This window comes from Vibrio sp. 10N.286.48.B8 (assembly GCF_003050085.1).
Taxonomy (GTDB): domain Bacteria; phylum Pseudomonadota; class Gammaproteobacteria; order Enterobacterales; family Vibrionaceae; genus Vibrio; species Vibrio crassostreae.
This window is the reverse complement of sequence record NZ_PIGD01000011.1, coordinates 115,343-173,013: the sequence shown is the minus strand read 5'-3', so window position 1 is coordinate 173,013 and position 57,671 is coordinate 115,343. Positions and strand designations below refer to the sequence as shown.

44 protein-coding genes and 1 riboswitch (2 of these 45 running past the window's edge) are annotated in these 57,671 nt (G+C 44.3%); of the genes, 24 read left to right on the top strand and 20 right to left on the bottom strand.

Translation table 11 applies throughout. The features are described from left to right. From CWO08_RS14360 to aspS, 3 genes are all read right to left on the bottom strand, one after another. On the bottom strand, window positions 1–1,143 hold the 5' portion of the coding sequence (locus CWO08_RS14360; protein ID WP_108020666.1) for a methyl-accepting chemotaxis protein. Its footprint begins 318 nt before the window's first position; 1,143 of the gene's 1,461 nt are visible here — the first part of the coding sequence; its start codon is at window positions 1,141–1,143; the stop codon falls past the left edge of the window. Between the two features lie 214 nt (window positions 1,144–1,357). Beyond that, window positions 1,358–1,879 carry a crossover junction endodeoxyribonuclease RuvC gene (gene ruvC / locus CWO08_RS14355; protein ID WP_102432927.1) on the bottom strand — a complete coding sequence of 174 codons (522 nt, stop codon included), beginning with the start codon at window positions 1,877–1,879 and terminating at the stop codon, window positions 1,358–1,360. Window positions 1,880–2,051: 172 nt separating this feature from the next. After that, a complete protein-coding gene (gene aspS / locus CWO08_RS14350; RefSeq protein WP_019821025.1) occupies window positions 2,052–3,830 on the bottom strand; it encodes an aspartate--tRNA ligase in 1,779 nt (592 codons plus the stop codon). Window positions 3,831–4,110: 280 nt separating this feature from the next. On the opposite strand from aspS, the gene CWO08_RS14345 reads away from it, so the two are divergent. From CWO08_RS14345 to CWO08_RS14320, 6 genes are all read left to right on the top strand, one after another. Then, window positions 4,111–5,016, top strand: a complete 906-nt coding sequence (locus CWO08_RS14345; RefSeq protein ID WP_170960839.1) for a DUF72 domain-containing protein — start codon at window positions 4,111–4,113, stop codon at window positions 5,014–5,016. Between the two features lie 139 nt (window positions 5,017–5,155). After that, window positions 5,156–5,884, top strand: a complete 729-nt coding sequence (cmoA, locus tag CWO08_RS14340; protein ID WP_017062083.1) for a carboxy-S-adenosyl-L-methionine synthase CmoA — start codon at window positions 5,156–5,158, stop codon at window positions 5,882–5,884. A 107-nt stretch (window positions 5,885–5,991) separates the two neighbouring features. Further along, window positions 5,992–6,963 (top strand): tRNA 5-methoxyuridine(34)/uridine 5-oxyacetic acid(34) synthase CmoB, encoded by a 972-nt coding sequence (cmoB, locus tag CWO08_RS14335; protein ID WP_102432928.1) that lies wholly within the window; start codon window positions 5,992–5,994, stop codon window positions 6,961–6,963. Window positions 6,964–7,277: 314 nt separating this feature from the next. Beyond that, window positions 7,278–8,018 carry an ATP-dependent zinc protease gene (locus CWO08_RS14330; RefSeq protein WP_108020665.1) on the top strand — a complete coding sequence of 247 codons (741 nt, stop codon included), beginning with the start codon at window positions 7,278–7,280 and terminating at the stop codon, window positions 8,016–8,018. A gap of 17 nt (window positions 8,019–8,035) precedes the next feature. Beyond that, complete coding sequence (locus CWO08_RS14325) at window positions 8,036–9,541, top strand: inactive transglutaminase family protein (RefSeq protein ID WP_048659662.1); 1,506 nt, start codon at window positions 8,036–8,038, stop codon at window positions 9,539–9,541. Window positions 9,542–9,544: 3 nt separating this feature from the next. Beyond that, window positions 9,545–10,525 carry an alpha-L-glutamate ligase-like protein gene (locus tag CWO08_RS14320; RefSeq protein WP_026084277.1) on the top strand — a complete coding sequence of 327 codons (981 nt, stop codon included), beginning with the start codon at window positions 9,545–9,547 and terminating at the stop codon, window positions 10,523–10,525. A gap of 110 nt (window positions 10,526–10,635) precedes the next feature. On the opposite strand, the gene fdhF is transcribed toward CWO08_RS14320, so the two are convergent. The 5 genes from fdhF to cmoM form a co-directional block, all read right to left on the bottom strand. Continuing rightward, on the bottom strand, window positions 10,636–14,865 hold the full coding sequence (gene fdhF / locus CWO08_RS14315; protein WP_108020664.1) for a formate dehydrogenase subunit alpha: 4,230 nt from the start codon (window positions 14,863–14,865) through the stop codon (window positions 10,636–10,638). 318 nt (window positions 14,866–15,183) lie between these two features. Next, window positions 15,184–19,644, bottom strand: a complete 4,461-nt coding sequence (gene mukB / locus CWO08_RS14310; protein WP_102480695.1) for a chromosome partition protein MukB — start codon at window positions 19,642–19,644, stop codon at window positions 15,184–15,186. Next, the gene (gene mukE / locus CWO08_RS14305; RefSeq protein ID WP_048664682.1) at window positions 19,641–20,447 is read right to left on the bottom strand and encodes a chromosome partition protein MukE; all 807 of its coding nucleotides are present in this window, start codon (window positions 20,445–20,447) and stop codon (window positions 19,641–19,643) included. The genes mukB and mukE overlap by 4 nt, the downstream gene beginning before the upstream one ends. Beyond that, window positions 20,428–21,765 carry a chromosome partition protein MukF gene (gene mukF, locus CWO08_RS14300; RefSeq protein ID WP_102432933.1) on the bottom strand — a complete coding sequence of 446 codons (1,338 nt, stop codon included), beginning with the start codon at window positions 21,763–21,765 and terminating at the stop codon, window positions 20,428–20,430. Before mukF ends, mukE begins: the two co-directional genes overlap by 20 nt. 125 nt (window positions 21,766–21,890) lie before the next feature. After that, window positions 21,891–22,676: a tRNA uridine 5-oxyacetic acid(34) methyltransferase CmoM gene (gene cmoM, locus CWO08_RS14295; RefSeq protein ID WP_102432934.1), complete on the bottom strand. Its 786-nt coding sequence runs from the start codon at window positions 22,674–22,676 to the stop codon at window positions 21,891–21,893. A gap of 115 nt (window positions 22,677–22,791) precedes the next feature. Here cmoM and elyC point away from each other — a divergent pair, with 115 nt between their 5' ends. Next, window positions 22,792–23,643, top strand: a complete 852-nt coding sequence (gene elyC, locus CWO08_RS14290) for an envelope biogenesis factor ElyC (RefSeq protein ID WP_048659667.1) — start codon at window positions 22,792–22,794, stop codon at window positions 23,641–23,643. 115 nt (window positions 23,644–23,758) lie between these two features. Here the strand turns inward: elyC and torR are convergent, their stop codons facing one another. Continuing rightward, window positions 23,759–24,472, bottom strand: coding sequence for a two-component system response regulator TorR (gene torR, locus CWO08_RS14285; protein WP_048659668.1), 714 nt, complete (start codon window positions 24,470–24,472; stop codon window positions 23,759–23,761). Between the two features lie 285 nt (window positions 24,473–24,757). Here torR and torD point away from each other — a divergent pair, with 285 nt between their 5' ends. The 5 genes from torD to CWO08_RS14260 all read left to right on the top strand — a co-directional run bounded on the left by torD (window position 24,758) and on the right by CWO08_RS14260 (window position 28,879). Continuing rightward, on the top strand, window positions 24,758–25,405 hold the full coding sequence (gene torD / locus CWO08_RS14280) for a molecular chaperone TorD (RefSeq protein WP_102432935.1): 648 nt from the start codon (window positions 24,758–24,760) through the stop codon (window positions 25,403–25,405). A gap of 315 nt (window positions 25,406–25,720) precedes the next feature. Continuing rightward, window positions 25,721–26,725 carry an HTH-type transcriptional repressor PurR gene (purR, locus tag CWO08_RS14275; protein WP_017062096.1) on the top strand — a complete coding sequence of 335 codons (1,005 nt, stop codon included), beginning with the start codon at window positions 25,721–25,723 and terminating at the stop codon, window positions 26,723–26,725. 170 nt (window positions 26,726–26,895) lie between these two features. After that, window positions 26,896–26,981, top strand: a riboswitch (cyclic di-GMP riboswitch). A gap of 127 nt (window positions 26,982–27,108) precedes the next feature. After that, complete coding sequence (locus tag CWO08_RS14270; RefSeq protein WP_080967311.1) at window positions 27,109–27,699, top strand: TfoX/Sxy family DNA transformation protein; 591 nt, start codon at window positions 27,109–27,111, stop codon at window positions 27,697–27,699. Window positions 27,700–27,833: 134 nt separating this feature from the next. Next, the gene (locus tag CWO08_RS14265; RefSeq protein WP_108020663.1) at window positions 27,834–28,514 is read left to right on the top strand and encodes a TVP38/TMEM64 family protein; all 681 of its coding nucleotides are present in this window, start codon (window positions 27,834–27,836) and stop codon (window positions 28,512–28,514) included. A 47-nt stretch (window positions 28,515–28,561) separates the two neighbouring features. Beyond that, window positions 28,562–28,879, top strand: a complete 318-nt coding sequence (locus CWO08_RS14260) for a DUF2007 domain-containing protein (protein WP_108020662.1) — start codon at window positions 28,562–28,564, stop codon at window positions 28,877–28,879. Window positions 28,880–29,009: 130 nt separating this feature from the next. On the opposite strand, the gene CWO08_RS14255 is transcribed toward CWO08_RS14260, so the two are convergent. The 4 genes from CWO08_RS14255 to topA form a co-directional block, all read right to left on the bottom strand. Further along, complete coding sequence (locus tag CWO08_RS14255) at window positions 29,010–29,807, bottom strand: alpha/beta fold hydrolase (protein ID WP_017062100.1); 798 nt, start codon at window positions 29,805–29,807, stop codon at window positions 29,010–29,012. A gap of 286 nt (window positions 29,808–30,093) precedes the next feature. Further along, entirely contained in the window at window positions 30,094–31,548 is a 1,455-nt protein-coding gene (gene glgA / locus CWO08_RS14250; RefSeq protein ID WP_108020661.1) for a glycogen synthase GlgA, read from the bottom strand. Then, window positions 31,538–32,767: a glucose-1-phosphate adenylyltransferase gene (gene glgC / locus CWO08_RS14245; RefSeq protein WP_080582251.1), complete on the bottom strand. Its 1,230-nt coding sequence runs from the start codon at window positions 32,765–32,767 to the stop codon at window positions 31,538–31,540. Before glgC ends, glgA begins: the two co-directional genes overlap by 11 nt. Before the next feature lie 523 nt (window positions 32,768–33,290). Further along, window positions 33,291–35,921, bottom strand: a complete 2,631-nt coding sequence (topA, locus tag CWO08_RS14240) for a type I DNA topoisomerase (protein WP_017062103.1) — start codon at window positions 35,919–35,921, stop codon at window positions 33,291–33,293. A 439-nt stretch (window positions 35,922–36,360) separates the two neighbouring features. On the opposite strand from topA, the gene CWO08_RS14235 reads away from it, so the two are divergent. After that, complete coding sequence (locus CWO08_RS14235; RefSeq protein ID WP_017062104.1) at window positions 36,361–36,606, top strand: YciN family protein; 246 nt, start codon at window positions 36,361–36,363, stop codon at window positions 36,604–36,606. Between the two features lie 45 nt (window positions 36,607–36,651). Here CWO08_RS14235 and aroA read toward each other — a convergent pair whose 3' ends face one another. Next, the gene (aroA, locus tag CWO08_RS14230; RefSeq protein ID WP_048659670.1) at window positions 36,652–37,932 is read right to left on the bottom strand and encodes a 3-phosphoshikimate 1-carboxyvinyltransferase; all 1,281 of its coding nucleotides are present in this window, start codon (window positions 37,930–37,932) and stop codon (window positions 36,652–36,654) included. Window positions 37,933–38,094: 162 nt separating this feature from the next. Next, window positions 38,095–38,550 carry a glycine zipper 2TM domain-containing protein gene (locus tag CWO08_RS14225; protein WP_102432694.1) on the bottom strand — a complete coding sequence of 152 codons (456 nt, stop codon included), beginning with the start codon at window positions 38,548–38,550 and terminating at the stop codon, window positions 38,095–38,097. Window positions 38,551–38,603: 53 nt separating this feature from the next. Between CWO08_RS14225 and aat the strand changes: the two genes are divergently transcribed. The 3 genes from aat (at window position 38,604) to infA (ending at window position 40,312) form a co-directional block, all read left to right on the top strand. Further along, window positions 38,604–39,314, top strand: coding sequence for a leucyl/phenylalanyl-tRNA--protein transferase (gene aat / locus CWO08_RS14220; RefSeq protein WP_048659672.1), 711 nt, complete (start codon window positions 38,604–38,606; stop codon window positions 39,312–39,314). Further along, the gene (locus CWO08_RS14215) at window positions 39,314–40,012 is read left to right on the top strand and encodes an arginyltransferase (protein WP_048659673.1); all 699 of its coding nucleotides are present in this window, start codon (window positions 39,314–39,316) and stop codon (window positions 40,010–40,012) included. Before aat ends, CWO08_RS14215 begins: the two co-directional genes overlap by 1 nt. An 81-nt stretch (window positions 40,013–40,093) precedes the next feature. Further along, window positions 40,094–40,312 (top strand): translation initiation factor IF-1, encoded by a 219-nt coding sequence (gene infA, locus CWO08_RS14210; RefSeq protein ID WP_001040192.1) that lies wholly within the window; start codon window positions 40,094–40,096, stop codon window positions 40,310–40,312. A gap of 229 nt (window positions 40,313–40,541) precedes the next feature. Here the strand turns inward: infA and clpA are convergent, their stop codons facing one another. Beyond that, on the bottom strand, window positions 40,542–42,815 hold the full coding sequence (gene clpA / locus CWO08_RS14205; protein ID WP_048659678.1) for an ATP-dependent Clp protease ATP-binding subunit ClpA: 2,274 nt from the start codon (window positions 42,813–42,815) through the stop codon (window positions 40,542–40,544). Window positions 42,816–42,854: 39 nt separating this feature from the next. Then, window positions 42,855–43,175 carry an ATP-dependent Clp protease adapter ClpS gene (gene clpS, locus CWO08_RS14200; protein WP_004737430.1) on the bottom strand — a complete coding sequence of 107 codons (321 nt, stop codon included), beginning with the start codon at window positions 43,173–43,175 and terminating at the stop codon, window positions 42,855–42,857. A 585-nt stretch (window positions 43,176–43,760) separates the two neighbouring features. Here clpS and cspD point away from each other — a divergent pair. After that, on the top strand, window positions 43,761–43,982 hold the full coding sequence (cspD, locus tag CWO08_RS14195; RefSeq protein ID WP_004736548.1) for a cold shock domain-containing protein CspD: 222 nt from the start codon (window positions 43,761–43,763) through the stop codon (window positions 43,980–43,982). Between the two features lie 329 nt (window positions 43,983–44,311). Here the strand turns inward: cspD and CWO08_RS14190 are convergent, their stop codons facing one another. Beyond that, window positions 44,312–46,537: an NADP-dependent isocitrate dehydrogenase gene (locus CWO08_RS14190; RefSeq protein ID WP_108020660.1), complete on the bottom strand. Its 2,226-nt coding sequence runs from the start codon at window positions 46,535–46,537 to the stop codon at window positions 44,312–44,314. Window positions 46,538–46,856: 319 nt separating this feature from the next. Here CWO08_RS14190 and CWO08_RS14185 point away from each other — a divergent pair, with 319 nt between their 5' ends. Continuing rightward, the gene (locus CWO08_RS14185; protein ID WP_108020659.1) at window positions 46,857–47,585 is read left to right on the top strand and encodes a pseudouridine synthase; all 729 of its coding nucleotides are present in this window, start codon (window positions 46,857–46,859) and stop codon (window positions 47,583–47,585) included. Between the two features lie 133 nt (window positions 47,586–47,718). Here the strand turns inward: CWO08_RS14185 and CWO08_RS14180 are convergent, their stop codons facing one another. Next, window positions 47,719–48,720, bottom strand: a complete 1,002-nt coding sequence (locus CWO08_RS14180) for a porin (protein WP_108020658.1) — start codon at window positions 48,718–48,720, stop codon at window positions 47,719–47,721. Between the two features lie 514 nt (window positions 48,721–49,234). Here CWO08_RS14180 and dinG point away from each other — a divergent pair. The 5 genes from dinG (at window position 49,235) to CWO08_RS14155 (ending at window position 54,124) form a co-directional block, all read left to right on the top strand. Then, the gene (dinG, locus tag CWO08_RS14175; protein ID WP_055319748.1) at window positions 49,235–51,310 is read left to right on the top strand and encodes an ATP-dependent DNA helicase DinG; all 2,076 of its coding nucleotides are present in this window, start codon (window positions 49,235–49,237) and stop codon (window positions 51,308–51,310) included. 127 nt (window positions 51,311–51,437) lie between these two features. Further along, a complete protein-coding gene (locus CWO08_RS14170; RefSeq protein ID WP_048659683.1) occupies window positions 51,438–52,217 on the top strand; it encodes a TSUP family transporter in 780 nt (259 codons plus the stop codon). A 22-nt stretch (window positions 52,218–52,239) separates the two neighbouring features. Further along, window positions 52,240–52,788 carry a primosomal replication protein gene (locus tag CWO08_RS14165; RefSeq protein ID WP_108020657.1) on the top strand — a complete coding sequence of 183 codons (549 nt, stop codon included), beginning with the start codon at window positions 52,240–52,242 and terminating at the stop codon, window positions 52,786–52,788. Continuing rightward, window positions 52,778–52,948: a pleiotropic regulatory protein RsmS gene (gene rsmS, locus CWO08_RS14160; protein WP_017111064.1), complete on the top strand. Its 171-nt coding sequence runs from the start codon at window positions 52,778–52,780 to the stop codon at window positions 52,946–52,948. Before CWO08_RS14165 ends, rsmS begins: the two co-directional genes overlap by 11 nt. A gap of 42 nt (window positions 52,949–52,990) precedes the next feature. Next, window positions 52,991–54,124, top strand: a complete 1,134-nt coding sequence (locus tag CWO08_RS14155) for a cupin domain-containing protein (protein ID WP_108020656.1) — start codon at window positions 52,991–52,993, stop codon at window positions 54,122–54,124. A 113-nt stretch (window positions 54,125–54,237) separates the two neighbouring features. Here the strand turns inward: CWO08_RS14155 and CWO08_RS14150 are convergent, their stop codons facing one another. Then, window positions 54,238–56,355: a methyl-accepting chemotaxis protein gene (locus CWO08_RS14150; RefSeq protein ID WP_108020655.1), complete on the bottom strand. Its 2,118-nt coding sequence runs from the start codon at window positions 56,353–56,355 to the stop codon at window positions 54,238–54,240. A gap of 498 nt (window positions 56,356–56,853) precedes the next feature. Here CWO08_RS14150 and emrD point away from each other — a divergent pair, with 498 nt between their 5' ends. Then, window positions 56,854–57,671: the 5' portion of a multidrug efflux MFS transporter EmrD gene (gene emrD, locus CWO08_RS14145; protein WP_048659687.1), read on the top strand. It continues 388 nt past the right edge of the window; only the first 818 of its 1,206 coding nucleotides appear in the window; the start codon lies at window positions 56,854–56,856; its stop codon lies beyond the right edge, outside the window.

The window sequence follows — 57,671 nt, the reverse complement described above, 5'->3', positions numbered from 1 at the left end:
CAAGGTTCGAATTTCTATCGCGGAATGACTGCTTTTCGCCGATAACTCTCTTACTTGGTCGGCGACTACTGCAAAGCCTCTTCCCTGCTCACCTGCGCGAGCCGCTTCTATTGCCGCGTTTAATGCCAACAAATTAGTTTGTTCCGCTACTGAAGTAATCAAGTCAGCGACTTTCATGATCTCTTGATTACTTTGAATGATCTGAGTGATAGCACTGGTTGAGGCTTCTAATGACTCAGAGCTCTTTTGCGCTTTCTCTCCGACCGCTTCACTACGCTCTTTCAACTCACCCACAAATAAGTTTGATTCTTCGATACCTTGAGTCATTTGGTGCAATTGTTGGCTCATCTGTTCTGCCGCACTGGCCTGAGATTCGCAATTGATATTCAGCACCTCAACTTGCGAATGTAAATCTCGCGACTGTTGGTCTAGATGCACAGATACGCCCTGTAAGCTTTCCGAATTCGAATTAGCTTGGTCAAGCACCACCGAGAGTCGCCCTTCACTCTTTGTCGCTTGATTAGCAATCTGTTGGCTTTCTGAAATCGCTTCTTCCGCCATTTCGATTGCAACCTCTTTTTGCTTCGCAGTAAACGCTTGAGCAATACAAATCACCACCAGCGGCATGATCACACCAGACCAGGTTTCAACCACCACCGCTTCCGGAGTAAGTACTAACTGCGGAAATTCAAATCCATTAAGGTGAGCTGACGTCATCATCAATGAAACGCCAATCACTAACCCACTCCATACCAAGGCGACAATACGTGTTCCTGACAAGAAAAAAGCGACCACTAACAAAGGAACCCAATACGCCTGCGTCGATGCCACCACACCACCGCTTTGGTAGATGATATTCAGCGCATGTACTGCCATACCAACAAAGCCAAAATTGAGTGCAAGGCTCGGTTTACTGGTAACACGCAACAGCAGTGCGGAGATCAGTTCAAACGCGATAAGGAATACAGATGTAGCGATCAGAAGTTGCTCTTCGTGCTTGGTCCATTTGATTAAGCTGTAGACACCAACAAAGAAGGCGATAAAAGTGAAGAGTAATAAGATATCGGCTTGTCTGACTTCGTTGTTACTCCACCCATTACTTTTAGGTAGAAACAGCGCACGCCACAGCTTGATTGGGTTCATCAGTGATCATCCTTGATTAACTTGTTAGACCTCCGACCAATGTTAATAACATGTTAAATGATACGCAATGTTATTATCTGGGTTCTGTTCGAAAGATCTCATTTCATCAAGAATTTAGCGGCGTAGTATTTTGATATGAGCCAAACAGGGTGTAAGGCTCATCAATAGAATAGGTCTAAAGGCTGTATGTTAGGAGCTAACAAGAGAGCGAGGTTTAACGGTAGCGCCCTTTTCTCGCGCCTGTCGCCTTACCAGCCAGTGCTATCAATGTTTTGTTGGTGTTAGCGTGAGTGATCGCTACGCCTAGAGCATCGGCTGCATCGGCCTGTGGCTTAGCAGGTAGCTTAAGCATACTCATCACCATGTTCTGAACCATAGACTTATCTGCACCACCATTACCTGTCACGGCTTGCTTAATTAAACGAGCCGCGTATTCGTGAACAGGCAAATCCGCATTTACAGCCGCTACGATCGCACTGCCACGAGCTTGTCCAAGCTTAAGTGCAGAATCCGCATTCTTCGCCATGAAGACTTGCTCAATAGCAAACACATCCGGCTGAAACTGAGTGATGATTTCGCTCACACCTGCATAGATCTGCTTAAGTCGACCCGGTAACTCTATTTCTGAGGTGCGAATACAACCACTCCCTAAGTAATATAGATGGCGGCCATTTTGACGAATAACACCGTAACCGGTAATGCGTGAGCCAGGGTCAATCCCTAAGATAATAGACATAACTTCAAATACTGATTATTTATACATGCTTTATGAGCTTAGTATATCGAACGCAAAAAAAAATGCCCGTCAAATTAACGGGCATTTTCTAATTTACTGGCAAGTCTTGGCTAATTAATTAAGAGCTCTCTACCAACTAGGATCTCTTCATCAACAAGAAAAGATAACAGGCTTACGCTTGCTCTTTTTTCTCTGCCAATTTAACTGCGATTGCTAGCTCTTCCAGTGATGCTGGGTTCGCTAGGCTTGGCGCGTCTGTTAGTAGACATGCTGCAGCTGTCGTTTTCGGGAATGCGATAACGTCACGGATGTTCTCAGTACCACAAAGTAGCATTGCTAGACGGTCAAGACCGAATGCTAGACCAGCGTGTGGTGGCGTGCCGTACTTAAGCGCTTCAAGTAGGAAGCCGAACTTCTCTTGTTGCTCTTGTTCTTCGATACCTAGGATACCGAATACCGCTGTTTGCATTTCTGCGTTATGAATACGTACAGAACCGCCGCCTACTTCGTAGCCGTTGATTACCATGTCGTATGCATCAGAGTTTGCTGCTGCTGGGTTTGCTTTAAGCTCTTCCGCGTTCACACCTAGTGGCGATGTGAATGGGTGGTGCATTGCGTGTAGGTTACCTTCGCCGTCTTCTTCGAACATTGGGAAGTCAACAACCCACAGTGGAGCCCAAGCAGATGTGTCTGTTAGCTCTAGATCAGTACCTAGTTTAAGACGAAGTGCACCCATTGCTTCAGCAACGATGCCCGCTTTGTCTGCGCCGAACAGAATGATATCGCCAGATTCAGCTTGAGTGCGATCTAGAATACCGTTGATTACGTCTTCGCTTAGGAATTTAGCAACTGGAGATTGAATACCTTCCATGCCTGCAGCACGGTCGTTCACCTTCATCCATGCTAGGCCTTTCGCGCCGTAGATGTTTACGTGTTCAGCGTAACCGTCGATTTGCTTGCGAGTTAGCTTAGCACCACCTGGAACACGGATAACCGCTACACGACCTTTTTCGTCGTTAGCCGGGCCAGAGAATACTTTGAACTCAACGTCTTTAACTAAATCAGCAACGTCAACTAGCTCTAGTGGGTTACGTAGATCTGGCTTATCAGAACCGAAACGGCGAATCGCTTCAGAGAAAGGCATTACTGGGAATTGGCCTAGTTCAACATCTAGAAGTTCTTTCCACATATCGTGAACAAGCTTCTCAGTCACGTTACGTACTTCTTGAGAAGTCATGAAAGATGTTTCGATATCGATCTGAGTAAATTCAGGCTGACGGTCAGCACGTAAATCTTCATCACGGAAACATTTAACGATTTGGTAGTAACGGTCAAAACCAGACATCATCAGCAGTTGCTTGAACAACTGAGGAGATTGAGGAAGTGCGTAGAAGCTGCCTTTGTGAACACGGCTTGGTACTAGGTAGTCACGAGCACCTTCTGGTGTCGCTTTCGTTAGTACTGGCGTTTCGATGTCTAGGAATAGGTTCTCATCAAGGAAACGACGAACGAAGCTAGAAGCACGTGCACGAAGCTTGATACGGTCGCTCATTTCTGGACGACGAAGATCGATGTAACGGTACTTAAGACGCTGTTCTTCAGAGTTCGTTTGGTTGAAGTCTAGTGGAAGCGCTTCTGAACGGTTGATGATCTCTAGACCAGTCGCGTAAAGCTCTACTTCACCAGTAGCCATGTCTTTATTTACTTGGCTATCAGGACGAACACGTACTTCACCAGTAAATTTGATACAGAATTCATTACGCAGTTGGTTAGCGATCGGGAAGATATCTTTCATATCTGGATCGACAACAACCTGAACGATGCCTTCACGATCACGCATATCAATAAAGATAAGACCGCCTAAATCACGGCGACGGTTTACCCAGCCGCACAATTCTACAGTTTGTCCCGCCAGGGACTTGTTCAGGTTACCACAGTAATGGGTACGCATAATGAATTTCCCAATCTCTTAATAATTTACTAATTTCCAGGCTGTCAGTGGTCATTCCACACAACAGAGCAAAGGAACATTTATACGCGGAAACTCGCTTAAAATCGACCTTCCACATTCGAATTTATTGTGTTTTATCTGGCTTTGCTGCTTTTTAGCCCATCAAGTGCGCAAAGATTCATCAAAACCGAAAAAATTGCGATAATTATATCTCGAAAGTACCTTAATCAGCAAAACTCTCCTACAGTAGATTTTCATTTCGATTAAAAGCAGTAATGTGATGACCAATGGTGCAAAAACGATGGACACTTTACCTCTAAGACTTGGATTAACCATGTGGTCTCATTCTGAGTGGCAAAGTCAGTTCTACGGAAAAGGAACAAAGCCTGCTGAACGCTTAGAGAAGTACGCGCAAGTTTTTCATACCGTTGAGGGCAACACGACCTTTTACGCGACGCCAAGTATGTCGACAGTTCATAACTGGAAAGCCGCCAGTCATGATGATTTCAAGTTCACTTTCAAGCTACCTAAATTCATCACCCACCAGCAACAACTCAGGCACTGCCAAGCAGAACTCAAAGAGTTCTTAATGACTATGTCGCCACTGCATGATCGCATTGGTCAATGGACGATTCAGCTACCACACAGTTTTGAACCCAGCATGCTGCCTGCCCTACAAAAGTTTTGTACCTTGTTCCCAAAAGATATGCAGCTTGGCGTCGAAGTTCGCCACTTGGGGTTCTTTGATAAAGGCGATGCGGAAAAGCGCTTCAATCAATGGCTGGTAGAGGAAGGCATCAATCGCATCATTATGGACAGCCGCCCCGTTTTTTCTGCGCCACCAACCACAGAAGCGGTGATCGATGCACACCAGAAAAAACCCCGAGTTCCTGTTCATGCCATTGCGACCGCCAATAACCCAATGATTCGATTTATTGGTCACCCAGACCAAGAACCTAATATTGAGTTTTTTAAGCCTTGGTTTGCCAAAATCCCAAACTGGCTTAATGAAGGCAAGCAGCCCTATTTAATGATCCACACACCAGACAATAATCACGCACCCGAACTTGCAATCGCAATTTATAAACAACTACAAAAGCAAGTGTCTGAAAGTACATCATTATTATTACCTGATCTGGCTCAGTTTCCGGCTCAGAAAGGCAATAATCAAATCTCGATGTTTTAACCCATCACCTATCAGCAACTTCGAACCTTGAGCTAAATCTCAGTTTTCGTGACAGTGGCGCTTTTTTTACGTAAAATACGTCCCCTTTTATTTGGTATGAATTTTGTGCCAATTACGCTGACTGTCGAGAGAAAATGCCATGAGCAACACAGACAATATCTTTTCCGCTCCTATTGATAAAATTGGAGACTTCACCTTTGATGCAAGGGTTGCTGAAGTATTTCCGGATATGATTCAACGCTCGGTGCCTGGCTATAGCAATATCATCTCTGCAATCGGCATGCTGGCTGAGCGCTTTGTAAAGCCACATTCAAATATTTACGACCTTGGCTGCTCGCTTGGTGCGGCGACACTTTCTATGCGTCGTCACATTCAGCAAGAAGGCTGCACGATTTTCGCTATCGATAACTCAGAAGCCATGGTTGAGCGCTGTAAATTGCACGTTAATGCTTACCGTAGTGACACACCAGTAGAGGTGATTGAAGCCGATATTCGTGAAGTGGAGATCAAAGACGCTTCGGTTGTGGTACTTAACTTCACGCTGCAATTCCTGTCGCCAGACGATCGATACGCTCTACTTGAAAAAATTCATGCAGGCCTGCGCCCTGGCGGGATCTTAATCCTGTCAGAAAAATACGTATTCGAAGACGAAAGCTCAAACGAACTGCTTATCGACCTGCACCACGATTTCAAGCGTGCTAACGGATACAGCGAACTGGAAGTCAGCCAGAAACGCAGCGCAATTGAAAACGTAATGCGCCCAGACTCGATCCCTGTTCACAGAGAACGATTTGATAAGATTGGCTTCTCAAGCAGCGAAGTTTGGTTCCAATGTTTCAACTTTGGTTCAATGTTCGCGATTAAGTAGCCTACAAACCTGGTCAGCTCGTATTAGAACGTCATCCTCACTGTAGGAAATGACAAATTTAATTTTTATTTTAGGGTTTATTGCCCCTATTAACTCAGTGAAAAACTATGTTTAATTTTGCCAATTTTTATCAACTTATTGCCCAAGACACTCGCCTTCAGCCGTGGCTCAATGTTCTGCCACAGCAACTGACAGATTGGCAAAATGCAGAGCACGGTGACTTCGACCGTTGGTTACGTGCACTAAACAAGATTCCACAAGGTGTACCAGACCAAGTTGACCTGAAGAACTCAGTGACGATTGGCAGCTCAACACCATTTCACACAGGTGAGCTTAAAAAGCTAGAAAGCCTATTAAAGACGTTCCACCCATGGAGAAAAGGCCCTTACACGGTTCACGATATTCATATCGATACTGAGTGGCGTAGTGACTGGAAATGGGATCGTGTGCTTCCACATATCTCCCCATTGAAAAACCGTTCGGTTCTCGATGTAGGTTGTGGTAATGGTTACCACATGTGGCGCATGCTCGGTGAAGGTGCTCGCTTAACGGTTGGTATCGACCCTTCTCATCTATTCTTGGTTCAGTTTGAAGCAATTCGTAAGTTAATGGGCGATGACCAACGTGCTCACCTATTACCTCTAGGTATCGAGCAGCTGCCAAAGCTAGAAGCCTACGACACAGTATTCAGCATGGGTGTGCTTTACCACCGTCGTTCGCCACTTGACCACTTGATTCAGCTAAAAGACCAATTGGTGTCTGGCGGTGAACTGGTTCTTGAAACCTTAGTAATTGAAGGCGATGAAAATGCGGTACTGGTCCCTGTTGACCGTTACGCACAGATGAGAAACGTGTACTTCTTCCCTTCAGCTCGCGCACTAAAACGCTGGCTGGAACAAGTTGGCTTTGAAGACGTACGTATCGTTGATGAAAATGTCACGACAATTGGTGAACAACGCACCACAGAATGGATGACGCACAACTCTCTTCCAGATTATCTAGATCCGAACGATCCAGGTAAAACGGTTGAAGGCCACCCAGCGCCAAGACGTGCGATTTTGGTAGCAACAAAGCCATAGAATCTCTGCCCACAAAGCAGTGGCATATTGAGTAAATAAAACACAAGCCTATATAAGACAGCAAAACAATGGCTTGCCATGGTCAAAAAGTCACCGTTGATTTCGCGATGAACTTTTCTTCCTGAGCTCACAAATTGAACAAAAATTGACTTATGTTTAATAAGTGAGCTATTTCAAATAGCAATAATTGGCGTAGCGCTCACATTGCGATTCAATATGACCAGACTCTTACAATAGGATGCTTCACGCATCCTTTTTTGTGGGCTAAACTTCTAAATAGTCTGAACTATTCTCTAATTCTCAAAGGTTTTTTTATGTTTAAGCGATTATCGCCGATTGTGGCGGTTGGTTTGCTCTCTGGTTGTACCCTGACTAACGGTGCCACCTACCACCAAGAAACTCTCGATGCTATTGCCAGCTCAGAGACAAACATCGCAAATAAGGTTCAAAATCTTGAACTGCAACTAAGCAATCAAAGTGATTATATTGAAAGCTTAGAAGACGAAATTACTACCCTTTCTAGCCAATTAGATGTCCATCTAACGAGCATGGAACACAAGGTTATTGAACAGCTAGAGGAAGAAGAACCCGTAGCAGTTGCAGCGGCCCCTATCGCTCCTACATCACAACCGACTATCCTTGGCGGCATTGAAAAAGTGTCTATCGACTCTATTAAGCAAAGCTTTGATGCACGAGTGGATACAGGCGCAACCACCTCTTCTTTAAACGCTGTCGATATCAAAGAATTCGAACGTAACGGCAAGAACTGGGTTAAATTCCACCTAGACGATAAAGCCCAAGCGGAAGAAGACCAGAAATGGATTGAAGCGCCTGTTGTACGTTATGTAAAAATCCGTCAATCAACCAATGATCAGGCAGAACGTCGAGCTGTGATCGAATTATGGGTGAAAGTTGGAAAAATCCATGAAAAAGCGCAATTTACATTGGCGGATCGCTCTCAAATGAGTCACCCTGTACTATTAGGGCGCGAATTTATCAAAGACATAGCGCTAGTAGATGTAAGTAAAAAGTACGTACAAACGGAAGTTAAATAACAATAGTAGGGTAAGCTATGACGTCAAGAATTCCATTTTATATCTCTATATTCCTGCTTATCGTGGCAGGTATAACACTGAGTATGTTCAGACATACGACCTACGGTGTACCTTGGACTCCAGGGGAAACCAGACAGGTTTGGGACGTTGAAGCTCGCATCGAGTTCAACGCAGTAGGCAAAGAAGCAAAAGTTTCCTTAGCGGCTCCTCATACTCAGTCTAACTACACACTTATCGGCGAATCGGCTTCATCGCCAGGTTATGGTATCTCTTACTTGAATACCGAATCAGGTCGCCGCGCAGAGTGGTCTATTCGATACGCAGATGGCCCTCAAACTATCTACTACAAAACACAATTCCTAGTCGACAACCAAGCAAAAGTTGATGCTATACCGCCAGAAGGCGAAGTCGCACAGCCAAGCTTCGACGGCCCTGAAGAAGCCGCTTCTTTTGCATTGATTGATAGAGCGACAAAGCGTTCTGCAGACAACCTCACTTTTACCCGTGAGCTCATCAAAACACTTAACGATCCAGACAGCCAAAACTCAGCGCTTATTCTGAATAACATGACTAAAGTGGAAGCGACACACAAGCTACTTTCAGCAGCGAAAATACACAACAAAGTCGTTGGTGTTATCGAGCTAGAAGACGGCCGTCGTCGTCAGTCGATTCAAAACATGATTCAGATCTGGGATAACGACCAGTGGATTCTGTTCTCTCCGGAATCAAGCGAACAACAAGTTCAACCAAACCTACTCATCTGGGACGAATCAAACGTTTCTCTACTGGATGTTGTTGGCGGTCAGAACAGTAAAGTTCACTTCTCTATGATTGCTCAAGAGGTTTCACCAACGGAAGCAACCAACAGTAAGGTATCTGCAGACCAGCTATTGAACCTATCGATTCACAGCCTACCGCTAGAAGAACAAGCGATGTTTAAAACCATCATGCTGATTCCTATCGGTGCTCTGATTGTTGTGTTCCTCCGTGTCATCATCGGTCTGAAAACATCTGGTACCTTCATGCCAGTACTGATTGCGGTAGCCTTTGTGCAAACACAATTGGTAACGGGTATTGTCGGCTTCCTACTTATCGTAGGTACGGGTCTGATTATTCGAAGTTACTTGTCCAAACTCAACTTGCTACTGGTCGCCAGGATATCCGCCGTAATCATCACGGTAATCATGATTATTTCTGTATTCACTGTGGTCGCGTTTAAAGTGGGTCTGACTGAAGGTCTATCCATTACGTTCTTCCCAATGATTATCCTATCTTGGACTATCGAACGTATGTCTATCCTATGGGAAGAAGAAGGCGCGAAAGAAGTAATGCTGCAAGGTGGTGGTTCTCTATTTACTGCGGTTCTTGTTTACTTAGGCATGACTAACCCGTTCATTCAGCACTTAACGTTTAACTTTATTGGTTTACAACTTGTTATTCTAGCGACCATCTTGCTACTAGGTAACTACACAGGATACCGTCTAACCGAGCTTCGTCGCTTTAAACCGCTAGCGGAGGACTAAGTTATGTTTGATCAGTTTACTTCACCGTTTAGGTTGAAAGACAAAGGCATAATGGGAATGAACAAGCGTAACCATAGTTATATTGGTCGCTACAATGATCGTTCCAAGTATCCACTCGTTGATGACAAGCTTAAGACTAAAATCATTGCTGAACAGGCTGGCGCTACTGTGCCAAAACTGATTGGCGTTATTGGTCATCAAGCTGAAGTAAAAACAATCCACAAGATGGTAAAAGAGTGGCCGGGTTTCGTAATCAAGCCAGCTCAAGGCAGCGGCGGTAAAGGAATCCTTGTTGTGACTTCTCACAAGGACGGCGTTTACACTAAGCCATCGGGTTCTACTATCAATGAAGAAGACGTAGAGCGTCACATAAGTAACGCTCTTGCCGGTCTTTTCTCACTTGGTGGTAAGAACGATGTTGCGGTAGTTGAAAACCTCATCAAGTTTGATGAGTGTTTTGATGGCTTCAGTTACGAAGGTGTGCCAGATGTACGAATCATCGTATTCAAGGGCTACCCTGTGATGGCGATGATGCGTTTATCTACTTCGGCTTCCGACGGTAAGGCTAACTTACACCAAGGCGCTGTAGGTGTAGGTATTTGTATTGCGACGGGTAAAGCCGTTCGTGCGGTTCAATTTGACCACCCAGTAACTCACCACCCAGATACGGGTAAAGAGTTGGCGCTACTTCAGGTACCACACTGGGAAAAACTGCTAACACTAGCTTCAAGCGCTTGGGAAATGACAGGTCTTGGTTACATGGGTACTGACATGGTTCTAGACCAAGAAGAAGGCCCAATGGTACTTGAGCTTAACGCACGTCCAGGTTTGGCTATCCAAATCGCGAACGGCGCAGGTTTATTGCCTCGATTGCACCATATTGAGAACCTTGGTACACCGGCTGAATACCCGAAACCAGCAGAGCGCGTTGCATACGCTGCCAAGCAATTCGGTGTTCACGGTAACGAGATTGTTCCAAACTAAGCGATTTGCTGACTAGGTCACTTGATACCTAATAGAGCTTATAAAAAAGGCCGCATAACTCTGAGAGTTACGCGGCTTTTTAGTATCTGCGGTTAAATTAGCGGATTAGGTTAAGTCTCTGTAGATTCAATTACAGGCTCTCGAATTGGATCAATCCGCACCGCCGCCACCTTAAACTCAGGGATCTTAGCGTGTGGATCGGTCGCTGTGGTCGTCAAACGGTTAACCGGCGATTCAACAAAATGGAATGGAATGAACACCACACCCTTTTGCATTCGCTTAGTCACAAACGCCGCGATTTCTATTTCACCACGACGTGTCGACACCTTGAGCATCTGACCATTCGAGATTCCTAACGCTTCAGCATCGTGAACACTGACCATTGCACGTGGCCCCGCTAAGTTATCCAGGCCTTTGGTTTTACGCGTCATAGTGCCTGTATGGAATTGCTCTAAGATACGCCCTGTCGTTAGAACTAACGGATACTCTTCATCCGGTAGCTCAGCAGCGTATCTAAACGGAATCGCCTCCATTTGACCACGCCCACGGGTAAATTGGGTCTGGTGCATGATACGAGTGCCATCAGGGTTATTCTTATTACTCGGCCATTGCACGCCATTGACCGTAATGTTCTCCCAACGTAAACCACCATACTGTGGTGTTACACGTGCTATCTCATTGGTGATATCGGCAACGGTGTTATAGTCCCAACCACCGCCCATTGCGTTGGCTAGCATTTGGATAATCACCCAATCTTCTTTCGCTTCACCTGGAGGCAATACCGCCGGGTTAATACGCTGAACACGACGCTCGGTATTGGTAAAGTGACCAGACTTTTCAGCAAACGAGCAAGACGGAAGAACCACATCGGCATATTGAGCAGTTTCGGTTAAGAAAATATCTTGAACTACTAAGAAATCTAACGCTTCAAGACCTTCAATCACATGCGCTTGGTTCGGGTCACTCAGCACTGGATTCTCGCCCATTACGTACAGACCACGAACATCTCGATGACACGCGCCATCAATAATCTCGGTCAGCGTTAACCCCGTTTCAGCGGGTAGATCAGTAACGCCCCACTCCATCGCAAACTTTTGACGAACCATTGGGTTATACACTTTCTGATAACCCGGAAGATTATTTGGCAACGCGCCCATATCGCATGCACCCTGCACATTCGATTGGCCACGCAGCGGGTTGATACCACCACCTTCAATACCGATGTTGCCACACAAGAGTTGCAGGTTGGCGATTGAACGTACGTTGTCATGCCCAGTAGTGTGCTGGGTAATACCCATCGAGTAATACACCGCTGTTCGTTCTGCAGTACCAATCAATCGTGCCATTGCGAAGATGTCTTCCGCTTTAACGCCAGTCACCAATTCCACTTTTTCTAGCGAATAGCTTGGTGACATCACCTCTTGAAGCAAGGTATCAAAGCCGTCCACACGATCTTCGATATACTCTTGGTCATACCAACCATGTTTGATGATCTGCTGCATCACACCATTGTTCAGCATTACATCGGTACCCGGTCGGTGCGCTAAGTAAAGCTCAGCATGGTCAGCAATATCTATTCGTTTTGGATCGGCAACGATCAATCGCGCTCCACCATGTCTCACCGCCTGCTTAATGTGCGAACCAATAATTGGGTGCGCTGACGTGGTATCCGAACCAATAATAAAGATCACATCAGAATGCTTGATACTTGGAATATCATTGGTCATCGCTCCACTGCCTAACGATGCTTCAAGTCCAGTCACCGTCGAGGCATGACAAAGGCGAGCACAATGGTCGACGTTATTGGTGCCTAGTTCGCGACGTATGAATTTTTGGAAGGCATAGTTATCTTCGTTGGTGGTTTTAGCCGATGAGAAACCCGCTAGAGCATTGCTACCAAAACCTTGTTTAATAGCCGTGAACTTATCGGCAATCAGCGTAATGGCTTCTTCCCAACTCGCTGGTTGTAACCAGCCATCTTTACGAATTAACGGTGTTGTAAGGCGGGCATCACTGCCGACGAAGTCGAAACCGAAACGTCCCTTAACACACAGCATGCCCTCGTTGACCGGAGAATCACCGCCCTCGATATAACGGATTTTGTTCTTCGCTTCGTCTACATGCATGGTCAGTTTACAGCCCACACCACAGTAGGTGCAGATGGTATCGACTTTCTTAAGTACGTCTGTGTCGCCTTGCTTTCTATCTCTCGCATCGACCATTGCACCGGTTGGACACGCCTGAATGCAAGAGCCACATTGAACACAGTTAGAGTCGCCCATTAACGTTTTGTCTGCCCCAAAATTAGGACGACATTCAGGCCTTGAAGCTGGCTTTCCATCGGATTGATTCATGAAGCTAAGAACGCCATGAACATTCTGCTCGCGACATGCTTGGATACACTGACCACAACTGATACAGCGGTTAGCATCAAAGATAATGAATTCAGAGCTATCATCAACCGCGAATTTTTGTCTGGTTAAACCGATCTTCGCTTCTTCTGCACGAATCGCCTGCCAACTCTCATTCGAAGTCACATCGATTTTGTATTCTGGGTGTGTTTGCGTTGCCTTGTATTCAGTCGAGTAGTCTCGCAGGTCACAATCGGTATTGGCTTGGCAGCCACACTCTAGACATCTTGCAGCTTCAGCGATTGCATCAGCATTATCAAAGCCTGTTTCTACTTCCTCAAAACTTTGCTCGCGCTGCTCAGGAGTTAGCTCTGGCATGATCTTACGCGCTATGCGCTGAATAGATTTGTACTGCTCAGGATCGATCCCTTTGAGCTGCTTGTGCTTTCTAGAGTTAAACGGTTTAGCCGGAATGTTATCCATGTCGCCGTGGAAGAAACGATCGATAGCCTGCGCTGCAATGCGTCCATCGCCAACGGCTTCGACTGCGGTTGCGGGGCCGCGTCGGAAATCACCAATACTGAAAATATTTCCGGTTCCGGTATGCATGGTTTGCGGATCAGCATCTGCGGTGTTCCAACGTGTTAGAGGGATATCAATCTCTTCGTTATCCATGAAGCTTAGGTCGGGCTTTTGTGACACCGCAGCGATAACCGTATCAAACGCTTCAACAAAGAACTCACCCGTTGGTTTAGGGCTACGACGACCAGAAGCGTCAGCAGGACCCAGTACCATACGTTCTAATCGAATCTTAGATACATGACCATTGTCATCAGCTATATTTTCGGCCGGGTTAGTCAAGAAGTGGAACTTCACACCCTCATGCTCAGCTTCTTCAATTTCGTAATCTTCTGCTGGCATCTCCTCTCGAGTACGACGATAAATCAACGTGGTATCCGCACCATCACGCACTGCGGTTCGAGCGCAATCAATCGCGGTGTTACCGCCACCGATCACTGCAACTTTTTTACCGGTGACATACTGTTGATCGGTCACGTAATCTTTAAGGTAATCGACGCCTAGATAACAGCCGCCAAGCTCGCTACCGGGATAATTCATCTCGACAGCTTGTGATGCACCAACGGCTAAACAAACCGCATCAAAATCGTTGCTCAAATCAGACAGTGTAAAATCAACACCGAGCTTCTTGTCGCACTCTACCGACATCCCATTACGACACATCAGTTCGATTTCTTTATCTAGAATCGACTTAGGTAAGCGATACTCTGGGATACCGTAACGCAGCCAGCCACCAGCTTGGGGCATCGACTCATAAACACTGACATCATAACCTTCATTAGATAGGTAATAGCCTGCTGTTAAGCCACCAGGGCCACTGCCAACAATCGCAATGCTTTTACCTTTATTGGGTTTCTTCGCTGGCATGTAGCTCTCTTGAGCAGCCAAATCGGCATCGGCTGCGTGTCGCTTGAGTTGGCGAATCGCAATCGAATCATCGACTAAGTTTCTTCGACACTCTGTTTCACAAAAGGCAGGACAAACACGGCCAATCGATAGCGGCATCGGCAGTGTTTTCTTAATCACTTCGATGGCTTTGGTATGATCATTTTGAGCAATATGATACAGGTAAGATTGAATATCGACTCCTGCAGGGCACGCAGTTTGGCATGGTGCCTCACAATCTGCATAGTGGTCTGTCATGATGCGGTTCAACGCTTCTTGTCGATGGTTGGTCAACTGCTTTGACTGAGTCGTAATATTCAACCCATTGGACACTTCAAGCTCGCACGAGCGCTTCATACCCACACCATCAATCTCGACGACACATAAATCGCATGGAATCTTATCAGTTGTTTTGTTCAAACCACATAGAGATGGGATCTCTAAACCACATGTTTTTGCCGCTTCAAGTACGGTTTGTCCTTGTTCGACGATTCGAAATTTCCCATCAATAACGATTTGAATCATATTGAGTCCTACCTTCCAGTTTGCGTAATAGTCACGCTCAAAAATACTAATAAGTCGTTCAGCAGTGTGCAGACACTACTGTCATATCATTACCATACATTAATTGTGGTTTTGTGCGTGTGACTTCAAACAAGTTCTATTGAGATTAACCCTAATGTATGAGTGGTCTTATCAGTAAGTCAAAGAGGGCTAGACACGAAGTATATTAAGTGGATTGCACAAAGGGAGTTAGAACAATTGCAGAACGCTAGACTTAGGTACTAAAAAGCCCCTAATGATTAGGGGCTATGAATTAGTATCGTTGAATCGCTATCGAGCTTATTGCTCAGTTTCTTCGATAAGCTCTTGCACTGGAGATGCAGGTTTGTTTTGAGCAAAACCTCGCAAACCAACAACGTGTACATGTTCGTGATCTTTGAAGACCTTACGTACCAGTTTGTAGGTTGTACCTTTCTCTGGGCTGATGTTCTCAGGGGCTGCAATCAGAAGCTGCATACCTAGACGGTCACACAGTTCAAACAACGTAGAGATAGATTTCGCATCCAGACGTGCTGCTTCATCGAGGAACAACAAGCGACATGGAACGATGTCTTTACTACGAAGTCGACGTGACTCTTCTTCCCAGCTCTGAACCACCATCAGTAGGATAGATTGACCGGTACCGATCGCCTCACCGGTAGAAAGTGCTCCTGATTCCGCTTGTAGCCAGCCATCTGAACCACGGTTAACTTCAACACTGAGTTCTAAGTAGTTACGGTAATCCAGCAACTCTTCACCCAGAACTTGCGGAGAACGTTGACCCATATCGATATGTGGGTTCACACGTTGGAACAATTTCGCCATTGCTTCTGAGAAGGTGAAGCGCGTTGATTCAAACAAGTCTTTGTGCTGCTCTTGCTGAGTCGCTAGCCCTGACAGCAAGATTTCGTGGCTTTCACGGATCTTAACGTTTAGACGCACGCCCTTAACCTGACCAAAGTAGATGTTAGACAGACCTTGGTTTAGCATTCGAATACGGTTCTGCTCACGCTGAATCGTCTTCTTAATGATGCTTGCTACCGACTCAGAGCTGATCGCTAAGCGATTTTCACGCTGCGTCAGTTCTTCTGTTAATCGAGCGAGCTCAACTTCCATCTCTTCGATTGCTTCAACCGGATCATCCGTATGAATGATGTCTTGGCGAATACGCTCGCGAAGATGTTGATAAACTGCAATATAGAACAGAACTTTACGCTCTGGATGTGCGTTGTCTTCCGATAGACGCAGCGAATCACGTAAGTCGTCATTGTCAGCTACAGCCAGACGTAGCGCACCCAATGATTTATCCGACATTGAGCGAAGTTCACCCGCCGTTAGGTAAGCCAGTTCACGCTTGTGCAGACGACGTTCAACATCATTTTCACGAGCTAAACGAAGTACTGAGCACCAACCTGCTTTTGCTGCAACTACGAAGGTACGAAGTTCTGTGTACTCTTTCTGTACTTTCTTAAGACGCTTAGCCAGTGCTTTCATCTCAAGTTCCGTTGACGTAATCGTACGCTCGTATTCACTCTTACGGCTGCGAGATGTGTGTAGACGCTCTTGAAGCTCGTCACGGCGACGTACAGCACGCTCTTCTGCGCCTTCATCAGCGTTTACACCGAACTCTTGAAGCTCTTGCTTGAACTCTTGAACCGTTTCTTGCTTCGCTTGATGTGAGCTCTTCAATGCCGCCAATACTTGGTTGTATTGGTTCATCTGTTCACGAGCTTGCTTCAAGCCATCACGACCTTTGGTTCTTGCTTGTTCCGCTTGAACCAGTTTTGCTTTCAGTTGTTCGCTCAGTTCGCTGCTCTTGTTAAGCAAATCAACAGAGTCCGCGTAAGCAAAGTAGTGACGACGCTCAATCAAATCAGACAGCGCGAACACTTTACCTTTTAGAGTTTGTAGCGCGTTATCAGCTTGACGATATTCGGCTTCCAAAGCTTCGAACTGCTCTGGGTCAGCGTCTAGTGCAGATACGATTTGCTCTAGAGAAGTAAGCGCTTTACCGTGAGTATTCAAATAAAACTTAGCTTCACTTAAACGCTCTAGTTGCGCTTCTAATTCAGCTAAGCGCTCAGCCAATGTTTCGTCTTCTAAAATACGAACCATTGGCGCTAATTTATCTAATGCACCAAGTGCCTGCTTGCTTTGTAGAAGCTGGCTACGTTGTTGCTGCTCTTTAGAGTTAAGCTCAGCCAGAGAACGAACAATTTGATTGCGCTTATCACGAATCGCAGTAAGTGCTTGTTCTGGGTCTGCGTTAAACGCAACGTGTAGGTGCTTCGCAACAAAGCTGTTGAATGCTTGGTATAAGCGATTCAGTTTTTGAGAGTCAAACGCTGCTTTCGCGTGGTTCTCAACGACAACATCACGCTCTTCGCGCAATTTCTCTAGGCGCTGTTCACGAGCCGCACGGCCAAACAGTGGGATCTCAGGAAAACGAGAGTAACGCATTTGGCGATCGTTCAGCTGAACACATACCGCGCCTTCAAGCTCATCGGCATTAAACGAGCTGTCATCAAACGCGTCTACATCGCCTTCTAGGATGTAAAGGTCTTCTGGACAATCATCAAGATCCACCAGCTTCTCTTTAATACCATCAAGATCCGAAACCACAATCGCGTGACGAGCTGGGCCGTACATCGCACTAAAGTACGGCGCATCACCGATCGTGATGTCATCGTAGATCTCAGAAAGCAGTACGCCACCAAGCGTATCCGCCAGGCCTTTCAGGCGAGGATCGTTAGAACCACCTGGCGAAGCTAAACGCTCAATCTCTTGCTCAAGTTCAGCTCGGCGCGTTGCCAACTGATCTTTTGCTACCGCTTGAGATTTCTCGTCTTCAAGTACTTGCTGCATTTGAGTCATTACCGCTTGGCTATCTTCTAGCTCAGCGTCTGTTTGATCTCTTAAAGCTTCAAGTGCATCGTTTGCCGTGATCCACGCAGGAGCAATTGACTCAAGTTTTTGAATCTCTTGGTCGTGGTTTTGTTGTACACGACGTTGCTCACTCTTCGCTTCACGCAGCTCTTCTTGAGCGAACTCAAGGGACTCGATCTGCATAGCGTGACGTTCACGTTCTTCATCGAAAACCGCTTCATCAGTCAGTGAGATGTTGTGTTGTTTTTGGTATTCAGTCGCAAGCTCTTTTGCTTGACGCTGCTGAGCCACATCACGAGCCATGTCGCGGTGCTGAGCACGCCATTGCTGTTCGTTCTCAACAACGTGTTTTGCGTTACGGCCTTTTTCTAGAGCTTGCTTAGCGCTGCTAGACGCTTCTTTACGCTCAACGTCACCAACGATGCTTTTAACTAAAGACAGTGCTTTGTCGAACTGTGCAGAAGCTGCAGAAGACATGTCTAGCTTGTGCTTAGTAGACAGTAGCGTTTGAGTGCTTGATTCTTCTTGTGCTTTTAGCTCAGAAACAAGAGTTAATGCACTTTCTGCCGTAATAGACTCATCACCAAGTAACTGTTTGGTTTTCTCTAATGCTTGAACGGCTTGCTGGTATTGCAGCGCACGAGTTTGCTGAACGTCTAACGCTTGTTGGTAATCAGCAAGCTGAGTTTTCAGGCTATCCACTTCTTCTTCGGTAATGGTTGCCTGCTCTTCAGCAAGAAGTACTCGCTCTTGAGCTTCTTCAACCACCATCATCTGCTCTTCTAGACGCTCATTAAGCTCTTCTAGATCTTCACTGTAGCGTGCAATTTTCTCTTGCTGGCGAAGTGCAGTTTGAACCAATTGAAGATGATCCGAAGCCGCTTGATAATCTTGCTCTAGTGCCGACTCTTGATCGACCAACAGCTCTAATTCTTCTTGAACACGGTTCAACAAGTTATTTTGATCATGCAAGGTTTCACGCGAACCAAACAGTTCACCACGAAACTTCATGGTTTGATCAAGCTTGTTACGACGATCGTTGGCATGGCGCATGTAATCTGCTGCCACGTAGTTCGTAGATTCAGTGATCAAGTGTTTGAACAGGTCACGGTCCGACTGAGTCGTTTTGATCGCTTCTAACGTCATACGGTTTTCGCGTAGTGCTGATTCCATGTCTTGGAATGCTTTCTTCACACCACCGTTTTGCGGTAGGAGATAATCACGCAGAGAACGCGTAATCGCACTAGAAATACCGCCGTAAAGCGATGCTTCGATCAAACGGTAGAACTTAGAACGGTCGCTGCTGTTACGCAGTTTCTTCGGTACCACACCGTATTCAAACATTTGCGAGTGGTAATCAACAATCGAAGAGAAGGCTTTGAAGTGCGCGCCTTCGTACTGTGCTACCGCGGCTTTTACGTCGTTCAACTGACATACGCGAGCATGGCTGTCGGAAACGTTCTGAATCAACACATCCGTTGGTTTCACATGGCTTGGAAGGCCTTGGATTACGAACGGTTTGATGTCTACTTTCTTGTCACGACCCGCAACTTGCTGCAGTTTTACTGCAAACAGTAGGCGTTGGTTACGAGAGTTCACCACATCCAGCGCAGCGTAACATGCGCCAGGTTGAAGCTTACCGTATAGACCTTTGTCACGAGATGACTGTGAGCTACCCGCTTCCGTTGTATTACGGAAATGCAGAAGGCTTTGGTCAGGAATCAACGCTGTGATGAATGCCGCCATAGTGGTCGACTTACCTGCACCGTTACCGCCAGAAAGCGTTGTAACCAATCCATCAATATCAAAAGTACGCGCGAAGAAGCCGTTCCAGTTGACCATGGTTAATGATTGATACTTACCTCTTTCAATCATGCTTCACCTTCTACTTTTGTTGGTTCGCCGTCGTTTGACTCAAGGTCAAAGTCAGCTTGATCGTTAAAAATGTCTTGTTGACCGTTTTCGTCTACGCCTGCATCTACTTCTGATACGGCTTCCGCTTGTTCTTCATTCAACAAGCTGCCTTGGTTAGGCTCTTGAGTATGCACCACAGCTTCACCATCACGGATAAGACGCAGTTGAGCTTCTTTCATATCATCGCCAACACGTACGTCAGCACCAAAACGGAATACTGCTTCGCTGATACGGAACTTGCCCGTCTCGCCAATCGCAATCAACATGCCGATACGACGTAAGCGACGTAGAGAAGTACGCACTTTTTCAAACAGCTTTTCTTTGTCTAAATCAGAACCCGACGCACGGTTTGTCGCAAGCTTCATGAGTTTTTTCTCATCCGCTAACGACATCAACTCATCAAACAGCTCTTGGTTAGTAAAGATACCTTCGTGTGCTAGACGCTCTGGGCTTAGGTACAAAAAACACAGTACCTTACCAACAAGCATGTCTAGCTCAGACAAAACACTACGACCGATTAGCGACGTAGAACGCGGACGCAGGTAAAAAAAGCCTTCTGGCGCTTTCACAAGCTCGGTGTTGTAGCGTTGGTAGAAATGCTGAAGCTCAACTTCAAAATCAGAAAGTAACGCGTGGTTATCTAAGTCTTCTGTTGAAATATGCTTACCTGAACGCAGCATGCTGTCTAGCGCAGGGAACAATGGGTTCGCTATCGCTTTTACCAGTTTCTCTGGCATGTAATCATCAGTACTTGTTAATGACATTTGCTTGTACCTTTGCACCGAAATCGTTGATTGCCTGCCAATCTGGCTGAATAGCCTGATAGTCAGATTCTGAGTAACCTAAGCGCACGGCTTGGTCGACAACAATTCTGGCTAAATCAAAATGGTGTGTGCGAGGGTGTTCAGCGAGGTAATCGCGTAGCACAAGGCCAAGATCAATTGGCGCACCTTGCTGTTTGTGAGCTTTCAACATCTCTGCTATTCGGTCTGAAAGCAGATCATTCACTTGCTCAAATTCTTCGTATTCTACGTCGATTGGTGCTTGGCCCATTACTTCGTCATCACGAAGTACTAAGGCTTCATCACGCAAATCGGTAAGCTTTTCAGCATCGGCGTAGGTCAATAACCAAGGCGCATCAAAGTAGTCGGTAACCGACTGACGCAAGCGTTGGCTAAAGGCACGGTTTTTATCCATATCAATCGCGGTACGGATAAACTTGTGAACATGGCGGTCGTAGCCGATCCACAAATCGATCGCTTGCTGACCCCAACTAGTAATTCGGTCGAGCTTCATCTGCAAGCCGAATAGGGTTTCGCCAACGAACTCGAGTTCATCGTCACCGTAAACAATTTCTTGAATATCGAGGATCTGTGTTTGCAGTTCATCACCCGCCGCTTGCAAGGTGTCTTGCAATTCTTTTAGCGTGGAGGAGGTTTCTGATAGCAAGGTTTCGCAGTTGTTGATCGCCTCACGCCAATCTTTGTTAAGAAGGTCGGCAATTTGCTGCTTAACGGTTTGCTGCTGCTCATCCATAACACGTTGGTTAAGATCTATCTGATCGAAAATCTCACCAACAGAATACTTGAGCACGCCGTAAACGTTCTTTCTCCAATGTCCTGGAGTTCCGCCCTTCTGCGCAGCTTCAATGGCTTTAGCCATCTCGTCTGCAACCATAGAAAGCTGGATAGACAATTTTAATTTAGAGAACTGACGGTGACGTAAGTAATAATCTGAGATACCAATCGCTAATGGCGACAAACGGTAAATGCTCGCACCATCGGTAATTTCGCTGGTAAAGCGGCTAATCAACTTCTGTTTAACTAACTCGTTGATGGCATTGTTGGCACGAAACGCGGACGCTTCACCAGTATCTTCAAACAGTCGAGTGACGATGGTAAATGCATCGTGCAGTTCACCCTCGCCCAACTCTTCATCGAACCTTTCATTGCTTAGTACTGCGATAGCAATCAAAAATGCTAAGCGCTCTGGTGGCAAATTTAATGAAAAATCATGCTGCTTGACCCAGCCCACCAACTCATCAATTGGCTGCTCTTCGGCAGTTTGAGTCATTTCACTCATTGTGGTTCCTGTTACTGTTCTTCGTCATATCGAACATGTTAGATATGACGCCTATTTCTTTATGACGCGGGCTTCTTGCGATTGCATAGCGCATGCTGTGGCTTCTTTTACCACATTCACCGCTATTATTGCGCAGGTTTTTGAGCCCAAACGTGAATATAACGGCCTAGCGACAGGTATGGCTCTTGGCGACATAGCTGTTTTTCTAGTTCCAATACATCTTCAAATTGGTAATCGCCCATGTACTCCATATTACCTATGTAGTCACTGAAAGAGCGAATGCCTGATTTACCACAGATTTCTAGACCAGCGTCTTCTACCCATTGATAAACCTCTTCTGGCTTTAAGCCTTTTTGTGGTTGCAGCTTAAACCGTTTTCGATGTGGCATCCCATTCAATACATGAGGAATGTTGCCACAAATCACATTTTTCAGGACTAATCCGTGGTGGTTGTAAAACATTATCGAGGCAACGCCACCCGGTTTGACTTGTTCAAGCAATAAATCAAGCGCTTCTTTAGGATCGGCTAACCATTCCATTACGGCATGAAACATCACAAAATCGACTTTCTCATCGAGATGTTCTGCAACTTTTTGTACCGGAGAATGGATAAATCGATACTGCTCTAACAAACCCGCTTCGCTAATACTCTCTTCTGCTAGCTTCAGCATCTCAGAAGATAGATCACACAAAGAAACCTTATGCCCAAGCGACGCAATTTTTTGCGACATCTGCGCAAGGCCACCTCCAGCATCAAGCACATGCAGTGGTGATGCTAAATGCTCAAATTTGCTCAAAGCTTGTTCTAAATCTTCCCATACGATGATCTGACGGATCTCTCCTTTGTCAGAGCCGTAAATATTTTTTGCAAATTTGTGGGCAATATCGTCGAAATTACGGTCTTCAGTCACGGCTACTTGAGTTATTATGTCCTATCGTGCCTGCTATTCTGTCACAGGAATTTCAGGAATAAAGAGGCGATGTCTCTTTTTACTACTAAGTGATGTTTTTTCGGACTATTCGGATATGTTTGAGCTGAAAAAAGTAGTGTCTTCGCTATTGATGCCACTACCAGCAATGTTAATTCTCGCTTTTCTGGGTTTAGCCCTAGTGATGTTTACTACCAAAAGGAAGACGGGTTGCCTAATCACCCTTTCAGCCCTATGTGGTATTTTCCTAATCGCTTTCCAACCAGTTTCTAGTCAACTTTTAATGCCAATGGAAAGGCAACACACCGCTTTTTTACCTGTCGATGAAACCGTCGATTACGTAATGGTTCTCGGAAGTGGTCACGTCGTAGATGACCAAATTCCACCGACATCAGAACTGAGCCGCACCGGCCTGATGCGCTTAAGTGAAGGGATTCGTATTCTACGTCTTTACCCTGGTGCAAAACTCATTTTGTCTGGCTATGGCGCAGGCACTGAAGTAAGTAACGCAAGAATGATGGCTAAAGTTGCACTAGCACTTGGTGTTGCGAAGCCTGATATCATTCTACTTGAAACAGCAAAAGACACCTGGGAAGAAGCCCGCCAAGCTGCTGCGTTTGTTAAGAATAAAAGAATGGTGCTAGTGACTTCAGCTAGCCATATGACTCGTGCACTGAACGAATTCAATGCTGCCGGCATGAAACCTCTACCAGCACCAACTAACTACCTTGCACAAGAAGGGATTGTTGAGCCTTGGAATAAGTACATGCCAAAAGCTCTTTACCTTGAGCAGACTGAGCGCTATTGGCACGAAACCATGGGATTGGTTTGGCAAAGCCTACGCGATTGGCTTGATACAAGTAATGACCCTATTCAAGATCCTATTGTTGTTCCAGAGGCGTCCAGCCTAGTTGATGGCGGTGACGTTTCTGCAGCGCAGCCTCAATAATCAAACCGCATAAAACATTTAGGACGGTACAATTAAGTAAAAAAAGCCGAGACATCAATGATGTCTCGGCTTTTTCGTTCATATGTCGTTGCTGACTAGAAGTTCACGAAGAACATTAGTCACCAGCGAACATGTAACCTTCACCGTGAACCGTCACAAAGATTTGTGGGTTCTTAGGGTCGAATTCCATTTTTGCACGCATGCGACGAATCAGTACGTCGATCGTACGGTCATTCGGTGCATCCACTCGGTGGCTGATCATATTCAGAATACGTTCGCGACTTAATACTTGGTTAGGGTAAGAAGACAAAGCCACCAACAGTTCGTATTCAGCTTTAGTCAGCTTCACTGGCTCGCCATTTTTGCTTAGCGCACGACGAGGAATATCAAATGTCCACTCACCGAAACGAACCACAGACTCGTCTGATGTTTCTTCTACTGCGCCAGCTGCCGTTTTACGAGCGGCAGAAATACGCCAAAGTAGGTTTTTAACTCGAACCAATAACTCGCGGAGTTCGAAGGGTTTAGTAACGTAATCGTCCGCGCCCATTTCAAGGCCAACGATTTTGTCGATGCTATCCGTGCGTCCAGTAACTAAAATAATTCCAATGTCTGATTGACTGCGTAATTCGCGAGTTAGCATCAATCCATCTTCGCCTGGTAAGTTGATGTCCAGCATAATGAGGTCAACGTTGTTTTCTTCTAACACGCTTCTCATTTGAGCGCCGCTTTCCGCTTCGCTCACTGTGTAACCTTCGTTCTGGAAGTATCCAACCAGTTTACTGCGGGTTACCACATCATCTTCTACGACTAATACGTGATAGCTCATCTACACCACTTTTCTTATTTAATAGTTTCAGTGACTATTCTATTCATAACTCGTAACAATTCTAGTAGTACAGAAGATAAAAGCCAGAAACATGGATTTTTTTTGATACAAGACAATCTTAAACCTTGCTATTTATCGTCCATCGCAATTCAATATAGGCATTACTACTAACGAGTAACTTTGCGTTTCGCAAATAACCTTGTTATTCAGCCTTGGTGTGCTTATGCCCAAGTGACTTCAAGATGCATATAAGTAACATCACAAGACTAAGTCAGGATCTAACAAATGAAAGATACGAAAGCGTTCAACGAGCAAAGAGCAGAAATATACTGGTGGCTATCAAGCTTATTTGCCAAAGAGCTCACTCAAGAAGAACTCGATCACTACCACTCTGTTGAAATTCGTTCTTTCCTGACTGGTTTAGGCGAAAATGAAACACTAAAGCCAGCGATTGATAAGCTAGTGGATGCGCTTAACCGCCTACAAACACGTGAAGATGCTCAACTAGAATTGTCTGCAGACTTTTGCGATCTTTTCTTAAAAACAGATAAACACGGTGCTCTTCCTTACGCTTCTATGTATATCGGTGAAACTGGCCTTTTGAATGATAAGCCTGCAAAAGATATGGAAGAGATCATGGCTAAGCACAATTTAGTGGTGAACCAAGATCTAAAAGAGCCAGCAGACCACATTGCTATCGAACTCGATTTCCTTGGTAACTTGATCATTAGTTCAAACGAAACGGATATTGAAGAAGAGCTAGAGAATTCATTTGCCGTTCAACAGCAGTTTATCGAACAACAACTGCTGACTTGGGTACCAAAGTTCAACGTGAAATGTCATGACGTTGATGAATTCGGTTTCTACGCCTCCGTCTCATCTTTGCTACTCGCATTCTGTCAATTAGACACTCAATATTTAGCTGGTGAATAGCTTATTGGATGACTAGGTAAATAAATTCAGTAGAATGTGACAATTCACCCGGATTTCTGGGTGAATTTTATTGCGAGTAATTTCTAGTCAGTCTAAAATTGTGACCGCAAACGATAAAATATGAAACATTCACGAAATGCTATGCTTATTAAAGTTCAGAGCATTTCGGTGTTAAGACAAGCCGCTCAATAGCGGTTTTTTGTTTTTTAGCACTTTAGTACCCAAAGAGCCCTACAAATTTAAGCTCTTAGTTAGGTAGCTTAACGGCTACTTTATTCCGTACTTGGGGAAAGTAGCTTCTAATAGGATAAAACCATGGCCACTATAAAAGATGTCGCTCGCTTAGCCGGCGTATCAACAACAACCGTTTCTCACGTAATCAATAAAACTCGCTTTGTTGCAGAAGCAACTCAAGAAAAAGTAAACAAAGCCGTAGATGAACTAAACTATGCACCAAGTGCTGTTGCTCGTAGTTTGAAGTGTAATACCACACGCACTATCGGCATGCTTGTGACTCAATCAACTAACTTATTCTTCTCTGAAGTTATCGATGGTGTTGAGAGCTACTGCTACCGTCAAGGTTACACTTTGATCCTGTGTAATACGGGCGGTATCTATGAGAAGCAACGTGACTACATTCGAATGCTTGCAGAGAAACGTGTAGATGGCATCTTAGTTATGTGTTCTGACCTAACTGAAGAACTAAGAGAGATGTTAGACCGTCACGCTGACATCCCTAAAGTTATCATGGACTGGGGCCCTGAGAGCTCTCAGGCTGATAAGATCATCGATAACTCTGAAGAAGGTGGCTACCTAGCGACCAAATACCTTATTGAACGCGGTCACTCTAAGATTGCATGTTTAAGTGGCCACTTAGACAAAGCAGCATGTGTTGAACGTATTGCCGGTTACAAGCGCGCACTCAACGAAGCTAAGATTTCTGCCGATGAAAATATGATCATCGAAGGCAACTTCGAGTGTGATACAGCAGTACTTGCTGCAGAACAAATCGTTGAGATGGAAGATCGCCCAACGGCGGTATTCTGCTTTAACGATACAATGGCACTCGGCCTAATGAGCCGCCTGCAAGAAAAAGGCATTCGCATTCCTGAAGATATCTCAGTGATCGGTTACGACAACATCGAACTGGCTGAATACTTCTCTCCGCCGTTAACGACAGTTCACCAACCAAAACGTCGTGTTGGTAAGAATGCATTCGAAATTCTATTAGAGCGCATCAAAGACAAAGACCACGAAAAACGCGTCTTCGAAATGCACCCTGAAATTGTTGAGCGAAGTACAGTTAAAACGTTAAATTAATTGATAATTCAAGTTTAATGTCATCAAGCGCACCTTTAGGTGCGCTTTTTTTATCAGCAACTATAATGAACCTATATGCACAATGGAAAGATCATTAATTGAAGCAATGTCACATTTTGAAATATCAACTGTGAGCTTCATTCAACAAAAACTTTATTCTATTCAATCAGTCACGCACAGGGCAAACCACTCGAAAGAGTGAGACGCAAAGCTTCCGGCCTAAACCACTCGTTGGTATGGTAGCGGGGTTACCGATGGCAAAATGCAGTAACTACTAATAATTTAGTAATTTACGGCTTATTGACAATGTAATTGCAACATTTTGCTAATCTCTCGGACCTGCTTATTTGGTGGCGTAGTTCAAATACACCGAGATAAATAACATGGATAAACCGATACTAAAGGACTCGATGAAGTTATTTGAGTCCCTAGGAAAAATAAAATCACGCTCAATGTTTGGTGGCTTCGGTCTTTTTGCTGATGACACTATGTTTGCTCTGGTTGTAAATGACCAGTTGCACATACGCGCAGACAGAGGCACAACGAAACAATTCGAACAACAAGGGTTTCAACCATACGTCTACAAAAAACGTGGTTTCCCTGTCGTTACTAAATATTTCGCTTTACCTGAAGGCTTATGGCAAGACCAAGAAAAAATCTTGCAACTTGCAACCACGTCTCTAGGTTTTGCTAAAGAAGAAAAAGCTGAGCAGTCTTCTGCTAAGCCGACCCGACTCAAAGATCTGCCTAATCTTCGACTCGCTACCGAGCGTATGTTGAAAAAGGCAGGGATCGATTCTGTAGAACGTTTATATGAATCTGGCTCTGTAAACGCATTTAACGCCATCAAAGAATCGCATGCGTCTTCTGTCAGTATTGAACTACTTTGGGCGCTAGAAGGCGCGATCAATGGTACACATTGGTCTGTTATACCGCAGCAGCGTCGCGAAGAGCTTATCAATCGGGTCAATTAACATTGTCAGTGCAATCTATATACATAACTAAGCCGCATTTACTGCGGCTTTTTTTATATCTGATGAAAGTTAATCTATGCTTTGCCTGTCTATCTATACTATCGGTATGCATTGAAAATTTAGAGGAAGTATCAATGAGTAAGAAAATGATATTGGGTATTGTGTTGGTCGTAACCATCGTGGTGTTAGGCATCAATTTCGGCCAGTACTTAACGCTTGAAAATGCTAAGGCTCAACAAGCTGTGTTAAATGACTATATTGATAGCAACTTTATTGCTGCTGCCGCTATCTATTTTATCGCGTATGTAATGATTACAGCTTTCTCCATTCCCGGTGCCGCTGTTGTAACCCTATTAGGGGCCGCGCTATTTGGTTTCTGGAACAGCTTGCTGCTAGTATCTTTCGCAAGTGCGATCGGTGCGACCTTAGCCTTCTTAAGTAGCCGTTACCTGTTGCGTGACTGGATTCAAACCAAGTTTGGTGACAAATTGGCGACGATTAACAAGGGGGTTGAAAAAGACGGCGCATTTTACTTATTTTCTCTGCGTCTGATTCCTGTATTCCCATTTTTCCTTATCAACCTATTGATGGGTTTAACACCGATGTCAGTGAGTCGTTATTACATTACGAGTCAAATCGGGATGTTACCGGGGACGGCGGTTTTCTTGAATGCTGGTACTCAGCTCGCAGAAATTGATTCACTTTCAGGCATCGTCTCCCCTTCAGTACTATTGTCATTTGCGTTATTGGGGATATTCCCAATAGTTGCTAAATGGTTGATGAGTAAGTTTCGCTCAGCACCCGTAGCTGAATAATTTATAATAGCCAAATAACACAGATAGCCGAATAAGGTTCTATTTCAATGAAAATCTTCAGTGCATCGAATCCGACAGAAGCTCATATCATCTGTGGATTGTTAGAAAGCGAGAATATTGCCTGTGAAGTCCGTGGTGAAGGGTTATTCGGATTGAAAGGGGAAATCCCATTTACGGCAGAAACTGACCCTTACGTGTGGTTATATGAGCCAGAATTGGCCAGTAAAGCTCGCACGATCGTCAATGACTACCAAAAACAGCAAGATTCTATCATCTATGAAGAGTGGCGTTGTGGTGAGTGTCATGAAGTCAACGAAGCGCAATTCGGCTCTTGTTGGCAGTGCGGTGCTGCTTCACCCGAATAGCAGAGTTTCAGTGACCTTATAAGACAATTAGGCCGATACCTCCTCCAAATAAAAACGGGAAGCTAAAATTAGCTTCCCGTTTTTATTTCAATTCGATTCAATCATTATCTTTGATTTCGCGCCTAGAAAATCACTGGATTTGTTTTTGAATAAACGCAATCGAACGCTGATTAAACTCTTCAGGGTTTTCCACGTTACATACGTGCCCACAATTCGGAATCTCTACTAGCTCGCTCGACTCATGCGCTGCGACCATTTCTTTAACTGGTTTGATGAACATGTAATCTCGCTCACCCATCAAATACAAAGTCGGAATCGGCAACTCTCTGTCTTTGAAATATTTCATCAATGGGTTTACATCAGCCGTTAATATAAACCATCGTTTAAACTCTTTTTGACACAGTTTTTTCGCTTCACGGATAAACAGGTGACGAGACTCTTTCTGGCTTTTTTGTGGCATAACAACGTAAGCAAAAAGGCTGTATAACCACATATAAGGAATGATGTGCTTGCTGAGGTTACCCAGCTTGATTAAGACTTGAGAACGAGTGTTGAGTTTAGTCACGGCACCACCCAGCACCATTGAGCGTACACGACCGGCCGCTAATTCGGCAACGTTACGCACAATAATCGTACCCAAAGACATGCCGACGAAATGTGCAGAACGGATTTTAAGATGGTCTAACACTTTAAGAATATCAAGCGTCACCGATTTAAACGTATAACGATTCGAAATCAGCCCTTTAAGTATATTGTCTGATTTACCATGCCCTCTCAGATCAATGAGAAGTAAGTTGAAGTGCTGTTTATACGCTTTGATCTGCTTGAACCAGATGGAGGAACTACCTCCTGCGCCATGCACAAATACAACCCACTCATCGCTCGTAGGGTGAGTAAATGTTTTATGAAATAGTAAACTCTCAGACATACCTATCGCTTTAATTATTGGAATGGAGCTGTGCCTCATCACGAGGCGATGACTAAGGATATCACGCTATTAAGAACTTTAAGTGATAATAGTGTCAAACCTATCATTAGTCATGTGAATACCTACCCCACCTTTTCTACCTGACTAAAATGAGTTTGCAAGCTTTGTCTTCGTAAACGTGATGTGCTCTGACCAGGAAACAAAAAAGGCACTCTACGATTAGAGCGCCTTCATTTATTACGAGCTGTTGTTGTCCGCCAGCTAATTTTAATGCTAAGTCAACAAGTTAAAGTGCTGAATGGTACATAGTGAGGTATTCTTTAGCCGCATCTTCCCAACTAAAATCTTGCTGCATCGCATAAAGCTGGACACGCTTAATTTCAGATGGGTTTTGTGCATAAAGCAACAATGAACGATGTAACACAGCTAATAGCGCTTGCGGTGTTGGCTCTTCAAAAGCAAGCCCAGTCGCGACTTCAGGATCCTCATCATAATCATTCACGCTGTCTTTTAAACCTCCCACAGAACGAACAATCGGCAAAGTACCGTAAGCCATGCTGTAGATTTGGTTTAAACCACACGGTTCAAATTCCGAAGGCATCAAGAAGAAATCAGAGCCTGCTTCAACCAAGTGCGCAAGTTCATTATTGTACGCTTCTACGAACGAAAACTTGTCTGAGTGAAGCGCTGATAGCTCTTTCAGTTGACTCGCCAAAACCGGATCGCCAGTTCCGACAATCACAATCTGAAGATCATTTTTCAAGAACTGTTCGATGATAGGCAGTAAGTAATGAACACCTTTCTGATTCGTCAAGCGACAAACCATGCCATAAACCGCACAATCGGCAACGGGTAAACCCACGTCTTGTTGCAGCTTTTGCTTACAAGCTGATTTTCCGCGAGCCATACTATGCTTGGTCGCTTTGTATTTACGAGGAAGGAAAGCGTCTGTTTCCGGGTTCCAAGCACCGTAATCACAACCATTCAAAATGCCGAAAAGATCCGCAGATCTGTGTTGGAATTCGGCTGCCATACCATGGCTACCTAATTCCGTTTTCAACTCTTCTGCATAGGTAGGACTTACTGCGTTCACCTTATCTGCGCACATCACGCCAGCTCTTAGCATAGTGACATGAGTGTCACTTACTGAAGCTTCCGGCACATTGTAGCTGTGCATCTCTGGTAGAAATTGCAGTTCGTCGTATGCAAACACACCTTTGAAAACCGCATTGTGAATCGAGATAACACTGCGCGTATTTTCAAAGAAATCGTGTTGTTGATAACGCGATTTAAGCAAGAAAGGAACGAAACCAGTATGCCAGTCGTTTGCATTAATGATATCCGGTTGAAAACCAAGCTTAGGAAGCATATCAAGACAGGCTGCACTGAAGAACGAGAAGCGCTCTCCGTTATCAGCATAAGCTTGATTGTTTTCTGCGTACATTTCTGGACGGTCGAAATATTTGGCACATTCAATACCAAAAACTGGAACGCCTTCTACGCTCAGTTTTTTAACTTGGTAAGCCGTATGAGGCCAATGATCGAGTTCAGTCGATAAAATAACTTCTGCTGAATCAATGTTTGGAATATTTCTATATGCGGGGATAGTCACTCGAACGTCCTGTTCGAGTGTTTGCAACGCTTTCGGTAGTGCCTTGGCTACATCAGCCAAGCCACCACTTTTAATCAAGCCTTCAACTTCAGACGCTACAAAAAGTACCGAGAGAGTCTTAGTAACCAACTCGTGCTCCTTTAGAAATCACTACCACACCATCGTCAGAGACGTGGTAATGCTTTTTGTCTTCTGTCAGATTGACACCAATTTGTGTACCCGGTGCGATGTCTGCATCTTTATCAATGATAACGCGACGCAGGATACAACCCTCACCCACTTTCACATCGCCGAGTAAGATACTCTCACTAATATCACACGCTGATGCAATATTGCTACGGAAGCCCAATACACTCTTTTCAATACGCGAACCACGTACATAACTACCACTACACACAAGGCTATCAATAATCTGAATTCGACCATTTGCCGAATCAGTAAACGTAGCTGGTGGCAGTGGCGGGTAATAAGTGTGTAGAGGCCATTTACGGTTGTATAGCGAGAATGGCGCATCTTTCTTAAGAAGGTCCATATGCGCTTGCCAGTACGCGTCAATCGTACCTACATCGCGCCAGTAAACTTCTTCTTTCTCACCAGTAATACGGTTGGTGCTGAAATCATAAACAAACACATCACCACGTGGGAACATGTTTGGAATAATGTCTTTACCGAAATCGTGTGTCGAACCTTCTCTATCAGCATCTTCCGTTAGTTCAGCAAAAAGCTCTTTCGCTTCGAACACGTAGTTGCCCATTGAAACGAGCGCTGATTCTGGGTCGCCCGGAATCGACTTCGGATTTGCAGGTTTCTCTTCAAAGCCAATCATACGGCCATCAGCATCAACCTCGATAACACCGAATTCTGATGCTTCAGCAAGCGGCATGCGCAATGCTGATACTGTTAGCGCTGCTTTCTTTTCTTTATGGAAATCAAGCATCTGTTTGATGTCCATTTTATAGATATGGTCTGAACCAAAAATACAAACTTGATCTGGTTCTTCCAGCTCCATAAAGCCCATGTTTTGGTAGATAGCATCTGCTGTGCCTTCATACCAACGCTTTCCTTTACGCATTTGCGCAGGAATTGGGTCGATAAAACGGTCTGTTATACCACTGATATTCCAACCTTTTTTCATATGGTGGAACAGTGATTGTGACTTAAATTGTGTCAATACGTAGATCTTCATCAGATCAGCATTGACGAAGTTGTTCAGAGCGAAATCAATTAAGCGGTAACTACCACCGAAAGGAACCGAGGGTTTGCTGCGAGATTCAGTTAAAGGTCTTAAGCGTGAGCCTTCACCACCAGCAAGAATCATTCCCAATACACCAGCCATTTTATTCTCCATATATCTATAGCTTGTCGATGTTAGTACTCGTAGAGGTATCTTCCTCTGGGGGATGAGCACCAACACTTATTTCGGTATTTAGCGAATATCCATTCACATACAGTGACAATATCCTAAGCCAAACGTTGTTATGTGTGCACTATTCTTTGCACTTGGTTTTATATACGTTATCGACTTTTCGGCCGAATTCAATTTTTAATACGCCATTCTGTGGTACGTAAGCTGATTGCTTTCCTAAGACTTAAAGCAGCTCACATTACACCGTGCGGGCGAAACATTACATTAACACCCGACACACATCAGGTATACAACTAAACACTGTTCTGTGAGTTACAATATTTTAATTAAGTTACATTCTCGTTAAAGTTACATAAGAAGATGTGATTAATTACCTTTATTTATTTTACAGTGTGAATTTAATAAATTCTCGTCGACGAAACACCAAATCAACACGTTGCATATTTAGTCATATTGAGATCAAAAAAAGCAGCCATTAGGCTGCTTTTTCATCGATAACGTTCAGTTACTTCTCTTTAGGTTTTTTGCGCTTATCCGTAACTTCCCACTTACCGTCGATGTACAACGCAGTCCAACCGGACGGTTTTCCATCTACTTCAGTACGAACGTAGTTTTCTTTGGTCTTACGACTAAAACGAACCACTGTCGGCTTACCATCAGGGTCAGCAACTGGTGCTGATGCTAGGTATTGAAACTTAGGTGAGATACGGTCTTTAAAGCGAACCAGCTCTTCCACTAACGGTGCACGCGTTTCACGTGATTTAGGGAAGTTGCTCGCAGCCATAAATAGACCAGAAGCACCGTCACGAAGAACAAAGTACGCGTCTGAATTTTCACACGGAAGTTCAGGGAAATGTACCGGGTCTTCTTTCGGTGGCGCAACTTCGCCATTTTTCAGAATCTTACGAGTGTTCTTACAGTCTTCACTCGTACAGTCCATGTATTTACCAAAACGACCGTTCTTCAGAACCATGTCAGAACCACACTTGTCACACTCAACAAGTGGACCATCGTAGCCTTTCACTTTAAATTCGCCGTGCTCAACCACATAACCTTCACAGTTCGGGTTATTACCACATACGTGCATCTTACGCTTATCATCGATTAGATAAGCATCCATTGCCGTTTCACAAATAGGACAACGCTTTTTAGCTCGAAGTGCTGCTGTTTCAACGTCTTCTTCAAGCACGTTGATAATGCCTTCTTCATCACCAAGGTTGATTGTTGTCTTACAACGCTCTTTTGGTGGAAGTGCATAGCCAGAACAACCAAGGAATACGCCTGTCGAAGCCGTACGAATACCCATTTTACGGCTACAAGTCGGACACTCAATATCAGTTTCCACGATATGATTTGGCTTCATGCCACCAGCGTCTTCGTCTAAATCAGCTTTTTCCAAATCGCCAGTAAAGTCTTCGAAGAAGTTATCTAGCACGCCTTTCCAGCTTGCTTCGCCTTCTGCGATTTGGTCCAACTTCTGCTCCATACGAGCAGTGAAGTCGTAGTTCATTAGGTCGTTAAAGCTACCATCTAGACGGTCAGTAACAATTTCACCCATCTTCTCAGCATAGAAACGACGCTGTTCAACTTTTACATAACCGCGGTCTTGAATCGTCGAGATGATTGATGCGTATGTTGAAGGACGACCAATACCACGCTTCTCAAGCTCTTTAACTAGCGCCGCTTCAGTGAAACGAGCCGGTGGCTTAGTGAAGTGCTGTTTAGGGTCTAGCGCGATCAGGTCAAGCTTATCGCCGATCTGAACTGCTGGAAGGATCGTATCTTCGTTCTTACCCATTGGACGCTGAACACGAGTCCAACCATCAAATTTAAGGATACGACCTTTCGCTTTTAACGTGTACTCATCTGCTTTAACGCTTACTGTCGTTGAATCGTATTGAGCTGGCGTCATTTGACACGCTACGAATTGATTCCAAATTAGCGAGTAAAGCTTGTGTGCGTCTGCGTCTACGCCGTTTAGGTCTTCCGACTTAACATCTACACTTGAAGGACGAATCGCTTCGTGGGCCTCTTGAGCGCCCTCTTTGCTGCCGTATACAAGTGCTTTAGGTGGAAGATATTGCGCGCCGTACTCAGAACCAATGTATTCACGAGCGGCTTCTACAGCTTCTGAACTCAAGTTAGTAGAGTCAGTACGCATATAAGTAATGTAACCCGCTTCATACAAGCGTTGAGCCAGCATCATGGTTTTCTTTACGCCATAACCAAGACGGGTACTCGCAGCTTGTTGCAGCGTCGACGTGATGTAAGGTGCAGACGGCTTACTCTTGGTTGGGCGGTCTTCACGTTTACATACTTCGTATTGCGCTTTTTCTAAAACGCTAACAGCAGCTTGTGTTTGCGCTTCATTTTCAGGTTTAAACGCAACACCGTCTTTCTGCGCTACTTGCAGTCTAAAATCGGTTTTCTCTGCTGTTTTAGTATCAGCATGCACATCCCAGAACTCTTCAGGGATAAAGGCGTTGATCTCGCGCTCACGCTCTACCAGTAGTTTTACCGCTACTGATTGAACACGGCCAGCGGATAGGCCTCGTGCTACTTTTTTCCAAAGCAGAGGTGACACCATAAAGCCAACAACACGGTCCATAAAACGTCGTGCTTGTTGAGCGTTTACGCCATCGATGTTTAGCTCGCCTGGTGTTTCGAAAGCTTGTTGAATAGCATTCTTGGTGATTTCGTTAAAAACCACTCGCTTGTATCGCGTTTCATCGCCGCCGATGATCTCACGAAGGTGCCATGCGATAGCTTCTCCTTCGCGGTCCAAATCGGTTGCGAGATAAACATGGTCTGCGTTCTCAGCAAGTTTTTGCAATTCAGCAACGACTTTTTCTTTACCAGGTAGGATTTGGTAGTTCGCTTCCCACTCTTTATACGGGTTAATACCCATCTTTTTGATAAGAGCTTTGCGATCTTTTTCTTTTTTGATACGAGCTTTATCTTCTGGGCTCATACCCTTGGTTGAAACTGCAGCAGCCTTTTGACCAGTACTTTGACCCGCCGTTGGTAAATCACGAACGTGACCTACACTCGACTTAACGACAAAGTCTTTGCCAAGATATTTATTGATAGTTTTAGCCTTGGCTGGCGACTCCACTATAACGAGCGATTTACCCATATTGACTCTAACGTCCTTAATCACGATGCTTCAGCACCAACAATTTAGCTTGTGGGCTTTTACGCATGATATTCTAAATTCATTGCTTCTTTTTTTACTATTGTGCGAGATTACTAGAAGATCAACCGCTTTTTTCAAAATTGGATCTGATCGCTCGACAATTCGACGACTCACAGATAAAAGGGTCACAATATAAAGAAGCTATAAAGTACTCACTAAGAATACTTGCAAGAGCCTATTCATCAGGCATTACGTCTAAACGGGCTCATACTAAGCTTGTCCGCGAATCTAACGCGAGCCCCATTCAATTATTTTTGCCGTAAATCACAAAATAAATTGTGGATGTTTGAAAAGACTCTCTTAATCGGTTGTGAAATCATTGAATTTCTAGTTCGACACCATAAACTCAACGTTATATTCAGTTATCAGAGATAAACTCATGACAAAGAAAGTAATAGCAGAATTTGATTTACTGCTTATCGCAAACCAAATTATCCAATCACATGATGACTACATTGAAGGCATGCGCGCAAACAGCGTAGTAGAAAAAGACGATGTACTCGTCTTCAAAGGTGAATACTTCTTAGATAGCAATGGAATGCCGACCGAGAATACAACCGCGGTATTTAACATGTTTAAATACTTAGCGCACCACCTTTCGAAAGAATTTACAATTCAGCAATAATTAAAAAGCTTGCCATTTAGGCAAGCTTTTTTAGTTCCTGAACCTTTACTGGCTCAGCATTTTCAACTTATCGAAGTAATCAGGGAATGTCTTTGACGTACAACCTGGATCATTAATCGTCACAGGCGTATCGCTCAAAGCAACCAGCGAGAAACACATAGCCATACGGTGATCATCGTAAGTATCAATCGCCGCGTGAGTCAGTTCAGCCACAGGGTTAACAATGATGTAATCTTCACCCTCTTCAACCTCGGCTCCGACTTTACGTAGCTCTGTTGCCATTGCCGCCAAGCGATCTGTCTCTTTCACACGCCAGTTGTAGACATTACGGATTGCCGTTGTGCCTTTCGCAAACAATGCTGTTGTCGCAATAGTCATCGCAGCATCTGGAATATGGTTATAGTCCATATCAATGCCTTTCAGCTCGCCACAACGAGAAATAACATAGTCGTCACCCCATTCGATTTCCGCACCCATTTTCTCAAGCGCATCAGCGAATTGGATATCACCCTGGATACTGTTTTTACCAATACCAGTGACCTTAATCTCACCACCTTTGATAGCAGCAGCTGCAAGGAAATATGACGCAGATGATGCATCACCTTCTACTAAGAAGTCGCCCGGAGCTGTGTAAGATTGCCCTGTCGGAATCACGAACTCTTGGTAGTCATTATTGATCACGTCCACACCAAATTGTTTCATAATGTGTAGCGTGATATCGATGTAAGGTTTAGAAACTAATTCACCGTCAATTTTGATGGTCACTTCGCCTTCCGCCAGAGGTGCAGCCATCAAAAATGCAGTCAAAAACTGGCTAGAGATAGAACCGTCGATTGAAACCGTACCACTCTTCAGGCCTGTACCTGTGATCTTCAATGGTGGATAGTTTTCGTTCTCTAAGTATTCAACGTCGGCACCGGCTTCTCTCAGTGCCGTTACTAAGTGGCCAATTGGGCGCTCTTTCATGCGCGGCTCACCAGTCAGAACGTATTCACCGCGACCTAAACATAGTGCAGCCGCCAGCGGACGCATCGCCGTACCCGCGTTACCTAAGAAAAGCTCTAGAGCTTTATCACTTGAGAATGCACCACCAACACCTGTCACTTCACAAACGGTTTTGTCTGCAGACAACTGGTAATCAACACCTAGCTGCGTCAATGCATTCAACATATGACGAATATCATCACTGTCTAGTAAGTTTGTTAGGCGAGTGGTTCCCGTAGAAAGTGCAGCCAAAAGAAGTGCACGGTTGGAAACACTTTTTGAACCAGGTAGGTTAACTTCCCCGTTCACTTTTTGAATTGGTTGTAACGTAAGGCTTTCCATTAAATCTTATAGTCCTTGTACCACCCGAAGTCACTGGCGCGTATTTATTTTCGGGTGATGAATAATTCTTCGTACTTGCAGACTAACGAACTTTTCCAACGAACTCCAGAGCTAATCCCGCTCAAACCGATGATTAATTAGCCAATCAATTGCATTTACATACTAGTACGCGATATCAACTCGAACACCATCTGAAAAATAGAGAATTCGTACATCATCGCCTCGGTTGAACAACATCGAGTTATCGACATCTTGGATGATGTTGACCAACTTGTCGTCTTTGGTTTTGACCAGTAACTCGACCAGTTTGTACTCAACTTTATACTGTGTGTTACCTCGGTTACGAGCAATACCCGCACCTGCTACTGCACCGACAGCTGTCGCCACTTCTTTACCGGTGCCGCCGCCAAACTGATTACCAATCAAGCCACCAATCGCCGCACCTAATAAGGTTTCCCAACCATTCGCTTTCGATTCAACGATCTCTTGTTGAGTGATGTATCTAACCGTATCGATCTCACCATAAACTACTTCGTTCACTGGTCGAGCTTCGTTTCTGTTGTAAGCTGCATTTGCCAACATAGGCAAAACAAGTAAAATCCAAAGCAACTTCTTCATGGTAAAACTCCTAAAGACCTCTTGGTCAGTGATTAATCTGTAATGCGGTACTTATGACTATATACCTAACCGAACTTGATACTACTAGTATAGAGTTTCCTTCGCCCTTCGACGCGCTTGATGAACCCAACGGTCTGCTCGCCTTCGGTGGTGATTTATCACCAATGCGAATTTTAAACGCTTATAGCCAAGGGATATTTCCATGGTATGGCCCAGGTGAGCCTATACTTTGGTGGAGCCCTGCACCGCGAGCGGTATTTAATCCTAAGACATTCGAACCGTCAAAAAGTCTTAAAAAGTTTCAAAGAAAACACAATTATCGTGTCAGCATCAACCAAGCGACGGACAGAGTAATTGGTTATTGCTCTTCACTAAGACCCGAAGAAGAAACTTGGTTAAACAGCGACATGCAGTTAGCCTATCGCAAGCTCGCTTCATTAGGTTTCTGCCACTCGGTTGAGGTTTGGCAAGACGATAAACTGATCGGCGGGCTTTACGGCTTACAAAGAGGCCAAGTCTTTTGCGGTGAATCGATGTTTAGCCTGAAGACCAATGCCTCTAAAATTGCGCTGTGGTATTTTTGTGAACACTTTACACAATTCGGCGGACAACTGATTGATTGTCAGGTCATGAACCCTCACTTGGAATCCTTAGGCGCTATCGAGGTTGATAGGGATGAATTCCTAGGTTCTCTGCAATTGCTCAAAGAGTTCTCCGTTGACGATGCATGCTTTCAAACCCAATGGCTAAAGGAAATGCCTTAATGAATCCAGATTTACAACAAATCAGAATTGGATTAACAGACAACCACGCTTGCAGCTACTTACCTCACCTAGAAGAAAGAGTGGCGGTTACGCTTGACGAACACATGCACACCTCAGATAACTATGAAGTTCTGCTTGCGAATGGATTTCGCCGCAGTGGAGCAACCATTTATAAGCCACATTGCGATAATTGCTCAGCATGCCAAGCTATTCGGCTTTCAATCCCAGAGGTCAAGCTTTCCAAAAGCCAGCGACGAATCCTTAACAAGGGAAAATCACTGCGTTGGGAGCTGAAAGATGAAATGGATGACAACTGGTTTGACTTATACAGCCGCTATATCACCGCTCGTCACCGTTCGGGAACCATGTATCCACCAAAGAAAGAAGAATTTCTACAATTCTCTAAAAATGAGTGGCTTAGTACAAAATTCATGCACATCTATGATGAGAACAAGTTGGTCGGTATCGCCGTAACCGACATCATGTCTCACTGTACGAGCGCGTTTTATACTTTCTTCGATCCTGATATCGACATTTCGATGGGAACACTTGGCGTTCTATTCCAGATCCAACATGCCCAGAAAGAGCAAAAACAGTGGTTATATTTGGGTTATCAAATCGATGAATGCCCTGCGATGAACTATAAAGTACGATTTCAACGTCATCAAAGGCTAGTAAATCAGCGGTGGCAAGGGTAGAATACGCGACAACTTTACATATTTTGATTTTAACGGCACAATCAAGCCGTTGAAAACCGCCAAATTTCGAAAGAGGATTAGATGGCTAAAGAAGACGTAATCGAGATGCAAGGCACTGTCCTTGATACTCTACCAAACACAATGTTCCGTGTTGAGCTTGAAAACGGTCACGTAGTGACAGCACACATCTCTGGTAAAATGCGTAAGAACTACATCCGTATTCTTACTGGTGATAAAGTAACTGTTGAGATGACTCCATACGACCTTTCTAAAGGCCGCATCGTCTTCCGTGCTCGTTAATTATTAATTAGCGAATACAATAAGAAGCGGAGCTTAATGCTCCGTTTTTTATCGCCTGAACATCGCCCTTTAGCAAAACCTATCTCGCGCATCTCGCATCTCGCATCTCGCATCTCGCATCTCGCATCTCGCATCTCGCATCTCGCATCTCGCATCTCGCAAGCATAAAAAAACGCACAACCTAAGTCATGCGTTTTATAGTTAAACTCTTGAACGATCTAATAATCGGTTAGTGCATAACCTCTTCTTTTGCACCAACATAGATGAAGTCAAGCTCGTCTTTCTTCAGAGATACTTTCACCGTACCGCCATCAACCAAGCTACCAAACAGCAATTCATTCGCAAGGGGCTTCTTAAGCTTCTCTTGAATCACACGTCCCATAGGACGAGCGCCCATGGTCTTGTCGTAGCCTTTGTCTGCCAGCCAGTGACGAGCATCTTCAGAAACCTCTAGAGATACGCCACGTGCGTCCAGTTGAACCTGAAGCTCAACAATGAACTTGTCGACTACTTGGCTAATCACGCTTGGATCCAAGCTGTTGAACCAGATGACGTTATCAAGACGGTTACGGAATTCAGGAGTAAACACCTTCTTGATTTCGCCCATCGCATCTGGTGCATGATCTTGTTGGATCAGGCCGATCGATTTCTTCTCAGTTTCAGCCACACCCGCGTTGGTTGTCATCACTAGAATCACGTTACGGAAATCCGCTTTACGGCCGTTGTTATCTGTTAGTGTGCCGTTATCCATCACCTGCAGTAGCAGGTTGAAGATATCTGGGTGAGCTTTTTCAATTTCATCCAGTAACACAACAGAGTGTGGGTTCTTGATTACGGCGTCAGTTAGCAGACCACCTTGATCGTAACCGACATAACCAGGAGGAGCACCAATCAAGCGGCTCACAGAATGACGCTCACCGTACTCAGACATATCAAAGCGCAGAAGCTCAATACCCATCAGTTTAGACAGCTGAACGGTAACCTCGGTTTTACCTACACCAGTAGGTCCTGCGAATAGGAATGAACCAACCGGTTTATTGTCAGCACCCAATCCAGCACGGGTCAGCTTGATCGCTTCGCTCAATACGTCGATAGCTGGGTCTTGTCCGAACACCAACATTTTCATGCGGTCGTCCAGTTTCTGCAACGTATCTTTGTCTGAAGATGATACTGATTTTTCAGGAATTCGCGCCATTTTCGCAACCATTGACTCAATATCAGCCACGCTTACCGTTTTCTTACGACGGCTTGCAGGTGCCAAACGACTGCGAGCGCCCGCTTCATCGATTACGTCAATGGCCTTATCAGGAAGGTGACGTTCATTGATGTATTTAGCTGACAGTTCCACAGCAGCACGCAACGCTTTGTTGGTGTAGCGCACTTCGTGGTGAGCTTCGTATTTTGGCTTCAAGCCAATCAGAATCTTAGTCGTATCATCTAGCGATGGTTCAATAATATCGATTTTCTGGAAGCGACGAGCTAAAGCACGCTCCTTCTCAAAAATACTGCTGTACTCTTGGTACGTTGTTGAACCGATACAGCGCAATTTGCCGCTGCTTAGTAGCGGTTTAATTAAGTTTGCCGCATCAACCTGACCACCAGAGGCAGCACCAGCACCAATAATGGTGTGGATCTCATCGATGAACAGAATCGCGTCTTCTTCTTTCTCGAGTTGCTTAAGAATCGCTTTAAAACGTTTCTCAAAGTCACCACGATATTTCGTTCCTGCTAACAGTGAACCGATATCTAGAGAATAAATTACGCTGCTCTGAATGATTTCAGGCACTTGTCCTTCAACGATGCGCCATGCAAGACCTTCCGCGATGGCAGTTTTACCTACACCCGCTTCACCCACTAACAGAGGGTTGTTCTTACGACGACGACACAGAACTTGGATAGTACGTTCTAGCTCTTTGTCACGACCGATTAGTGGGTCAATATTGCCCTGCTTCGCTACTTCGTTTAGGTTGGTAGCAAAGTTTTCTAAACGGTCTTCTGAATTAGCTTCTTCAGCATTTTCTGCACCACCAAATGAATCAGATGATGAAGGGCTGTCGCCTTCGTTGCTGGCTTTGGTAATACCGTGTGAGATGAAGTTAACAATATCTAAGCGACTGATGTCGTTTTTCTTAAGAAGATATGCCGCGTGAGATTCTTGCTCACTAAAAATAGCCACAAGTACATTTGCACCTGTTACTTCGCTGCGACCTGAAGATTGAACATGAAAAACAGCGCGTTGAAGTACTCGTTGAAAGCTCAACGTAGGCTGAGTTTCGCGAGTTTCGTCGCTTTCAGGGATAAGTGGGGTCGTTTGATCGATAAAAATATCGAGCTCATTGCGAAGAGCATCGAGATCAGCCTGACAAGCTTGGAGCGCTTCCTTGGCCGCATCATTTTCTAATAATGCTAGTAGGAGGTGTTCGACAGTCATGAATTCATGTCGCTTGTCTCGCGCACGAGCAAATGCGCCATTTAAACTCGTCTCTAATTCTTTATTTAGCATAAGTACCTCCTAAGGGAACAACAGTGTTGTTCGAGCAATTTATACTTGCTCCATTGTACATAGTAGCGGATGCTCATTTTCCTTTGAGTACATCGTGACCTGCGCTACCTTTGTTTCCGCTATTTCAGCACTGTATGTGCCGCATATAGCTTTACCTTCATAATGAACCTTGAGCATCACTTCCGTTGCTTTTTCGATATCTAGTGAGAAGAATCGCTCTAGGATCTCGATTACAAAGTCCATGGGCGTGTAATCATCGTTATTTAACACAACGTTATACATCGCCGGTGGCTTTACTTTTGTTGCTTCTTTCTCCAGTAAATCTGAGCCTGGAGATGCCCATTCAAAGTTTCTGCTCATATCGCTTTGCTAAGGGTTATTTTTCGGAAGTCGTGAGTGTTTACCTAACTCAAATTTACCACATTCACGCTTTACGGTGTACTAAGAAACTGCACCGAGAAACAGTACCAAAAAATATCCCTCTATACTGAGCCTAATCCACCATTTCCATCGCTGCAAATAAAAGATCTCGATTAACAGGATTAACATATGTGATTGATTAAAAAGACGCCATAACTATTGATACTAACGATAAGATCACTGCTAAGTTACTATTTAGTTAATAGTTTGCAGTTAATCTCGAATGTGATTTGTTATTAAAATTGATCACTTTTATACCAATTTACTATTGACTGTGCTCAATCATTAGCTACATTGGAGCTAAAAGGTTTTTTAATACATTTTTGCAACATGATTTAAGATCAGTAACACGCTTCAAAAATTAACAATAAGGAATAATTACGCAGGGTAGCGTTAATTTCCGTAAGCAATGTACGAGATTCAAGCTATTAGCTGAAATTCTTTAGCTGGTAGGAATGATATCAATCGCACTTACAACAATTGATATAACAACGTTAGTAACAAAATGCATGAGGGATGTATAGCATGGCTACAGGTACAGTAAAATGGTTTAACAATGCCAAAGGGTTTGGCTTTATTTGTCCAGAAGGTGAAGACGGCGATATTTTCGCGCACTACTCCACAATACAAATGGAAGGTTATCGAACCTTGAAGGCGGGTCAGCAGGTCGACTATGAAGTAGAAAGTGGACCTAAAGGCTCGCATGCTAGCTCCGTTGTTCCTGTAGAAGGCAGCGCCGCAAAATAGGCGAATGCCAACTCATGTTAACCTCCGTCAATCTTCATTAAAGGCTGACTGGTAAACAGAATATTGAAACCGCTCATTTAATACCTGTAATACAGGATTACGTGAGCGGTTTTTTCGTTTTGGGATCTCTAAAGTTGCTCACTAGACAATTCGTTTGAGGATGTACTCTTATTAAGTTAGATCTTAGGAGTATTATAGATGAACAAAAAAGACGCTTTAACGTTTTCGTTAAAGCGTCTTTGGTTTTGACTTTATCTATAACTTATCTGTCAGACTAAGCAACTCGTTAGCAAATCACGTTCATGACTGACTAACGATGAGCCCAATCACTATGCATCAATAAACGCGTTTAGCGTTGAGCTTGGGCGCATTAGTGTTGAAACCAATGCATCGTCAAGTAGGTAGTAACCACCTAAGTCGCCAGCCACACCTTGAGCGTTGTTCAGCTCTGCAACAATAGCTTCTTCACTTTCAGCTAGTTGACTTGCCACACCTGCGAACTCAGCAGCAAGATCAGCATCAGCCGTTTGCTCAGCAAGCGCCTTAGCCCAGTAAGCTGCTAGGTAGTAATGGCTACCACGGTTATCAAGCTCACCTACTCGGCGTGAAGGAGACTTGTTGTTATCAAGGAACTCACCTGTTGCTTTATCAAGCGCATCAGCAAGAACTTGTGCTTTAGCGTTACCTGTTACTACGCTCAGGTGCTCTAGAGATGCAGCCAATGCCAAGAATTCACCTAGGGAATCCCAACGCAGGTGGTTTTCTTTCTCTACTTGTTGCACGTGCTTAGGAGCAGAGCCGCCAGCACCTGTTTCAAACAGACCACCACCGTTCATTAGTGGAACAATCGATAGCATCTTAGCTGATGTACCAAGCTCTAGAATCGGGAACAAGTCTGTTAGGTAATCACGTAATACGTTACCAGTAACCGAAATTGTATCTAGGCCTCCTTTGATACGAACCAGTGAGTATTGAGTCGCTTCAAGTGGAGCAAGGATCTTAATTTCAAGACCATCGGTATCGTATTCAGGAAGGTACGCTTCAACTTTCTTAATAAGCTGAGCATCATGTGCACGAGACGCATCTAACCAAAATACCGCTGGAACACCCGATGCACGAGCACGCGTTACCGCAAGCTTAACCCAGTCTTGGATTGGTGCATCTTTAACCTGACACATACGGAAGATATCGCCTTCCTCTACGTCTTGCTCTAGAAGCACAGCGCCTGCAGCGTCAACAACTTGAACCTGACCAGCAGCTTCAAGGATGAAAGTCTTATCGTGAGAACCGTACTCTTCGGCTTTTTGAGCCATCAAGCCAACGTTTGGTACGCTACCCATCGTTGTTGGATCGAACGCGCCGTTCTCTTTACAGAAATCAATAACCGCTTGATAAATGCTCGCGTAGCTACGATCTGGGATCATTGCTTTGGTATCTTTTTGCTTACCTTCTGGATCCCACATTTGGCCAGAAGAACGCAACATTGCAGGCATAGATGCGTCAACAATGATGTCGCTTGGTACGTGTAGGTTAGTAATGCCACGGTCCGAATCAACCATCGCTAATGGTGGCTGCGTCTCGTATACCGCTTGTAGATCAGCTTCGATTGCTTCTTTTTGTTCTTGAGGAAGCGCTGCAATCTTCGCGTAGACATCACCGATGCCGTTGTTAACATCAACACCTAACTCTTCAAATAACTGACCGTGCTTAGCGAATACGTCTTTGTAGTAAACCTTAACCGCGTGACCAAAGATCACTGGGTCAGATACTTTCATCATGGTTGCTTTCATGTGAAGAGAAAGCAGTACGCCTTGCTCTTTAGCCGATGCGATTTCTTTTTCAAAGAATGCAACTAAAGCAGCCTTGTTCATCACTGACGCATCAATGATCTCTTTATCTTGCAGTGCAAAAGCTGGCTTCAGTGTTTTCTTTGCGCCATCTTTGCCAACGAATTCGATGCTAACGTCTGTAGCACCTTCAATGGTTACTGACTTTTCACTACCGAAGAAGTCTTTGTCGTCCATACTTGAAACGTGCGACTTAGAATCTGCAGACCATGCACCCATTGAGTGTGGGTTCTTCTTCGCGTAGTTTTTAACTGAAAGTGGTGCACGACGGTCTGAGTTACCTTCGCGCAATACTGGGTTTACTGCACTACCCTTGATCTTATCGTAAGTCGCTTTTACTGCTTTCTCTTCGTCAGTGTTTGCTTCTTCTGGGTAGTTTGGAAGTGCGTAGCCTTTTGACTGTAGTTCTTTGATTGTTGCTTGCAGCTGAGGTACAGATGCAGAGATGTTTGGAAGCTTGATAATATTCGCTTCAGGTGTCTTAGCCAATTCACCTAGTTCTGCTAATGCATCACCAATACGTTGCTCTTCGTTCAAGTAGTCAGGGAAGTTGGCAATAATGCGCCCTGCAAGTGAAATGTCGCGAGTATCAACGTTAATACCAGAAGAAGCTGTAAAAGATTGAATGATTGGCAGCAGAGAGTAAGTTGCTAGCGCCGGAGCTTCGTCTGTAATGGTATAGATGATCGTTGGTTTTTCAGTAGGCATGAAATTTCCCTATAGTTCTTACAAGCTCACTTGAATAGTGAGAGTGTTATAAATTGACCAGTAAGCCACTCTAAAAGTGAAAACTGCTTACTCGATAGTCGTACTCTATCTTATTTTTCATGCAATCTAATGACCGCATGAACCAAATCCGTGAGTGCGTTGTTATAATAAAACACGTAGGTATAATTAAACAAATCAGGCTCAAGAGTCCATAAACTTGTTCTATTTTGTGTCTTTTAGGCGCGCAAATGATAGCTCAATTCCGTTTCAGTGAAAACTTTTCAGCACACTTCGTTTACATTTTTGCAAGGTAGTTAACATGTCTACTCGCTCACGCAGCGCATCTCATTCAGACAAACCGGCTCGTTCTGGCGCCAAATTAAAACAAAGCGGTAATAGACAGAACCGAAGCAGTGATAAAAATAACACTGGCAGTTCGTACAAAAAAACGCACTCCAGTAAGCACCGATATAAAGGTAAACCTACCAATGCGAAACCTAAGGTGGCACTCGAAGATCGCAAAGTAATTCTGTTCAACAAGCCTTTCGATACTCTCAGCCAATTTACAGATGGCGAAGGGAGAAAAACGCTAGCTGACTTTATTCCAGTGAAAGACGTTTATGCTGCAGGTCGCCTTGACCGCGACAGCGAAGGGTTAATGGTCTTGACCAATGATGGGATATTTCAAGCGAAGCTCACTCAACCCAACTCAAAATCCCCAAAGACTTACTGGGTACAGGTTGAAGGCGCACCTTCTGAGGAAGATTTAGATAAATTGAGAAAAGGTGTCGAGCTAAAAGACGGTATGACACTGCCTGCTCAGGTTGAGGTGATGTCTGAACCTGTTGTGTGGGAAAGAACCCCGCCAGTGCGTTTCAGAGCGGCAATACCGACAACATGGTTAGCGATTACTATCATTGAAGGGCGTAACCGTCAGGTAAGACGAATGACAGCAAATATCGGCTTCCCTACCCTGCGACTTATTCGCTATTCAATGGGTAATATGAACGTGGGTCAGCTCCAGCCTGGTGAGTGGAAAGAGATCTAGAGTAATAATTCGATAAGTAGAGAAATGGTCGCTATATAAGCGGCCATTTTTATATGCGTTGATAAATTTCAGGCACAAAAAAGCCAGTCCTAAGACTGGCTTTTACAGCTTTACTTAACTAAGAGTTAGACTATTAGAAGTAGTAGTAAGCAGCTGCGAATACGTGAGTTTCTTCATCAACGTTATCGAAACCAGAGTCTAGCTCTTGTTTGATATCGATACCCATGTCAATTTTGTCGCTAAGAGTGTACATAGCAGCAACGTTCATGTAAGACTGGTCGATATCTGAAGCAACGTTAGACTCAGTAGTGTTAGTTGCGTAACCAGCAGCTAGAGTAAGTTGCTCTGTTAGTGCGTAACCAGCAGAAGCGTAGAAGCCTGTTAGTTTTAGGTCAGTTGTGTTGTTTTCAACACCAACTTTACCATCATCAATCCAAGCGTTAAGACCTAGTTTTAGTTTGTCTAGAGTTACGTTACCAGAAACAGAAGTTACTGTGTAATCAGAGTCTTCACGAGCTTCGTAGCCAGCGTAGATGTTAAACATTTCTTGCTCTACACCGATGTAACCATTGTAGCCCATTTCGCCTTTATCGCGGTTATCATCAGTATCGAAAACAGAGATACCGTAAGCGATACCAGAAGTAGCACCTTGGAATTTAGCTACATTGAAGCCATCAGAAGCATCACCAGCAGAAGCACCGAATTCATAAGTCATGTCGCCAGCGCCATCAACTTTATCTAGTGCTGTATCATTTTCCCAACCAAGAGAGATAACACCAGCATCAGTAGTAAAACCCAACCATGCTTTATCTACGTCAGTAGAAGGGCCTGATTGGATATCAACTTTTTGCTCATCAGAGCTGTAGTTTAGCTCTAGGTCAGTTTCGAAGTAACCAACCCAACGGTTGTTTTTGTAGCTAATAGCAAGAGTTAGACCAGTAGCCCAATCATCGTAGAATGCTTTAGTACCTGTGTCGTAGTAACCACCAACACCCCATGCACCAGACACAGAGAATTGGTCTTTATGCATGTCGTCGAATTCAAAAACTGGCTTAGAGTTTTGAGAGCTTGTTTCAACTGCAAACGCAGAAGTTGATACCGCTGCGATAGCTAGCGCTAATAGAGTCTTTTTCATAATAAATCCACTGCCTTTTCTAAGAATGGGAGATCCTTGCCCGGTTCCCTTTTATTTATTGCGACTGGTCATTACCACTCTTTGTTGGTTAATCACCGTCACTAAATTTCGAGGTCTAGATTGCAAAAGATTATCCTGCGTGTCAAATAAACTAAAAACAAACCTAAAAAAAACACAAAACCCTTAAAATCAATAGCTTACATTTTTTTTCATCATTTTACGAGCAGCTTATCCTTAGTTTTATCAGCAAATATAATAATCCAAAAAATGTAACAAACAGAACTTAAAACCATCAACAGTTCATAATGAAGCCAAATTTCAGAATTTAACACCTGCAAGCCAGTCTTTTTTAATATTTATATTTCGCAACATAAATAAAATCGTTAAGTTCCTGATGGTTCAGTTTTTTTTTGTGAACAAGATCTACATTTGATTCAAAAGCAAGCTATTTCGCCGTAAATGTACCGACTAGTGATATGTGCTACTATCCTCGCTCCGTTACGTAGGTCACAGTATGCTAACTACTAAAATTCAAAATTCTATTCGCACCAGTTATCAAAACCTCCAAGATCAGTTGGACAACTTTGTACCTAGACGTGCTCAAAATTACCTTGTTGCAGAAATAGCGAAGACACTTTGTGGTCAATACCACAAAAGTAATCGCATGATCGTTGCAGAAGCCGGGACAGGGATCGGCAAATCACTGGCTTACTTAATGGCAACGATTCCTGTTGCAGTACTCAACAATCGAAAAATCGTCATTTCAACGGCGACGGTTGCACTTCAAGAACAGCTCGTAAATAAAGATCTCCCTCTATATAGAAGACTGACTGATAGAGAGTTTTCTTTTATACTCGCCAAAGGCAGACAGCGTTATTGCTGTGCCGAGAAACTAGCCGCTGCTTGTGGGGTTGATGGTGGTCAGATGGCTATGTTCGAATCCAAGCCAAAGCAAAAGGACATCGAACAATTACAAACCATGTACCGCAGTTTAACTCAAGGAAAATGGGATGGTGACCGTGATTCATGGCCGAAACCAATCGACAACATGATTTGGCAAATGATTGTCAGTGATAAGCACAGCTGTAATAACAGTATGCCTACTCATAGAGACTGCCCTTTCCAAAAAGCGCGCTCAGAGCTAGATAAAGCAGACGTGATTATCGCCAATCACAGTTTAGTGATGGCTGATGCTGACTTAGGTGGCGGCGTAATACTGCCTGAGCCAGAAAACAGCATCTATATATTCGATGAGGCTCACCACTTACCACACGTAGCCAGAGATCACTCTTCTGCAGCGGCAAGCTTAAAAGGTGCCGCATCTTGGTTAGAGCGCTTGAATCAATCCATCACCAAGCTTTCGGGCTTGGCGGATGAAAAGCGAGTGGGTCGATTTAGAAATGAATTGCAGGATTCTGTACAACAGCTAATTCCTACTCTGACTCAGCTAAGTAAGCAGTTTGACGCCACCCATTTTGAAGATGGATTGTACCGTTTTGAACATGGTGACTTACCTGAGTGGCTAGAGAATGAATCTAAAGATCTCAAGCAACTCACACAAAAGGCGAGCCAAGCGGTTGCGAAGATTGCAGACCTTATTGCTGAACGTGTTAAAGATGGAGAACTTTCAGCAAAATTAGCCGAGCCCGCGCTTGCTGAAATCGGCTTCTATATACAAAGAACAGAAAACCTTGCGCAGGTTTGGCGCTTAATGGCCGAGCCTAAACGAGAAAAAGGAGCCCCTTTGGCGCGCTGGCTTGAACTCAATAAAGAGAGCGAAGGCGATTTTGTTGTCAATGTTTCACCACTCGAAGTTGGCTGGCAGCTTGACCAACAGATTTGGAGCCGTTGTGTCGGTGCGGTGCTTGTTTCCGCGACCATGAGAGCACTCAACTCCTTCAGCTTTTTCTGTCACCAAGCAGGAATCAGTCAAAAAGAAGACGATGGCGTGCAGTTTCTGGCTTTGGCATCACCGTTTGATTATCAGAATCAAGCAGAGCTGATCGTGCCAGCTATGAAATACGAACCGCAAGCGCCTCAGTTTACCGAATATCTTATTGAAATTTTGCCTAAGGTAATAGAAGACAACAAAGCCAATCTCGTTCTATTCTCTTCTTACTGGCAAATGAATAAAGTTGCAGAAGCTTTGGCAACAGATTTCGTTAAAAAGTCATGGGCTTTACAGGTTCAAGGTGATACTTCACGCACCGAAATCCTAAAAAAACATAAAAAACTCATAGACCAAGGTAAAACAAGCGTTCTTTTTGGAACTGGCAGCTTTTCAGAGGGTCTTGATCTACCTGGAGAGCTTCTTGAAAACCTAGTTATTACTAAGATTCCTTTTGGCGTTCCTACGTCACCTGTAGAACAAGCACATTCAGAATATATTGAATCACGTGGCGGTAATCCTTTTATGCAGATTACTGTTCCAGAAGCGAGTAAAAAGCTTATTCAATCTGTCGGTAGACTACTGCGTAAGGAACGAGATTCTGGTAAAGTCACGATCCTTGATAGACGCATAGTCACGAAGCGATACGGGAAATCCCTACTCGACTCACTACCGCCTTTTAAAAGAACAATAAAATACTAATTTTCCTACCCGAAAGGTAGTTATGGGCCAGTTATCGCTAGGCCCTGCATTCACAACCCAACATGATTAATCCATCGATTATTCGTGTGGCTGCCCTAACAGCCGATAACGAGAACACTAGCTATTTATGGAAATGATTGAGCCAACCATGTTGGTTATCCTCGCTCTGGTTGCATTTGCAGCGGGCTTTATTGATGCCGTCGCCGGTGGTGGTGGGATGTTAACCGTTCCAGCTTTACTGTCGCTTGGCCTGCCGCCACATATCGCGCTAGGGACGAACAAGCTCGCTGCAACATTTGCCTCATCGACAGCGGCTTTTACTTACTATCGCAAAAAGCTATTTAAGCCAGAATGTTGGATCAATGCATTCATCGCCACCTTGATAGGTGCAACAATTGGTACTTTAACAGTTGATGCAATCAGCACTGAGTGGTTAGAGAAAGTACTACCATTAGTTATTCTTGCTGCAGCGGTCTATACCATTTTTCACAAGACGCCGAATGCCAATCACAACGTGTCACCGAAACCTTGTCCTGTGCTGAAGAAAAAGCAAAAGTACCAAGGATTCATTCTGGGCTTTTACGATGGCGTCGCAGGCCCGGGAACTGGCGCGTTTTGGACAGTAAGTTCTATGGCTCTTTACCGCCTAAATATCTTGCTTGCTTCAGGCCTATCCAAAGCAATGAACTTTACCAGTAACTTCACTTCTTTAGTGACCTTTGCAATTCTTGGTCATATTGATTGGGTTCTTGGTTTAACCATGGGTGTTTGCTTAATGGCCGGAGCGTTTGTAGGGGCACACTCTGCAATTCGTTTTGGTGCGACGTTTATACGACCGGTTTTTGTTACAGTTGTAAGCGTACTTGCAATTAAACTGGCTTACGAAGCGTGGTTTGTAAACTTATAGCCACCAACAAACGAGAAGCAAAATGAATCAGTTTTCAAAGCTAAAAAGCGTTATTGATACCTTGATTGGCCATTGCTCTCAGGTCGATAACTCTCGTGGCGCTTATCATCAAGCACTGTTTGATAGAGCCTTGTTTAAGTGTGGAGCATCGACTCTTCTTCCTTATGCCCTTGAAACTCAGGCAACTTATAACACCATTATTCGTGAACAGAGCACCAATCAACTCACTTCATCACGAGCGAATTACCTGACTGAAAGGCTGACCAACCAGATTGCAGCGATTCAACGAGAGTTAGCCAATCACGATTTGCGCCTAGACAGGAAAAGTAAATCAGGAAAAAGCTTAAACGACTTATACAACGAACTCGCACAACACCAAGATTGGCAAAAGCGGCTCGTCGATTTAGTTCAAACACGAAAGTTAGCGTTTGATTCAGCGCCACGCCACCATAAGAAAAAAGCGGAAGAGGCTTGGCAACTCGCAAAAGAACGATTGGAACGCTGTGAGGACTCAATGAAGAACATTGAGAGATTGATTAACTTAGAGAACCCTAAGCGAAATGAGCACTGATAACACATCATCACCACTGGATAACGCACCTGAAGAAGTTAAGTTAGCTGTCGACTTGATCTACTTACTCGAAAGCAACGAGATCGACCCAAAGGTTGCGTTAGAAGCAATTAAGATTGTCCAGCAAGATTTACAAGCCAAACTAGCATCTAGCATCTAGCATCTAGCATCTAGCATCTAGCAAAAAATATACAGGATTCACATGTACCAACTTAGCTTTTCTATGCCCGAGTTTCTTGAAAATTACTGGCATAAGAAACCAACCATCTTAAAAGGTGGCTTCCAGAACTTCGTCGACCCAATTTCGCCGGAAGAACTTGCTGGTTTATCGATGGAAGAAGAAGTGGATTCTCGCTTTGTTTCTAACCTCGACAACAAATGGACAGCCGAACACGGTCCATTCACTGAAGAGAAGTTTGGTGAACTCACTGAAACACATTGGCAATTGATCGTTCAAGCAGCCAACCATTGGCATCAAGGTGCAAATCAGCTGACTGAAGCGTTCCAACAATTACCAAACTGGTTGTTCGACGATCTAATGATTTGCTACTCAGCACCTGAAGGCGGTGTTGGCCCTCATATTGATCAATACGATGTATTCATCATTCAAGGCCAAGGTAAACGTCAATGGAAAGTGGGCGCGAAAGATGTTGGTCAGTACAAAGAGACCGTTCAAGCGTCTGCTCTACGCCAAATAGAAGGCTTTGAGCCAATCATTGATGAAACCTTAGAGCCGGGCGATATCCTTTATATCCCACCAGGTTTCCCACATGAAGGGAACACATTAGAGCCGTCGATGAGCTACTCTATTGGCTACCGTTCCCCTAAAGAGCAAGAGCTAATCAGCAACTTTGCCGATTTTGTGCTTGCTCATGATATGGGTGACGTACACCTGCACGATCCAGAATTCAAAACGCAAGAAGGCTACGGAAAAATTCGTTCATCGGATTTAAGCAATCTCACTGACATGTTAAAATCTGCACTAGAGCAACCTGAAACCATCAGTGAATTCATGGGTTGTCTGCTAAGCCAATCACGCCACCAACTTGATATCGTCGCTCCTGAGCCATTATGGACTCAAGAAGAGATTGCTCAACATTTAGAGTCTGAAGGTGAAATCCACCGTGTATCTGGCTTAAAGGCGCTCTACCACGAAAATGAAAACAACACGGCTTACATCAATGGCGAAGTGGTTAAGGTTGATGAAGCGGACTCTTTATTACTCAACACACTTTGCGATGAAACCGTGATTACTTCAGCTGCTGCTCTATCTCCTTCGGGCGTAACGGTCGTGACTGAACTGGTGAACAAAGGCTACTGGTTTATCGAAGAGTAAGCAGCGTCAACCGCTGGTTATTGACCATCTTCTAAAGCAACAAATAAAAAAGGGACAAATGAAATCTTCATTTGTCCCTTTTTCTATTCAAGAATTAGTTAAGGCTTAATTGCTTATACCTTGAACTGATTAACCAACTTCTGTTGTTGTTGAGACAGTTCGTCGATCTCATTACCGACTTGCTCAGAAGCTGCGGCTTGCTCCAAGATCTTCGCACTCAAATCGCGAATATTAACCACGCTTTGATTTACTTCACCGGAAACCGATTGTTGCTCTTCGGCTGCTCGAACGATCTGACTGTTCATATCACTGATCGCCTCAATAGAAGTAAAGATCGAACCCAGATCTTCAACTGCTTTCTGAACGTGGAGTGCTGTGTCGTTTGCAAGTATATTGCCTTCTTGTATCGCTTCAACGACATCTTGAGTTCCAGCATGAACCTTGTCGATCACCGCTCTGATCTCACCAACAGATGACTGTGTACGGCTTGCTAGGTTTCTTACTTCATCAGCAACAACAGCAAAACCTCGACCTTGCTCACCCGCCCGCGCCGCTTCAATAGCCGCATTCAATGCCAGTAAGTTAGTTTGCTCAGAGATCCCTTCAATGACACTTAAGATCTCTGTGATGTTTCCATTATTCTTCGCCAGCTCTTCAACAATAGGCACAGCACTCGACATACGCTCCACCAGCTTTCTCATTTCGCCGGCTGAAAGCTCGATAACTTGTTGTCCTTGCTGAGCAGAACGGTTCGCTTCGCAAGCCGCATCAACGGCCACTTCTGCATTTTGTACCACTAAACCGGCAGTCTGAGTCATTTCCTCAGCCGCAGTCGCCACTAAGTCCACTTCTTTAAACTGAGATTCACTACTCTCTCGAGTGCTTGATGCCGATGCTTTAGCCTGACTTGTCGTACTCGCCACTTGTTCAGTGGTATGAATAACTTCTTTGATCGTGTGTTGTAGCGTATCTAAGAATAAGTTAAACCCTTTAGATAACTGACCAATTTCGTCTTGAGATTTCACTTCCAAACGCTGAGTCAAATCACCTTCACCAGAAGCGATATCATTAAGTCGCTCGACCACTTGTCGAATAGGCTTAACAATTGAAAGTGAAGCAAATGCGATAATGGCTAGACCAAAGAAAGTGAACACGGTACCGGCAATTACTTCCGTCTTAATGCCTTCACTTAACTTAGTGCTAATGATGGAATCCAATTTATTTGCATCAGCGACAACACTCTCTCTTGGGATCTCGAACAACACGCCCCAAGTTTGGTTAGCCGCAACAACTGGAGCAAATGCGAGTAACCACTCACCGTTCTCACTCCATTGCGTTGTCACTTCGCCACCAAAGATAAAATCGGTCATCAAGTCGCTGTTTGTGTTGTTACTTTGGAAGCTCGAACCAACTGCAATGCTTGAATCATCAGAAGCAATAACAGAACCGTCTAGGCTCACCACGTAAACTGCACCTGCGCCATCGAACAAGCTTTGATCAGATTGAGTCACTACATTGGTTAAGCCATCTAACCTTAGGTCGATTCCTAAGAAACCAATCGCCATATCATCGACTAAGATTGGCACTGAGATTGAAGAAGTAAGTAAGGTTTTACCCCCGCTATTTACGACTCTTGGCGTACTGATACATGTTTGCCCTGATGACAAAGGACAGTAGAAACGCTCACTGTTGCTATCATCACTCAAAATCGATTCTGAAAGCACGTTCGGCAGAACATTCTCACCGTTGTCTGCCACCTTCCAATAAGGTGCAAAACGGCCTTTTTCGTTAGAACCGACATAATCGGCATCCACATAGTTCGCGTCTTCACTATCGAGCAAGTCTGGTTTAAAGACTAAATACGCCCCTTGGATCGAATCAAAGTTTAAAACTGAACGACGCACCATTTCATCCAACGCAGTACGAAGTTCTTCACTTGGGGTAAAGTTTTCATCGGCATTGTTCTTTAGAAACTGAGCATTCGCCGCTAGCATCTCAGCACGATAAATAGCTTCGTCGACGTAACGTTGAGTTTCTTGAGCATTGAGCTGAGAAACAGACGCCAGCAACTGCTGAGTTTTATTGATAACTGATTCTGAGCTTTGAGATTTGATGACTTGTTGATTACTCGTCGCGTTGTAGATCGAGAAACCAATAAGAGACAGTGACGTAATGATTAAACAACAACCTGCCAAGAGGGTTATTTTCCACTGTACCGATAGAGAGCGCATTTAATATCCTTATTTAAGCCAAAAGACTTCCATAACCATAACTATCACACCGACAACAAATTGCTGTACACAATGTAAATGAGTTAGACGAATAGCTTAGCGAATAATTACAGCACAAATCGCTTACATATAAAACGAAAGTTTACATAAATGTTAACAAGCCATGCCTTTTACCTATTGCTTCTGCGATTTCAAAATAATCTACTCATACAATCATTGCCAATAGGCCTATTGCTCTAACATTTTGGGTATAACCTAGCATCGATATTTCAAGGAAGCTGACTCTCCCTACATCTTTAAAACGCCGCAATTTCGGATTACTTTTTCTAATCCAATTTATAGATTTTTATCTTGATCAACTTCACATTTTTTGATTGCTAAGTCGGCAATCAAGCTCTAATATCTCGCGCCTAGATTCCCTGAATACTTTATTCTTTTGGCTCTCTTTAATGGAGTGCTAAGGCTTTTTACGTCTTTAATTTTTGGAGAGATACGCAAATGTCTGCCTCGTTTCCATTAGCGAAACTTACCTTTTTAATCGCTATTCTGACAGCCGTAGGTCAAATGACTCAAACGATGTACGTGCCTTCTATCGGTCATATGGCGGGTGAGTTCTTGGTTTCTGCGTCTTCACTTCAAGCTGTGATGGCGTGCTACTTGATCCCTTATGGTCTGTCGCAATTTGTCTACGGCCCGCTTTCTGATCGCCTAGGTCGTAAACCTATCATCGTGGTAGGTTTGATCATCTACATCATAGGTACTTTGGTAGCCTTATTCGCTCATGAGTATCAATGGTTCCTAGCGGGTAGCTTTATCCAAGGCTTAGGCATTGGTTGTGGCGGTGCGATGTCTCGAACATTGACTCGTGACTGTTTTGAAGGCGCAGAACTGCACCGTGCAAATAGCTTAATCAGCATGTGTGTGATTTTCTCACCATTGATGGCTCCTGTTTTGGGCGGTTACTTAACAGAAGCTTTCGGTTGGCGTTCTAGCTACTTGTTCCTCGCGCTGTTTGGTATCGCGGTTGTGATCACCATGATGACGAGCATGATGGAAACTCTGCCAAAAGAACGACGCAAAAATGAGTCTGTTGTAAACAGCTACAAATTCGTTCTGTCTGACAAACGCTTCCAAGGTTTCCTACTAGTTCTAGTAGCAACATTCGCGGGGGTCGCAGTATTTGAAGCCGCGGCTGGTGTATTACTTGGTGGCGTACTGGGTTTACCTGCAACCACAGTCAGCTTGTTGTTTGTTTTGCCTATTCCGGGTTACTTAGTGGGTGCTGGTCTATCGAGTTACATCGCACAACGTCGCTC

Excerpts from the sequence above, each read along its gene's own strand:
- CWO08_RS14330 (WP_108020665.1), top strand. The coding sequence starts at position 7,278 with ATGTTTAAGCGATTATCGCCGATTGTGGCGGTTGGTTTGCTCTCTGGT.
- CWO08_RS14180 (WP_108020658.1), bottom strand. The coding sequence starts at position 48,720 with ATGAAAAAGACTCTATTAGCGCTAGCTATCGCAGCGGTATCAACTTCT.
- mukF (WP_102432933.1), bottom strand. The coding sequence starts at position 21,765 with ATGAGTGAAATGACTCAAACTGCCGAAGAGCAGCCAATTGATGAGTTG.
- CWO08_RS14170 (WP_048659683.1), top strand. The coding sequence starts at position 51,438 with ATGGAAATGATTGAGCCAACCATGTTGGTTATCCTCGCTCTGGTTGCA.
- CWO08_RS14215 (WP_048659673.1), top strand. The coding sequence starts at position 39,314 with ATGAATCCAGATTTACAACAAATCAGAATTGGATTAACAGACAACCAC.
- CWO08_RS14265 (WP_108020663.1), top strand. The coding sequence starts at position 27,834 with ATGAGTAAGAAAATGATATTGGGTATTGTGTTGGTCGTAACCATCGTG.
- clpS (WP_004737430.1), bottom strand. The coding sequence starts at position 43,175 with ATGAGCAGAAACTTTGAATGGGCATCTCCAGGCTCAGATTTACTGGAG.
- torD (WP_102432935.1), top strand. The coding sequence starts at position 24,758 with ATGAAAGATACGAAAGCGTTCAACGAGCAAAGAGCAGAAATATACTGG.
- CWO08_RS14325 (WP_048659662.1), top strand. The coding sequence starts at position 8,036 with ATGACGTCAAGAATTCCATTTTATATCTCTATATTCCTGCTTATCGTG.
- aroA (WP_048659670.1), bottom strand. The coding sequence starts at position 37,932 with ATGGAAAGCCTTACGTTACAACCAATTCAAAAAGTGAACGGGGAAGTT.
- torR (WP_048659668.1), bottom strand. The coding sequence starts at position 24,472 with ATGAGCTATCACGTATTAGTCGTAGAAGATGATGTGGTAACCCGCAGT.
- CWO08_RS14225 (WP_102432694.1), bottom strand. The coding sequence starts at position 38,550 with ATGAAGAAGTTGCTTTGGATTTTACTTGTTTTGCCTATGTTGGCAAAT.
- aat (WP_048659672.1), top strand. The coding sequence starts at position 38,604 with ATGACTATATACCTAACCGAACTTGATACTACTAGTATAGAGTTTCCT.
- aspS (WP_019821025.1), bottom strand. The coding sequence starts at position 3,830 with ATGCGTACCCATTACTGTGGTAACCTGAACAAGTCCCTGGCGGGACAA.
- rsmS (WP_017111064.1), top strand. The coding sequence starts at position 52,778 with ATGAGCACTGATAACACATCATCACCACTGGATAACGCACCTGAAGAA.
- CWO08_RS14260 (WP_108020662.1), top strand. The coding sequence starts at position 28,562 with ATGAAAATCTTCAGTGCATCGAATCCGACAGAAGCTCATATCATCTGT.
- CWO08_RS14165 (WP_108020657.1), top strand. The coding sequence starts at position 52,240 with ATGAATCAGTTTTCAAAGCTAAAAAGCGTTATTGATACCTTGATTGGC.
- mukE (WP_048664682.1), bottom strand. The coding sequence starts at position 20,447 with ATGTCATTAACAAGTACTGATGATTACATGCCAGAGAAACTGGTAAAA.
- cmoB (WP_102432928.1), top strand. The coding sequence starts at position 5,992 with ATGTTTAATTTTGCCAATTTTTATCAACTTATTGCCCAAGACACTCGC.
- ruvC (WP_102432927.1), bottom strand. The coding sequence starts at position 1,879 with ATGTCTATTATCTTAGGGATTGACCCTGGCTCACGCATTACCGGTTAC.
- fdhF (WP_108020664.1), bottom strand. The coding sequence starts at position 14,865 with ATGATTCAAATCGTTATTGATGGGAAATTTCGAATCGTCGAACAAGGA.
- CWO08_RS14320 (WP_026084277.1), top strand. The coding sequence starts at position 9,545 with ATGTTTGATCAGTTTACTTCACCGTTTAGGTTGAAAGACAAAGGCATA.
- mukB (WP_102480695.1), bottom strand. The coding sequence starts at position 19,644 with ATGATTGAAAGAGGTAAGTATCAATCATTAACCATGGTCAACTGGAAC.
- cspD (WP_004736548.1), top strand. The coding sequence starts at position 43,761 with ATGGCTACAGGTACAGTAAAATGGTTTAACAATGCCAAAGGGTTTGGC.
- purR (WP_017062096.1), top strand. The coding sequence starts at position 25,721 with ATGGCCACTATAAAAGATGTCGCTCGCTTAGCCGGCGTATCAACAACA.
- elyC (WP_048659667.1), top strand. The coding sequence starts at position 22,792 with ATGTTTGAGCTGAAAAAAGTAGTGTCTTCGCTATTGATGCCACTACCA.
- clpA (WP_048659678.1), bottom strand. The coding sequence starts at position 42,815 with ATGCTAAATAAAGAATTAGAGACGAGTTTAAATGGCGCATTTGCTCGT.
- infA (WP_001040192.1), top strand. The coding sequence starts at position 40,094 with ATGGCTAAAGAAGACGTAATCGAGATGCAAGGCACTGTCCTTGATACT.
- CWO08_RS14270 (WP_080967311.1), top strand. The coding sequence starts at position 27,109 with ATGGATAAACCGATACTAAAGGACTCGATGAAGTTATTTGAGTCCCTA.
- glgC (WP_080582251.1), bottom strand. The coding sequence starts at position 32,767 with ATGGAGAATAAAATGGCTGGTGTATTGGGAATGATTCTTGCTGGTGGT.
- CWO08_RS14235 (WP_017062104.1), top strand. The coding sequence starts at position 36,361 with ATGACAAAGAAAGTAATAGCAGAATTTGATTTACTGCTTATCGCAAAC.
- CWO08_RS14255 (WP_017062100.1), bottom strand. The coding sequence starts at position 29,807 with ATGTCTGAGAGTTTACTATTTCATAAAACATTTACTCACCCTACGAGC.
- CWO08_RS14190 (WP_108020660.1), bottom strand. The coding sequence starts at position 46,537 with ATGCCTACTGAAAAACCAACGATCATCTATACCATTACAGACGAAGCT.
- CWO08_RS14150 (WP_108020655.1), bottom strand. The coding sequence starts at position 56,355 with ATGCGCTCTCTATCGGTACAGTGGAAAATAACCCTCTTGGCAGGTTGT.
- dinG (WP_055319748.1), top strand. The coding sequence starts at position 49,235 with ATGCTAACTACTAAAATTCAAAATTCTATTCGCACCAGTTATCAAAAC.
- cmoA (WP_017062083.1), top strand. The coding sequence starts at position 5,156 with ATGAGCAACACAGACAATATCTTTTCCGCTCCTATTGATAAAATTGGA.
- CWO08_RS14155 (WP_108020656.1), top strand. The coding sequence starts at position 52,991 with ATGTACCAACTTAGCTTTTCTATGCCCGAGTTTCTTGAAAATTACTGG.
- topA (WP_017062103.1), bottom strand. The coding sequence starts at position 35,921 with ATGGGTAAATCGCTCGTTATAGTGGAGTCGCCAGCCAAGGCTAAAACT.
- CWO08_RS14345 (WP_170960839.1), top strand. The coding sequence starts at position 4,111 with ATGACCAATGGTGCAAAAACGATGGACACTTTACCTCTAAGACTTGGA.
- CWO08_RS14185 (WP_108020659.1), top strand. The coding sequence starts at position 46,857 with ATGTCTACTCGCTCACGCAGCGCATCTCATTCAGACAAACCGGCTCGT.